The sequence below is a fragment of the Microbacterium sp. STN6 genome (genome assembly GCF_026410545.1).
GTDB lineage: Bacteria > Actinomycetota > Actinomycetes > Actinomycetales > Microbacteriaceae > Root112D2.
Map to the genome: position 1 here is coordinate 632,199 of NZ_JAPMIT010000001.1, position 56,242 is coordinate 688,440.

General features: G+C 69.1%; 55 protein-coding genes (1 of these 55 running past the window's edge). 37 read left to right on the forward strand and 18 right to left on the reverse strand.

Features of this window, described 5'->3' with window-relative positions; all coding sequences use genetic code 11:
- Window positions 1-45: 45 nt before the first annotated feature.
- The 6 genes from OSC27_RS02835 to rbfA all read left to right on the forward strand — a co-directional run bounded on the left by OSC27_RS02835 (window position 46) and on the right by rbfA (window position 8,085).
- Window positions 46-1,377, forward strand: a complete 1,332-nt coding sequence (locus OSC27_RS02835) for an MFS transporter (protein WP_267179894.1) — start codon at window positions 46-48, stop codon at window positions 1,375-1,377.
- A 6-nt stretch (window positions 1,378-1,383) separates the two neighbouring features.
- Window positions 1,384-3,147, forward strand: coding sequence for a proline--tRNA ligase (locus tag OSC27_RS02840; protein WP_267179895.1), 1,764 nt, complete (start codon window positions 1,384-1,386; stop codon window positions 3,145-3,147).
- Between the two features lie 170 nt (window positions 3,148-3,317).
- Window positions 3,318-4,322 (forward strand): transcription termination factor NusA, encoded by a 1,005-nt coding sequence (gene nusA / locus OSC27_RS02845; protein WP_267179896.1) that lies wholly within the window; start codon window positions 3,318-3,320, stop codon window positions 4,320-4,322.
- A gap of 133 nt (window positions 4,323-4,455) precedes the next feature.
- Entirely contained in the window at window positions 4,456-4,719 is a 264-nt protein-coding gene (locus tag OSC27_RS02850; RefSeq protein ID WP_267180410.1) for a YlxR family protein, read from the forward strand.
- Between the two features lie 85 nt (window positions 4,720-4,804).
- Window positions 4,805-7,546, forward strand: a complete 2,742-nt coding sequence (gene infB, locus OSC27_RS02855; RefSeq protein ID WP_267179897.1) for a translation initiation factor IF-2 — start codon at window positions 4,805-4,807, stop codon at window positions 7,544-7,546.
- Window positions 7,547-7,599: 53 nt separating this feature from the next.
- On the forward strand, window positions 7,600-8,085 hold the full coding sequence (rbfA, locus tag OSC27_RS02860; protein WP_267179898.1) for a 30S ribosome-binding factor RbfA: 486 nt from the start codon (window positions 7,600-7,602) through the stop codon (window positions 8,083-8,085).
- Window positions 8,086-8,135: 50 nt separating this feature from the next.
- Here rbfA and OSC27_RS02865 read toward each other — a convergent pair whose 3' ends face one another.
- A complete protein-coding gene (locus tag OSC27_RS02865; protein ID WP_267179899.1) occupies window positions 8,136-9,029 on the reverse strand; it encodes an A/G-specific adenine glycosylase in 894 nt (297 codons plus the stop codon).
- A 58-nt stretch (window positions 9,030-9,087) separates the two neighbouring features.
- Between OSC27_RS02865 and OSC27_RS02870 the strand changes: the two genes are divergently transcribed.
- Window positions 9,088-9,762, forward strand: coding sequence for a uridine kinase (locus tag OSC27_RS02870; protein WP_267179900.1), 675 nt, complete (start codon window positions 9,088-9,090; stop codon window positions 9,760-9,762).
- Between the two features lie 57 nt (window positions 9,763-9,819).
- Here the strand turns inward: OSC27_RS02870 and OSC27_RS02875 are convergent, their stop codons facing one another.
- Entirely contained in the window at window positions 9,820-10,812 is a 993-nt protein-coding gene (locus OSC27_RS02875; RefSeq protein ID WP_267179901.1) for a ketopantoate reductase family protein, read from the reverse strand.
- An 85-nt stretch (window positions 10,813-10,897) separates the two neighbouring features.
- Window positions 10,898-12,364: an MFS transporter gene (locus tag OSC27_RS02880; protein WP_267179902.1), complete on the reverse strand. Its 1,467-nt coding sequence runs from the start codon at window positions 12,362-12,364 to the stop codon at window positions 10,898-10,900.
- A gap of 107 nt (window positions 12,365-12,471) precedes the next feature.
- Between OSC27_RS02880 and OSC27_RS02885 the strand changes: the two genes are divergently transcribed.
- From OSC27_RS02885 to OSC27_RS02905, 5 genes are read left to right on the forward strand one after another with little or no spacing between them, the layout of a single operon-like run.
- A complete protein-coding gene (locus tag OSC27_RS02885; RefSeq protein ID WP_267179903.1) occupies window positions 12,472-13,107 on the forward strand; it encodes a TetR/AcrR family transcriptional regulator in 636 nt (211 codons plus the stop codon).
- A complete protein-coding gene (truB, locus tag OSC27_RS02890; protein ID WP_267179904.1) occupies window positions 13,100-14,167 on the forward strand; it encodes a tRNA pseudouridine(55) synthase TruB in 1,068 nt (355 codons plus the stop codon). Before OSC27_RS02885 ends, truB begins: the two co-directional genes overlap by 8 nt.
- Window positions 14,168-14,216: 49 nt before the next feature.
- The gene (locus OSC27_RS02895) at window positions 14,217-14,585 is read left to right on the forward strand and encodes a hypothetical protein (protein ID WP_267179905.1); all 369 of its coding nucleotides are present in this window, start codon (window positions 14,217-14,219) and stop codon (window positions 14,583-14,585) included.
- Between the two features lie 30 nt (window positions 14,586-14,615).
- A complete protein-coding gene (locus OSC27_RS02900) occupies window positions 14,616-15,089 on the forward strand; it encodes a hypothetical protein (RefSeq protein WP_267179906.1) in 474 nt (157 codons plus the stop codon).
- A complete protein-coding gene (locus tag OSC27_RS02905; protein ID WP_267179907.1) occupies window positions 15,086-16,033 on the forward strand; it encodes a bifunctional riboflavin kinase/FAD synthetase in 948 nt (315 codons plus the stop codon). Before OSC27_RS02900 ends, OSC27_RS02905 begins: the two co-directional genes overlap by 4 nt.
- Here the strand turns inward: OSC27_RS02905 and OSC27_RS02910 are convergent.
- On the reverse strand, window positions 16,024-16,701 hold the full coding sequence (locus OSC27_RS02910) for a maleylpyruvate isomerase family mycothiol-dependent enzyme (protein ID WP_267179908.1): 678 nt from the start codon (window positions 16,699-16,701) through the stop codon (window positions 16,024-16,026). The two genes, OSC27_RS02905 and OSC27_RS02910, sit on opposite strands and share 10 nt — an antisense overlap.
- A gap of 59 nt (window positions 16,702-16,760) precedes the next feature.
- Here OSC27_RS02910 and OSC27_RS02915 point away from each other — a divergent pair, with 59 nt between their 5' ends.
- On the forward strand, window positions 16,761-17,978 hold the full coding sequence (locus OSC27_RS02915) for an MFS transporter (protein ID WP_267179909.1): 1,218 nt from the start codon (window positions 16,761-16,763) through the stop codon (window positions 17,976-17,978).
- Between the two features lie 128 nt (window positions 17,979-18,106).
- Here the strand turns inward: OSC27_RS02915 and OSC27_RS02920 are convergent, their stop codons facing one another.
- Entirely contained in the window at window positions 18,107-19,048 is a 942-nt protein-coding gene (locus tag OSC27_RS02920; protein ID WP_267179910.1) for an ROK family protein, read from the reverse strand.
- A gap of 175 nt (window positions 19,049-19,223) precedes the next feature.
- On the opposite strand from OSC27_RS02920, the gene OSC27_RS02925 reads away from it, so the two are divergent.
- The 5 genes from OSC27_RS02925 (at window position 19,224) to OSC27_RS02945 (ending at window position 24,315) form a co-directional block, all read left to right on the forward strand.
- Window positions 19,224-20,177 (forward strand): sugar-binding transcriptional regulator, encoded by a 954-nt coding sequence (locus tag OSC27_RS02925; protein WP_267180411.1) that lies wholly within the window; start codon window positions 19,224-19,226, stop codon window positions 20,175-20,177.
- A complete protein-coding gene (deoC, locus tag OSC27_RS02930) occupies window positions 20,174-21,196 on the forward strand; it encodes a deoxyribose-phosphate aldolase (RefSeq protein WP_267179911.1) in 1,023 nt (340 codons plus the stop codon). Before OSC27_RS02925 ends, deoC begins: the two co-directional genes overlap by 4 nt.
- 62 nt (window positions 21,197-21,258) lie before the next feature.
- A complete protein-coding gene (locus tag OSC27_RS02935) occupies window positions 21,259-22,794 on the forward strand; it encodes an aldehyde dehydrogenase family protein (protein WP_267179912.1) in 1,536 nt (511 codons plus the stop codon).
- The gene (locus OSC27_RS02940) at window positions 22,791-23,651 is read left to right on the forward strand and encodes an aldehyde dehydrogenase family protein (protein WP_267179913.1); all 861 of its coding nucleotides are present in this window, start codon (window positions 22,791-22,793) and stop codon (window positions 23,649-23,651) included. The genes OSC27_RS02935 and OSC27_RS02940 overlap by 4 nt, the downstream gene beginning before the upstream one ends.
- Window positions 23,652-23,733: 82 nt before the next feature.
- Window positions 23,734-24,315 carry a GDSL-type esterase/lipase family protein gene (locus OSC27_RS02945; protein ID WP_267179914.1) on the forward strand — a complete coding sequence of 194 codons (582 nt, stop codon included), beginning with the start codon at window positions 23,734-23,736 and terminating at the stop codon, window positions 24,313-24,315.
- 21 nt (window positions 24,316-24,336) lie between these two features.
- On the opposite strand, the gene OSC27_RS02950 is transcribed toward OSC27_RS02945, so the two are convergent.
- Complete coding sequence (locus OSC27_RS02950; RefSeq protein ID WP_267179915.1) at window positions 24,337-24,861, reverse strand: O-acetyl-ADP-ribose deacetylase; 525 nt, start codon at window positions 24,859-24,861, stop codon at window positions 24,337-24,339.
- A 2-nt stretch (window positions 24,862-24,863) separates the two neighbouring features.
- On the reverse strand, window positions 24,864-25,145 hold the full coding sequence (locus OSC27_RS02955) for a metal-sensitive transcriptional regulator (protein ID WP_267179916.1): 282 nt from the start codon (window positions 25,143-25,145) through the stop codon (window positions 24,864-24,866).
- A gap of 228 nt (window positions 25,146-25,373) precedes the next feature.
- On the opposite strand from OSC27_RS02955, the gene OSC27_RS02960 reads away from it, so the two are divergent.
- From OSC27_RS02960 to OSC27_RS02975, 4 genes are all read left to right on the forward strand, one after another.
- Window positions 25,374-25,799, forward strand: coding sequence for an RbsD/FucU domain-containing protein (locus OSC27_RS02960; RefSeq protein WP_267179917.1), 426 nt, complete (start codon window positions 25,374-25,376; stop codon window positions 25,797-25,799).
- A 97-nt stretch (window positions 25,800-25,896) separates the two neighbouring features.
- Complete coding sequence (locus OSC27_RS02965; RefSeq protein WP_267179918.1) at window positions 25,897-26,247, forward strand: DUF6804 family protein; 351 nt, start codon at window positions 25,897-25,899, stop codon at window positions 26,245-26,247.
- A 12-nt stretch (window positions 26,248-26,259) separates the two neighbouring features.
- On the forward strand, window positions 26,260-26,607 hold the full coding sequence (locus OSC27_RS02970; RefSeq protein WP_267179919.1) for a DUF488 domain-containing protein: 348 nt from the start codon (window positions 26,260-26,262) through the stop codon (window positions 26,605-26,607).
- Window positions 26,608-26,815: 208 nt separating this feature from the next.
- Complete coding sequence (locus tag OSC27_RS02975; protein WP_267179920.1) at window positions 26,816-28,993, forward strand: DEAD/DEAH box helicase; 2,178 nt, start codon at window positions 26,816-26,818, stop codon at window positions 28,991-28,993.
- 122 nt (window positions 28,994-29,115) lie between these two features.
- On the opposite strand, the gene OSC27_RS02980 is transcribed toward OSC27_RS02975, so the two are convergent.
- On the reverse strand, window positions 29,116-29,739 hold the full coding sequence (locus OSC27_RS02980; protein ID WP_267179921.1) for a response regulator: 624 nt from the start codon (window positions 29,737-29,739) through the stop codon (window positions 29,116-29,118).
- Window positions 29,736-30,941, reverse strand: a complete 1,206-nt coding sequence (locus OSC27_RS02985) for a sensor histidine kinase (RefSeq protein WP_267179922.1) — start codon at window positions 30,939-30,941, stop codon at window positions 29,736-29,738. Before OSC27_RS02985 ends, OSC27_RS02980 begins: the two co-directional genes overlap by 4 nt.
- Window positions 30,942-31,136: 195 nt before the next feature.
- Here OSC27_RS02985 and OSC27_RS02990 point away from each other — a divergent pair, with 195 nt between their 5' ends.
- Window positions 31,137-32,234 carry an ABC transporter permease gene (locus OSC27_RS02990; protein ID WP_267179923.1) on the forward strand — a complete coding sequence of 366 codons (1,098 nt, stop codon included), beginning with the start codon at window positions 31,137-31,139 and terminating at the stop codon, window positions 32,232-32,234.
- Between the two features lie 59 nt (window positions 32,235-32,293).
- Complete coding sequence (locus OSC27_RS02995; RefSeq protein ID WP_267180412.1) at window positions 32,294-32,980, forward strand: ABC transporter ATP-binding protein; 687 nt, start codon at window positions 32,294-32,296, stop codon at window positions 32,978-32,980.
- A 186-nt stretch (window positions 32,981-33,166) separates the two neighbouring features.
- Here OSC27_RS02995 and OSC27_RS03000 read toward each other — a convergent pair whose 3' ends face one another.
- Entirely contained in the window at window positions 33,167-33,367 is a 201-nt protein-coding gene (locus OSC27_RS03000; protein ID WP_267179924.1) for a hypothetical protein, read from the reverse strand.
- Window positions 33,368-33,431: 64 nt separating this feature from the next.
- On the opposite strand from OSC27_RS03000, the gene OSC27_RS03005 reads away from it, so the two are divergent.
- From OSC27_RS03005 to zapE, 3 genes are all read left to right on the forward strand, one after another.
- Complete coding sequence (locus OSC27_RS03005) at window positions 33,432-34,064, forward strand: CYTH domain-containing protein (RefSeq protein WP_267179925.1); 633 nt, start codon at window positions 33,432-33,434, stop codon at window positions 34,062-34,064.
- A gap of 93 nt (window positions 34,065-34,157) precedes the next feature.
- Window positions 34,158-35,186, forward strand: a complete 1,029-nt coding sequence (locus tag OSC27_RS03010) for a 6-phosphofructokinase (RefSeq protein WP_267179926.1) — start codon at window positions 34,158-34,160, stop codon at window positions 35,184-35,186.
- A gap of 12 nt (window positions 35,187-35,198) precedes the next feature.
- Entirely contained in the window at window positions 35,199-36,338 is a 1,140-nt protein-coding gene (zapE, locus tag OSC27_RS03015; RefSeq protein WP_267179927.1) for a cell division protein ZapE, read from the forward strand.
- 52 nt (window positions 36,339-36,390) lie between these two features.
- Here the strand turns inward: zapE and OSC27_RS03020 are convergent, their stop codons facing one another.
- The 3 genes from OSC27_RS03020 to OSC27_RS03030 form a co-directional block, all read right to left on the reverse strand.
- Complete coding sequence (locus OSC27_RS03020) at window positions 36,391-36,960, reverse strand: DapH/DapD/GlmU-related protein (protein ID WP_267179928.1); 570 nt, start codon at window positions 36,958-36,960, stop codon at window positions 36,391-36,393.
- A 21-nt stretch (window positions 36,961-36,981) separates the two neighbouring features.
- Window positions 36,982-37,959 carry an aldo/keto reductase gene (locus OSC27_RS03025; RefSeq protein WP_267179929.1) on the reverse strand — a complete coding sequence of 326 codons (978 nt, stop codon included), beginning with the start codon at window positions 37,957-37,959 and terminating at the stop codon, window positions 36,982-36,984.
- 78 nt (window positions 37,960-38,037) lie between these two features.
- Entirely contained in the window at window positions 38,038-38,493 is a 456-nt protein-coding gene (locus OSC27_RS03030; protein ID WP_267179930.1) for an Hsp20/alpha crystallin family protein, read from the reverse strand.
- Between the two features lie 299 nt (window positions 38,494-38,792).
- On the opposite strand from OSC27_RS03030, the gene OSC27_RS03035 reads away from it, so the two are divergent.
- The gene (locus OSC27_RS03035) at window positions 38,793-40,757 is read left to right on the forward strand and encodes an aconitate hydratase (protein WP_267179931.1); all 1,965 of its coding nucleotides are present in this window, start codon (window positions 38,793-38,795) and stop codon (window positions 40,755-40,757) included.
- Window positions 40,754-41,161 carry a pilus assembly protein CpaE gene (locus OSC27_RS03040; protein ID WP_267179932.1) on the forward strand — a complete coding sequence of 136 codons (408 nt, stop codon included), beginning with the start codon at window positions 40,754-40,756 and terminating at the stop codon, window positions 41,159-41,161. The genes OSC27_RS03035 and OSC27_RS03040 overlap by 4 nt, the downstream gene beginning before the upstream one ends.
- Here the strand turns inward: OSC27_RS03040 and OSC27_RS03045 are convergent.
- Together OSC27_RS03045 and OSC27_RS03050 are read right to left on the reverse strand one after the other, a co-directional pair.
- The gene (locus OSC27_RS03045) at window positions 41,142-42,041 is read right to left on the reverse strand and encodes an aminodeoxychorismate lyase (protein ID WP_267179933.1); all 900 of its coding nucleotides are present in this window, start codon (window positions 42,039-42,041) and stop codon (window positions 41,142-41,144) included. The genes OSC27_RS03040 and OSC27_RS03045 overlap by 20 nt on opposite strands.
- An 82-nt stretch (window positions 42,042-42,123) precedes the next feature.
- Window positions 42,124-42,420: a hypothetical protein gene (locus tag OSC27_RS03050; protein WP_267179934.1), complete on the reverse strand. Its 297-nt coding sequence runs from the start codon at window positions 42,418-42,420 to the stop codon at window positions 42,124-42,126.
- A gap of 133 nt (window positions 42,421-42,553) precedes the next feature.
- Between OSC27_RS03050 and OSC27_RS03055 the strand changes: the two genes are divergently transcribed.
- A complete protein-coding gene (locus OSC27_RS03055; RefSeq protein ID WP_267179935.1) occupies window positions 42,554-43,003 on the forward strand; it encodes a DUF2975 domain-containing protein in 450 nt (149 codons plus the stop codon).
- Here OSC27_RS03055 and OSC27_RS03060 read toward each other — a convergent pair.
- Window positions 42,992-44,581: an SDR family NAD(P)-dependent oxidoreductase gene (locus tag OSC27_RS03060; protein WP_267179936.1), complete on the reverse strand. Its 1,590-nt coding sequence runs from the start codon at window positions 44,579-44,581 to the stop codon at window positions 42,992-42,994. The two genes, OSC27_RS03055 and OSC27_RS03060, sit on opposite strands and share 12 nt — an antisense overlap.
- 299 nt (window positions 44,582-44,880) lie before the next feature.
- Between OSC27_RS03060 and OSC27_RS03065 the strand changes: the two genes are divergently transcribed.
- The 3 genes from OSC27_RS03065 to OSC27_RS03075 all read left to right on the forward strand — a co-directional run bounded on the left by OSC27_RS03065 (window position 44,881) and on the right by OSC27_RS03075 (window position 49,223).
- The gene (locus OSC27_RS03065; RefSeq protein WP_267179937.1) at window positions 44,881-47,430 is read left to right on the forward strand and encodes a DEAD/DEAH box helicase; all 2,550 of its coding nucleotides are present in this window, start codon (window positions 44,881-44,883) and stop codon (window positions 47,428-47,430) included.
- A 120-nt stretch (window positions 47,431-47,550) separates the two neighbouring features.
- Window positions 47,551-48,897, forward strand: a complete 1,347-nt coding sequence (locus OSC27_RS03070; RefSeq protein WP_267179938.1) for an inorganic phosphate transporter — start codon at window positions 47,551-47,553, stop codon at window positions 48,895-48,897.
- Window positions 48,894-49,223: a peptidase gene (locus tag OSC27_RS03075; protein ID WP_267179939.1), complete on the forward strand. Its 330-nt coding sequence runs from the start codon at window positions 48,894-48,896 to the stop codon at window positions 49,221-49,223. The genes OSC27_RS03070 and OSC27_RS03075 overlap by 4 nt, the downstream gene beginning before the upstream one ends.
- Window positions 49,224-49,344: 121 nt before the next feature.
- Here the strand turns inward: OSC27_RS03075 and OSC27_RS03080 are convergent, their stop codons facing one another.
- Window positions 49,345-50,622 (reverse strand): uracil-xanthine permease family protein, encoded by a 1,278-nt coding sequence (locus tag OSC27_RS03080; protein WP_267179940.1) that lies wholly within the window; start codon window positions 50,620-50,622, stop codon window positions 49,345-49,347.
- 127 nt (window positions 50,623-50,749) lie between these two features.
- Between OSC27_RS03080 and OSC27_RS03085 the strand changes: the two genes are divergently transcribed.
- The 4 genes from OSC27_RS03085 to OSC27_RS03100 all read left to right on the forward strand — a co-directional run bounded on the left by OSC27_RS03085 (window position 50,750) and on the right by OSC27_RS03100 (window position 55,779).
- Window positions 50,750-52,192: an NCS2 family permease gene (locus OSC27_RS03085; RefSeq protein WP_267179941.1), complete on the forward strand. Its 1,443-nt coding sequence runs from the start codon at window positions 50,750-50,752 to the stop codon at window positions 52,190-52,192.
- A gap of 183 nt (window positions 52,193-52,375) precedes the next feature.
- Window positions 52,376-52,693 (forward strand): DUF4190 domain-containing protein, encoded by a 318-nt coding sequence (locus OSC27_RS03090; RefSeq protein ID WP_267179942.1) that lies wholly within the window; start codon window positions 52,376-52,378, stop codon window positions 52,691-52,693.
- 64 nt (window positions 52,694-52,757) lie between these two features.
- A complete protein-coding gene (locus OSC27_RS03095; protein WP_267179943.1) occupies window positions 52,758-54,140 on the forward strand; it encodes an aldehyde dehydrogenase family protein in 1,383 nt (460 codons plus the stop codon).
- Window positions 54,141-54,255: 115 nt separating this feature from the next.
- A complete protein-coding gene (locus OSC27_RS03100) occupies window positions 54,256-55,779 on the forward strand; it encodes an aspartate ammonia-lyase (RefSeq protein ID WP_267179944.1) in 1,524 nt (507 codons plus the stop codon).
- An 88-nt stretch (window positions 55,780-55,867) separates the two neighbouring features.
- On the opposite strand, the gene OSC27_RS03105 is transcribed toward OSC27_RS03100, so the two are convergent.
- Window positions 55,868-56,242 carry the final stretch of a fumarylacetoacetate hydrolase family protein gene (locus tag OSC27_RS03105; RefSeq protein ID WP_267179945.1) on the reverse strand. Its footprint extends 501 nt past the window's final position, so 375 of the gene's 876 nt are visible here — the last part of the coding sequence; its start codon lies off the right edge, out of view — the gene reads right to left on this strand; it ends in the stop codon at window positions 55,868-55,870.

Consider the following 56,242-nt stretch of genomic DNA (forward strand, 5'->3'; position numbering starts at 1 on the left):
GGCCCCCGGCGTGGCCGACTCCCTCAGTGCCACTAGTGTTTTCGCATGCCTGAAAGACACGCCGGAGCGCAGACCGCTGCCACGGGTACCGAACCCGCCCAGCGCCGCGTGCTCCTGGTGCTCTCGGCGGGGCAGATTCTCGGGGGAGTGGGCACAGGTGCCGCCGTCTCCCTCGGCTCTCTGCTCGCCGTCGCCGTCTCCGGCTCCGATTCGTTCGCCGGCCTCGCCTCGACCATGTCGACGCTCGGCGCCGCCATCTTCGCCATCCCGCTCGCCCGTCTGGCCGGCATCTCTGGGCGGCGATCGGCCCTCACGATCGGAACCGTGTCAGCGGCGGTCGGCGCGGTCGTCGTCGTGGTTGCGGCGGTGATCCACGCGTTCCCGCTCCTGCTGGCGGGGTTCGCGGTGCTCGGCGCCGGAAGCGCCGTCAACCTGCAGACCCGGTTCGCCGCGCTCGACCTCGCCGCCGCGCGCACCCGAGGCCGCGACCTCTCGCTCGTCATCTGGGCCACCACCGTCGGCGTGGTCGTCGGCCCGAACCTCGCCCCCATGGGCGACGACATCGGCTTCTCGCTCGGCCTGCCACACCTCACCGGCGCGTTCGTGCTCGCCGCCGCGTGCCAGCTGCTCGCCGGCATCTTCTACCTGATCATGCTGCGCCCGGATCCGCTCCTGTGGGCGAAGGCGCGGGCCGGGGTAGGGCTGGCGACGGAGATATCGGTAGAGTCCGCCCTCGCCGCCGCGCCAACCCCACGCGCGCGCCGCCGCTGGGTCGGGCTCGAGGTGCTGCGCACGAACCGCGTCGCGGTCGCGGCCATCGTGGCGCTCGCCCTCAGCCAGGCCATCATGGTCGCCATCATGGCGATGACGCCCGTGCACATGCGCAACGACGGCGCCGACATCGTGATCATCGGATTCACCCTGAGCCTGCACACGGCGGGCATGTTCGCGCTGTCGCCTCTCTTCGGGTGGCTCAGTGACCGGTTCGGTCGGGTGCGGGTGATCCTGCTCGGCCAGCTCCTGTTCGTCGCGTCACTCGTCACCAACTGGGTGGCCGAGAACAACATGGCGGCTGTCGGCGTCGCACTCGCGCTGCTCGGTCTCGGCTGGTCGGCCAGCACGATCGCGGCCTCCACCCTGCTCACCGATTCGCTGGCGGTCGGGCAGCGAACGAGCGTGCAGGGGTTCTCCGACACCGTCATGAACCTGTGCGGGGCGGCGGGCGGCGCGCTCGCGGGCCCCGTGCTCGCGGGCATCGGCTACGGCCCCCTGAACGCGGCGACCCTGGTGTGCGTCGTGGCGGTTCTCGCCGCCCTCGCCTTCGGCTTCTCGCGCACGGTTGCCGCCGTCGCTGAGCCTGTCGCGCCGGTAGAGTGAAGGCCTATGCCTACACGCCTGTCCAACTTCTTTCTCCGCACGCTGCGTGAAGACCCGTCCGACGCCGAGGTCACGAGCCACCGGCTGCTGGTTCGCGCCGGTTACATTCGCCGCCAGGCCCCCGGCATCTTCGCGTGGCTGCCGCTCGGGCTGCGCGTGAAGGCGAAGATCGAGACGGTCATTCGCGAAGAGATGGCGGCGGCCGGCGCGCACGAGGTGCACTTCCCGGCTCTCCTGCCGCGTGAGCCGTACGAGGTCACCGGTCGCTGGGAGGAGTACGGCGACGCCCTCTTCCGGCTGCAGGACCGCAAGGGCGCCGACATGCTGCTCGCGCCCACGCACGAGGAGGCCTTCACTCTGCTCGTCAAAGACCTGTACTCGTCGTATAAAGACCTGCCGCTCACCATCTTCCAGATTCAGGACAAGTATCGGGATGAGGCCCGCCCTCGCGCGGGGCTGCTGCGCGGCCGCGAGTTCACCATGAAAGATGCGTACTCGTTCGACTACACGGACGAGGGGCTCGACGCCTCCTACATGGCCCAGCGGGACGCGTACGAGCGCATCTTCACGCGTCTCGGCCTCGAATATGCGATCGTCAAAGCGGATGCCGGCGCCATGGGCGGCTCTCGGTCTGAGGAGTTCCTGCACCCGACCCCCGTCGGCGAAGACACGTTCGTGCGCTCGGCGGGCGGCTATGCCGCCAACGTTGAGGCCTTCACGACCCTCGCACCCGAGCCGCGCTCGTACGAGAAGCTGACCCCGGCCGAGGTGCTCGACACCCCCGGCACACCGACCATCTTCTCGCTCGTCGAGCTCGCCAACGAGAAGCACCCGAGGCCGGATGGCCGCGCCTGGAGCGCGGCGGACACCCTCAAGAACGTGGTGCTCGCCCTGCGCAACCTGGACGGCGCCCGCGAGCTCGTCGTCGTCGGCATCCCGGGGGACCGCGAGGTCGACATGAAGCGGGCCGAGGTGGCGTTCGCGCCCGCCGAGGTGGAAGCGGCGAACGACGCGGATTTCGCCGCGCATCCGAGCCTCGTCAAGGGGTACATCGGGCCGTGGGCCGCCTCGGGTGCGGTGCTCGGCGAGAAGGCGAGCAGCGGCATCCGCTATCTACTCGACCCGCGCGTCGTCGACGGAACCGGCTGGATCACCGGCGCGAATGTCGAGGGCAAGCATGTGTTCGGGCTCGTGGCGGGCCGCGACTTCGACGCCGACGGCGTGGCCGAGGTGGCGGAGGTGCGCGCCGGCGACCCGGCACCGGACGGCTCTGGGCCGGTGGAGCTCGCGCGCGGCATGGAGATCGGGCACGTGTTCCAGCTCGGCCGCAAGTACGCCGAGGCGCTCGGACTGAAGGTGCTCGACGAGAACGGCAAGCTGGTGACCGTGACGATGGGTTCGTACGGCATCGGGGTCACGCGCATCCTGGCGATCATCGCCGAGCTCAACAACGACGACAAGGGCCTCATCTGGCCGGAGACGGTCGCGCCGTTCGACGTGCACGTGGTGGCCGCCGGGCGCGAGGAGGCGGTCTTCGAGGTCGCCGAGTCGCTCGTTGCCGGCCTTGAGTCGTCGGGGTTCGACGTGCTCTTCGACGACCGACGCAAGGTGTCGCCCGGGGTCAAGTTCGGCGACGCCGAGCTGATCGGCGTGCCGCGCGTCGTCGTGGTCGGCCGCGACGCGGCGAACGGAATCGTCGAGGTCTGGAACCGCCGCACGGGCGAGCGCACGAGCGCCCCTCTTGCCGAGGTAGCCGACCGCCTGCGCTGAGCGCCGACACGGTCTCGCGCGACATCGGACGGCGCGAGCGTGATGCCACAACGGACGCATCGCGTGATGCCTGCGTGGCTAACGGATCGCGGCGCCGTCCGGTACCGTAGAGGGTTGTACCGCGGGAGGAATTCACGTTCCGCGGCGAGAAACGAATAGAGGAGGCCGGCATGGACATCGACCTCAGCGTCTTGCGTCTCATGGAGCGCGAGCGGGAGATCCCCTTCGACGAGCTCGTGCAGATCATCGAGCAGGCGATCCTGACCGCCTACCTCAAGCACACGAACCAGGAGCCGAAGCACGGCCACACGCACGAGACGCCCCCGGCGCGCGTGAACCTGGACCGCAAGACGGGCCACGTCAGCGTGTACGTGCCGGAGTACGACGAGAGCGGCGCCATCATCGGCGAGGCCGAGGACAGCCCGAGCGATTTCGGTCGCATCGCCGCGTTCGCCGCCAAGCAGGTCATCAACCAGCGACTGCGTGACATTGCGGATGACGCGGTGCTCGGTGAGTTCCGCGGTCGCGAGGGCGACATCGTCGCCGGCGTGATTCAGCAGGGGCCGAATCCGCGCATGATCCATGTGGACCTCGGAACCATTGAGGCGATCCTGCCCCCCGAGGAGCAGGTGCCCGGCGAGGAGTACTCGCACGGATCGCGCATCCGCGTCTACGTCACGAGTGTGTCGCGCGGGCTGAAGGGCCCCTCGATCACAGTGTCGCGCACGCACCCGGCGCTTGTTCGCAAGCTGTTCGCGCTGGAGGTGCCTGAAATCGCGAGCGGCGTGGTCGAGATCGTCTCCCTCGCCCGCGAGGCGGGGCATCGCACGAAGATCGCCGTGAAGGCCACCGAGCCCGGCATCAACGCGAAGGGCGCCTGCATCGGCGAGCTGGGGCAGCGCGTCCGCGCCGTCACCGCCGAGCTCAACAACGAGAAGATCGACATCGTCGACTACTCGCCCGATCTCGCGACGTTCGTCGCGAGCGCCCTCTCGCCGGCGAAGGTGACGAGCGCGTTCGTGATCGACCAGTCGCTCAAGGCGGTTCGGGCCCTCGTTCCCGACTATCAGCTTTCGCTCGCGATCGGCAAGGAGGGCCAGAACGCCCGTCTCGCCGCGAAACTGACGGGCGCGAAGATCGATATCCAGCCGGACTCCATTCTGGAGGATGGCTGAATATCGATCTTCGCGCCGAGTTCGCAACGCGAGAGCGTTGCGGGCTCGGTTGAATGAATCAGCATTCAGCCGGATTCGATTCTGGAGGATGGCTGATGTCGGCTCAGCCGTCGTGCAGGGGGAGGTGTGTAGGATGGACCCCGTTAGAACGTGCATCGGATGCCGTTCTCGCGCCCCTCGATCCTCTCTTCTGAGGGTCGTCGCCCGGGATTCACGAGTGGTTGTGGATGACACCGCCAGCTTGCCCGGTCGAGGTGCGTGGCTGCATCCGACAATCGAATGCTACAGACAAGCCACCAAGCGACGAGCCTTCGGGCGAGCGCTGCGCGTGACTGCTGCGGTTGATACGCAGCTCTTAGAGAACAGGCTGAACGGCGAAGTGATCACACATGAGTGACAACTAATGAGCGGCTCGAAATGAGACCCGTCCGTCATTAACGGTCTGCCCCTGTCTTCGGGTGCAGGCCCGGAACAGGAGAATTGTGGCTGCAAAACCACGCGTACACGAGGTTGCGAGCGAATTCGGCGTCGACAGTAAGGTCGCGCTCGCCAAGCTCAAGGAGCTCGGCGAGTTCGTCAAGGGACCGTCGTCGAGCATCGAACCCCCCGTCGCCCGCAAACTGCGTGCGGCGCTGGAGGCCGACGGCGTGAAGCCGGCGGCAGCCCAGTCAGAGGCCGCACAGGCCGCCCCGACGAAGGCCCCGGCGGCCAGAGCGAAGGCGGCTCCCACGAAGCCGTCCGCGCCGGCCCCAGCACCGGCACCCGCTGCCGACGTGCCCGAGAGCGCCGATGCCGAAGTGCAGGCTCCGATGCCGGCGGCGCCGCTGTCGGTCGCCGAGCGCCAGGCACGTGCGGAAGAGAAGGCGGCGGCTGAGAAGGCCGCGGCAGACAAGGCGGCCCAGACCGGTGAGAAGCCGGCAGCAGCGGGCGCGCCGAAGCCCGGCAGCACGCCTCCGCCGCGCCCCGGCACTCGCCCCGGAAACAACCCGTTCTCGAGCTCGCAGGGCATGGGCAAGAGCACGCCGCGTCCGGGCAACAACCCGTTCTCGAGCTCGCAGGGCATGGGCCAGCGGCCCACGCCAGGCAACATCCCCCGCCCGGCCGCGCCGCGCCCCGGCGCGCCTCGTCCCGGTGCGCCGCGCCCGGCCGGCCAGCGTGCCGGCGGCGGCGGACGGCCCGGCGGCTTCCAGCGCCCCGGGGGTGCCGGAGCAGGCGCCGGTGGCGGCTTCCGCCCGGCCGGCGGCTTCAGCGGCCCCCGCCCCGGTGGCGGCGGCCGCGGTCGTGGTGGCGGAACGGCCGGCGCGTTCGGTCGCGGCGGCGGCAAGAGCCGCGCTCGTAAGTCGAAGCGCACGAAGCGGCAGGAATTCGAGATGCGGGAGGCTCCGTCGCTTGGCGGCGTGAGCGTACCCCGCGGTAACGGCAACACGATCGTACGGCTGCGTCGCGGTGCATCCATCAGCGACTTCGCCGACAAGATCGACGCGAGCCCCGGCAATTTGGTGACCGTGCTCTTCCACCTCGGTGAGATGGCGACGGCGACCGAATCGCTCGACGAGGCCACCTTCCAGGTGCTCGGCGAGGAGCTTGGCTACAAGATCCAGATCGTGTCGCCCGAAGACGAGGACAAGGAGCTCCTCGAGGGCTTCGATATCGACCTCGAGGCAGAGCTCGACGAGGAGAGCGACGAGGACCTGCAGGCCAGGCCCCCCGTGGTCACGGTCATGGGCCACGTCGACCACGGTAAGACGCGACTGCTCGACGCCATCCGCCACGCCAACGTGGTGGCGGGCGAGGCCGGCGGCATCACGCAGCACATCGGTGCGTACCAGGTCGTCGCCGAGCACGAGAACATCGAGCGAGCGATCACCTTCATCGACACCCCTGGCCACGAGGCGTTCACCGCCATGCGTGCCCGCGGTGCGCAGGTGACCGACATCGCGATCCTCGTCGTCGCCGCCGATGACGGCATCATGCCGCAGACCATCGAGGCGCTCAACCACGCCCAGGCGGCCGGCGTGCCGATCGTCGTCGCGGTCAACAAGATCGACAAGGAAGACGCGAACCCGGCCAAGGTGCGCCAGCAGCTCACCGAGTTCGGCCTCGTCGCCGAGGAGTACGGAGGCGACGTCATGTTCGTCGACGTCTCCGCGCGCAACAACATCGGCATCAAGGAACTCCTCGACGCGGTGCTTCTGACAGCGGATGCCGGGCTCGACCTTCGGGCGAACCCGGACAAGGATGCGCGTGGCGTGGCCATCGAGGCCAAGCTCGACAAGGGCCGTGGTGCCGTGGCGACCGTGCTCATCCAGTCCGGAACGCTGCACGTCGGCGACTCGATCGTGGCGGGCACGGCCTACGGCCGCGTGCGCGCCATGATGGACGAGAACGGCGACGCGGTCGAGGCGGCCACGCCGTCGCGGCCCGTTCAGGTTCAGGGTCTGTCGAGCGTTCCCCGCGCCGGCGACACCTTCCTCGTCACCGAGGAGGACCGCACCGCCCGCCAGATCGCCGAGAAGCGTGAGGCTGCGGAGCGCAACGCCCAGCTGGCGAAGGCGCGCAAGCGCATCAGCCTCGAGGACTTCACCCGTGCTCTGGAAGAGGGCAAGGTCGAGTCGCTCAACCTCATCATCAAGGGTGACGTCTCCGGTGCCGTCGAGGCGCTCGAGGAGTCGCTGCTCAAGATCGATGTGGACGAGAGCGTGCAGCTGCGCATCATCCACCGAGGCGTCGGCGCGATCACCGAGAGCGATGTGAACCTGGCGACGATCGACAACGCGATCATCGTGGGCTTCAACGTGCGACCGGACACCAAGGCGCGCGAGAGGGCCGCCCGCGAGGGCGTCGACATCCGCTTCTACTCGGTCATCTACAACGCCATCGACGAGATCGAGAACTCGCTCACGGGCATGCTCAAGCCCGAGTACGAGGAGGTGCAGTCCGGCGTCGCCGAGATCCGCGAGATCTTCCGTTCCTCCAAGTTCGGAAACATCGCCGGCGTCGTGGTGCGCTCCGGCACCATCACGAGGAACGCCAAGGCGCGGGTCATCCGCGACGGCGTCGTGGTCGGCGACAACCTCGCCATCGAGTCGCTGCGTCGCTTCAAGGACGACGTCACCGAGGTGCGCACGGACTTCGAGGCCGGCATCGGCCTCGGCAAGTTCAACGACATCCAGGTCGGCGACGAGATCGAGACGATCGAAATGAAGGAGAAGCCGCGAGGCTGAGCCTGTGGGGCGGGGTCGGGTGCGGCGAGAGAGCTAGGGAGGGAGAGGGCGTTATGGCTGATCCGGCACGGGCGAGAAAGCTCGCCGACAGGATCAAGGTGATCATCGCCAAGCGGCTCGAGCGCGGTCTGCGCGATCCGCGCCTCGGGTTCGTGACCATCACGGACGTGCAGGTGACCGGCGACCTCCAGCATGCGAGCGTGTTCTACACGGTGTACGGCACCGACGAGGAGCGCGAGGGCTCGGCCGCGGCGCTCAAGGCGGCCACGGGTCTGCTGCGCAGTGAGGTCGGCAAGAACATCACGGCACGGCTGACGCCCACGCTCGAGTTCATCCTCGACGCGATCCCCGAGAACGCCGCGCACATCGAGGGTCTGCTGAAGCAGGCCCGCGAGCGTGACACCGAGGTCGCGGGGCTGGCGGCATCCGCTCAGTATGCGGGCGACGAAGACCCGTATGTGAAGCCGCGCGAGCTGCTCGATGCCGAGATCGACGAAGACGACCTCGATGAGCTGAAAGACGAGGACCTCGGCGACTGAGCACGCTGCCCTCGCACCCATGCCGGTCCCTGATCGGGCATAGCCGCGGCTCAGGGCAGGGAGTAGCCGCCCTCGGCCGCCACGGCCAGGCCGTCTGCCACGAGGCCCGCGAGGGCGCGCGAGCGCTGAGCGGCATCCGGCCACAGGGCCTCGATCTCGGCGGCGGTCACCGGAACGTGGGCGGCGCGCAACTCGCGCATGATGAGTCCGCGAACGTGGCGGTCGCTGCCCTCGTACGTCTTCTGCCTCGCGCGAACGGGCCCGTCATAGGCGGGGTAGCCGGCGCGTCGCCAGGCGCAGCGCTCGCGAATCGGGCACGCGTCGCACCGCGGTGCTCTCGCCGTGCAGACGATGGCGCCGAGCTCCATGGCACCCGCATTGAATGACTGGGCGTCGGACTCGTCGGCCGGAAGCAGCGCCTCCATCGCCGCCAGGTCGCGCCGCGTCGAGGGAGGGCCGGGCTCACCCTGGCCGTCCACGGCCCGGGCGATGACCCGGCGCACGTTGGTATCGACCACCGGATGCCGTCGGCCGAACGCGAACGCCGCCACGGCCCGCGCGGTGTATTCGCCGACACCGGGAAGGGCCTTCAGCGTGTCGACGTCGTGCGGCACGACACCGCCGTGCCGCTCGCTGATCGCCACGGCGCACGCATGCAGCCAGAGGGCACGACGAGGATAACCGAGGCGATCCCACGCGCGCACCGCCTCTCCCGGTGGAACGGACGCAAGATCGCCCGGCGTCGGCCAGCGCTCGAGCCACTGCTCGAGGCGCGGGATGACACGGCTCACAGGCGTCTGCTGCAGCATGAACTCGCTGACGAGGGTGCCCCACGCACTGAACCCCGGGCGGCGCCAGGGCAGGTCGCGCTTGTTCTCGGCGAACCAGTCGACGACCTCGCGAGCGAGCGGCGAGGTTGCGACCGTGCGATCGGGGTCGGACACTCGTCAAGCGTAACCGCGGCCCCGGCCGCGGCATCCGCTCGGCGACTAGTCTGAGAGCATGGAGCTCATCGCCTCGCCCCGCGTCGACTTCCTGCGCGCGCTCACCGCCGAGATCGCGCACAATTACAGCCGAGGCCGCGTGTTCGTCGCGGTCGACGGCATTCTCGGCTCCGGCACGAGCGAGTTCGCCGACGGGCTGGCAGCCACGTTCCGTGAGGCGGGTCACGACACGTTCCGTGCCTCGATCGACGACTTCCAGAACCCGCGCAGCCAGCGCGAGCGGCAGCGCGCGGATTCAGCCCGCGGCTTCTACGACGACACGTACGACTACGTCACGTTCCGCCGGGTTCTCGTCGACCCGTTCCGCATGGGCGGCAGCGCGGGCTTCCAGACTTCGGCGTTCGATGTGCGGCGGGATGCGCCCCGCGAATCGCGCTGGCTGAGCGCCGGCGGCGACGCCATCTGCATCGTGGACGGCCCTCTGCTGAACCGCAGCGAGCTGCGTGGCATCTGGAACTACTCCATCTACCTTGAGACGCCGTGGCGCGTCGCGTACGCCAGGCTCGCCGAGCACGGCGATGTCGATGCCGATCCCGAGGCGCCGTCGAACGCGCGCACCCGCCGGGGGCAGGATCTCTATCTCGCCGAGGCGTTCCCGAGGGGCGCGGCGGGCGCCATCGTCGACAACACGGACCCCGAGCATCCGACGCGCGTCTTCGCCGACAGCTGCTGACCTGCTGCTGAGCCGCTCGCGGAAAGCCGGAGGCAGGCCGCAGTATCAGGCGAGCGCCTACGGGACCCGGGCCGCGACCTCGTCGGGCGCGAGGAACGCGCTGGTGCGTTCGACCTCGTGCACGAGAGCCGTGAGCGCGGCGTTCACGGGGGCCTCTCGGCCCGCAGCACGTGCGGCGGCGACAACGGCGCCATTCAGGTAGTCGATCTCGGTCGGCTGCCCGCGGCGGATGCTCTGCAGCGTCGACCCGGGATTGGGCTTCGCGCCCATCCGCCTGCCCATCAGCCGCGGCAGCACGCGCGCGAGAGGTGCAGGAGCGAGCGTGAACGCCCGCAGCATCCCATCGCTCAGCCCCTGCAGGCTGCCGTAGCGCACGCCGGCCGCGTAGCCCGTGCGCACGGCCTCCTTCATGCTGCGCGTGATGATCGGCAGCAGCACCGGCGAGCTCAGCGTCTGCTGCGCGCTCAGGCCGGTGATGGCGGGCATGGCGTTGACCTGGTTGACGATGAGCTTCGTCCACTGGCAGCCCGTGAAGTTGCGCGTGGCCCTGGCCGGCATGACCGCCCCGAGCACGCGGGCGGCCTCCACGGCGGCGGCCGGGGGTTCGCCGTCGCCGGCGCCGATCCAGGTTCCGCCCGCGGTCGTCACCGAGACCGCCCCCGGCTCGAGAAAGCTGGCCGCGTACAGGGCGAGGGCGCCGACGCAGGGGGAGTCGGGAAGCGCGCGTGCGGCATCCGCGAGCCCGCTCAGGCCGTTCTGCACGACGACAACGGGGATGCCGCCCAGTCGCGAGCGCTGGGCTTCGAGGGCGGTGCCGGCATCCTGCGCCTTGGTGCATGCAAAGACGAGGTCGAGGCCGGCGGGAAGGGTCTCGGCGGCCTCGAGGCGGGCCGTGTGGTCGCCCCAGGCGCCCGAGAGCCGTAGGCCTGCGGTGCGGATTGCCTCGAGGTGCGCTCCGCGAGCCGTGACGGCGACCTCGTGCCCCGCCCGCTCGAGCAGGGCCGCGATGGTTCCGCCGATCGCGCCCGCGCCGATGACTCCGATCCGCATCTCACCAGCCTACGGGGCGCGGGAGGCCGGCCAGCCGCGCCCCGGCTCGGTGCCGGTGGCGCAGGGTGGCCGGCCTCAACGAGCGTCAGACCGCGGCCGTGACGGCCTCGTCGACATCGAGGGAAGCCGCTGACTGCTCGTCGGCCAATGCCGCCGCGGCAGCCCGCTCCGCCCGGCGCGACGGCAGCGCCAGCGCGATCACGGCCGCGAGGGCCAGCGCGCCGGCGCCCACGAGCACGGCGGGGATCGCGGCATCCACGTACCCGGTCGGCGTGATGGTGCCGCCAGCACCCGTGAACACGGCGGTCAGTGCCGCGATACCGAGCGCCACGCCGATCTCCCGCAGGGTCGAGTTGCTTCCCGACGCCTTGGCATGGTCGGCGTACGCCATATTCGCGAGCACGGCCGTCGAACTCGGTGCGAACACGAGCCCCATGCCGATGCCGGCCATGAGGAACGGCACCACGATGACGCTGTACTCGACCGTCGCCGAGAGGGAGAGGGCGAGCCACACCATCGCGACCGTGAGCAGCACGAGCCCGACCACGATGGGCAGCCGGGTGCCGATGCGGCGCGAGAATAGCCCCGTCAGCGGCGCGACCACCATGGGCGCGAGGGTCCACGGCATGGTCATCACACCGGCCTCGAGCGGGCTGTGCCCTTGAACGACCTGCAGGAACTGGATGAGAATGAACACGATCCCGAAGACGCCGAAGCTGAACGTGATGCCGACGAGGTTCGCCACCGTGAAGCTGCGGTCGCGGAACAGCCGCATGGGCAGCAGAGGGGCGGATGCGCGCAGCTCCCAGAGCACGAAAGCCACCAGCAGCGCGGTGCCTCCGACGAGTGCAGAGAGGATCTCGGCGCTGTCCCACCCGGCGTCGTTGCCGCGCACGATGCCGTAGACGAGGGCGAGCACGCCGAGGCCGGCGAGCAGGAGGCCGACGATGTCGGCACGTACTCGCGCACCGAACCCGTTGGGCAGCGCGAGGAGCACGAGCGGTACCGAGATGATGCCGACGGGAACGTTGAGCCAGAAAATGGCCTGCCAGTTGAATCCCTCGACGACGGCGCCGCCGATGAGCGGCCCGAGAGCGACCCCGAGCCCGGAGATTCCTCCCCAGATGCCGATCGCGGCAGCGCGCATCCGCTGGGGAACCGAGCCGACGAGCAGCGTGAGCGAGAGCGGCATGAGGGCGGCGGCACCAACGCCCTGCAGGGCGCGGGCACCGATCAAGATCCAGGGCGCCGTGCTGAGTGCGCTGAGTATGCTTGCGCCCGTGAACAGGGCAATGCCGACGAGGAAGACGGTGCGCCGCCCGAAGCGGTCGCCGAGGGCGACGGCCATGAGCATGAAGGCCGAGAAGCTGATGGCGTAGGCGTTGACCACCCACTGCAGCTCCTCGATGCCCGCGCCCAGGTCGCGGTTGATCACGGGCAGGGCGCTGGTGACCACCAGGTTGTCAAGCGTGGCCATGAACATGGGCACGGATGCCGCCAGGATCGCGACCCAGACGGGAACGCGGCGGGCGACAGGGGAGAGGAGTGACACGGTTGCTCCAAGTCGATTGACGTGAACGGAGGAACGATGCGAATGCATTGTTGTAATCAAATGATTACAAGCGATGACATTAGTAATCAGTTGATAACATGTCAAGTATGAAAGAGACATCGGCCGAGCGCATTCCGGCCGCCGAGCGCCGCGAGCAGATTCTCGCCGCGGCGAGCCAGGTCTTCGGCGAGCGGGGCTACGTCGGGGCGACGACCGACCTCGTGGCGAAGCAGGCCGGGATCAGCCAGCCCTATGTCGTGCGCATGTTCGGCAGCAAGGAGAATCTGTTTCTCGAGGTGCTCAGTCGCGCGCTCGACACGCTCACCCGCGCGTTTCGTGCGGCGATCGCTGCGAGCCACGCGGCTGGAGAAGACACCGAGGCACGCGGCTCGCGCATCGGCCTGGCGTACGCCGACCTCATCAGCGACCGCGGAATTCTGCTTTCGCTCATGCAGGGCTTTCTGCTCGGTCACGACCCGGTGATCGGCGAGCGGGCACGCGAGGGTTTTCTCGAGATCTACGACATCATGCGCAACGAGGCGGGCCTCGAGGCAGACCACGTGGTGACGTTCCTGTCGCACGGCATGCTCTTCAATACGCTCGTCGCTCTGCGCATGCCGGAAGCGTACGGCGTCGACGCGATGGCAACCGAGCTCGTCGACTGCACGTTCCGAACCAAGCTCGACACCGTGCTGCACATCTTCGAGAACGAGAACGCGAAGGGGTCGGCGGCGCGTGGTTGAGCGCCGGCCGGGGCCCACCGGCATCCTTCTCATCGACAAGCCGCAGGGTCTCACGAGTCACGACGTCGTCGCGCACACACGCAAAGCGGCGGGCACCCGCAAGGTCGGCCACGCGGGCACGCTCGACCCCATGGCCACGGGCCTGCTCATTCTCGGCCTCGGCAGCGCGACCCGCCTGCTGACCTACGTGGTCGGCGTCGACAAGGAGTACCTCGCGACCATCCGGCTCGGCATCTCGACCAGCACGGATGACGCGGAGGGCACGCCGGTCGCCAGCGCACCCGCGGGGGCGACCCGGGGCATCGGTGAGGCCGAGGTCCGAGCGGGGATCGCCGCGCTCACGGGCGAGATCGACCAGGTGCCGAGCACCGTCAGCGCCATCAAGGTGGGCGGGAAGCGGGCGTACGCGCTCGCCCGGGCGGGCGAGCAGGTCGAGCTGAAGGCCCGGCGCGTCACCGTCTCGGCGTTCGAGGTGCTCGGCATGCGACGGGCGATCGCCGAGGCGGGGGCTGACGCAGAGGCTGATGCGGGGGATGGCGCAGAGGCTGGCGCAGAGGCTGATGCGGGGGATGGCGCAGAGGCTGACGCGGGTATGGATGACGGCGGTGCCGAAACGGGGCGCGACCCGGGCGCCGCCGGCGCGGCCTCGGGGCCCGCGGTGATCGACGTCGACGTGCGCGTCGAATGCTCCTCCGGCACCTACGTTCGCGCTCTCGCCCGCGACCTGGGCGCCGCCCTCGGCGTCGGCGGGCACCTCACGGCGCTGCGGCGCACGCGCGTCGGCCCCTTCCACGTGAGCGATGCCGCGTTGCTGGCCGACCTCGACGTGGATTCCCGGCTGCGCACGCCCGCGGATGCGGCATCCGCTCTTTTCGATGTCTTCCGGCTCAGCCCCCAGCAGGCCGTGGACCTCGGGCACGGCAAGCGCATTCGCTCCGGCGATGAGCGCACGAGCACGGCGCCGGTAGCGGCGATCGCCGACGGACGGCTCGTGGGTCTCGTAGACTTCCGCGGGGGAGAGGGTCGCTCACTGGTGAACTTTCCCACAGACGAGCAGTAGCGGGCACGCCCCGCAGAGGGAGAGCCAGAGCAGTGACGGAGCACGCACGGTGATCGAGTGGTTCACGACAGTGCAGATCGCCATCGCCTGCGCCGCCGGGATTGTCTGTCTCGTGCTCGGGCTGATCGGCCGGCTGCCGGGGGATGTGAGCATGGGGGCGACCGCCCTTGTGGCCCTGCTGCTCATCGCGCAGCTCGTGGTCACCATCGTCTCGCCGATCGTCGGTAACGACCCCACCGGCTCGCTCGCCGAGTTCTACATCTACCTCATCTCGGCGGTGATACTGCCCTTCGCGGGCGGCTTCTGGGCGCTCATCGAGAGGAATCGGTGGAGCACCGTGATCCTCGGCGTCGTCTGCCTCGCGATCGCCGTGATGCTGTATCGCATGCACGCCATCTGGTTCGTGCAGTCGGTGTGACCGCGCCGCTCCTGAGATAATCGAGACGACATGGCACAGAATTCGCAGAGCACCAGTGGGCCCGACGCCGCAACGCCGGGCTCGGGCAGACGCGTCTCCGGGGTCGGCAGGCTGCTCATCGTGGTCTACGGCATCCTCGCGCTCGCCGCGACCGGGCGCAGCGTCTTCCAGATCATCGATCGGTTCGGCGAGGCGCCCGTGGCGTTCACGCTCTCGGCCCTCGCCGCGCTCGTCTACATCGTGGCGACGATCGCGCTCGTGGCGCCCGGTCGCCTCTGGTACCGCGTGGCGTGGTCGACTATCAGCTTCGAGCTGGCCGGCGTTCTCGTGGTCGGCACGCTCAGCCTCGTCGCCCCGCACGTACTCTCGATGACTGATTCCGACCCGTTCGGCCGGCAGTCCACCGTGTGGTCGGTCTACGGCATGGGCTACCTCTTCATTCCGTTGGTGCTGCCGGTTCTCGGCATGACCTGGCTCGCGAAGCGACGGGCGGTCACCCGATGAGGGTCTTCGAGTCTCTCGCCGACGTGCCGGCGGGCGTGGGCCCGAGCGCGGTCACGATCGGCAAGTTCGACGGAGTGCACGCGGGGCATCGTGCCGTCATCGGCAAGCTCGTCGAGGTGGCGCGTGCCGAGGGCCTTGAGGCGGCCGTCGTCACGTTCGACCGCAACCCGCTGCAGCTGCTCGCGCCCGAGAAGTCCCCGCCCGACCTGGTGGCGCTCGACCAGAAGCTCGAGCTGCTCGCCGGAACCGGCATCGACCTGGCACTCGTGGTCGCGTTCGACCGCGCGTTCGCCTCGCAGACGCCCGAGGAGTTCGTGAGACGGATGCTCGTGGACGCCCTCGGCGCCCGGGTCGTGCTCGTCGGCTCAGACTTCCGCTTCGGCTCGCGCGGCGCGGGCACCGTCGACACGCTGCGACAGCTCGGAGACGAGCTCGGGTTCCGCGTTCAGCTCATCGACGACGTGCGCCCGGAGGAGGGCCGTCGCGTCTCGTCGACGTGGATCAGGGAACTGCTCGCCGCCGGCGAGGTCGCGCATGCCGCCCGGCTGCTCGGCCACGTTCCTGGCGTGCGCGGCATGGTGGTGCACGGGGCCAAGCGTGGGCGCGAGCTCGGTTTCCCGACCGCGAACCTCTCACCTGAGTCCGAGGGGCTTATCCCAGCCGACGGCGTCTATGCGGGCTGGCTGACGGATGATGGCCGCCGGTACCCGGCCGCCATCTCGGTCGGCAACAACCCGACGTTCGAGGGCGTGCCGCAGCGGCAGGTCGAGGCGTACGTGCTCGATGAGGATCTCGACCTGTACGACCACCGCGTCAAGGTGAGCTTCGCCGCCCGCATTCGCGGCATGGTCGCGTTCGAGGGCGTCGAGCCGCTCATCGCGCAGATGACCGCCGACGTTCAGCGCGCGCGGGAGCTGCTCGGGATGGCGGGTGCTCAGGGTTGAGTCTCGCCTGAGACGGCCTTCGGCAGCGCCGCGCGGCCGAACAGGAACAGCACGATCGCCTCGGCCGTTCCGTCGATCTGGGGCCCGCGACCGAGTTGCCAGCCGGCGTCCGTGGCGTTCAGGGTGCGGCGGCGTATCACCTGCCGCACGCCGGCGGGCAGCAGCAGGCTGCGGCGCAGGGCCACGGCGCCCGTGACGGTGCCGTCGACGCCGAGGTCGATGCCGAGCGGCGACGCCATGTCGAAGCCGTGCACGACGACCTCGGTGAGCTCGGTGATGCCGCGCCGCCCTTCTCCGCTGCGGCGGGCCACGGCGATTGCGCGAATGCGGTTCACGATGGAGGCGTAGTCGGCCTCTGCCTGCTTCAGGCTCAGCTCGTCCATGGCGCGCATGGGGTTCAGGTGCTTTCGTGGCCACAGGCTGAAGCCGTCGCGCAGCATGTCGCCCGTCGAGGCGCCGACGCGCCACACGATGTGGCCGGCCACGTCTCGAACGCGCCAGCCCTCGCACAGGCTCGGCGACTCCCACTGTTCGGGCGACAGGCGCTCGAGCATGGTGGCGATCGCCTCCAGGGTGTCGCCCATGGCCGTGTCCCAGTGCGCGCTGACCCCGGTCTCGTCGACCCTGGGGCGAAGGCTGAGCGGCAGGTGCTTCGCATAGTCCGACATGCAGCCGAGTCTACGTCGCACGGCCGGGGGCGGCCCGCGGTCAGCGATAGGCTGAGCGGATGCCCCCGAGCCCGTCCCTTCCACTCTGGAAGGGGCGCACCCTGGCTCTGGCCGGCATCCTTCTCGTCGCCGCCAACCTGCGCACGGCGGTGGCGGCGCTCTCGCCCATCATCGACCACGTTCGTGCGGATATCCCGCTGAGCGCGCTCGTGCTCGGGGTGCTCGGCATGCTGCCGCCCGTGTGCTTCGCCGTATTCGGCATCATCACGCCGCTGTTCACCCGGCGCATGAGTCTCGAGCTCATGGTGCTGCTGTCGCTCGGCGCGATCGTGGTCGGCACGGTGCTGCGCGCGGCATCCGATTCTCTGGCCCTGCTGCTGATCGGCTCGGCGCTCGCGTTCGCGGGCATGGGCGTCGGCAACGTGTTGCTGCCGCCGCTCGTAAAGCGGTATTTCGGCGACCGCATCGGGCTGTTGACGGGCACATACGCCACCATTCTCGCGGTGAGCACCCTGCTGCCGCCGCTCGTCGCGGTGCCCGTCGCCGACGGTGCAGGCTGGCGGGTGTCGATCGGCATGTGGGCGGCGCTGGCGATTGTCGCGACGCTGCCGTGGATCGGCGTGCTGGCGACGCGCCGGCCGGTCGCGGCTGACTCCGGCGTGGTCGAGGAGGCGGAGCCGCGCGTGCTCTCGCTCGTGTGGCGCTCGCCCGTGGCTTGGTCAACGGCCGTGGTCTTCGCCGTGTCGTCGCTCAACGCGTACGCGATGTTCGCCTGGCTGCCCGAGATTCTGCAGGACCGGGCGGGGGTCAGCCCGGCGGCGGCGGGGGCGCTGCTGTCGCTGTATGCGGCGGCGGGGATTCCCACCGGCATTCTGGTGCCCATGCTCGCCTTGCGCTTACGCAACGTCGGCATTCTCGTCTACACGGGCGTCGGGTTCTTCATTCTGGGCTATCTCGGCCTCATCTTCTGGCCATCGACGGGCACCATCGTCTGGGCGCTCTCGGCGGGGCTCGGGCCCATGCTGTTCCCGCTGTGCCTCGTGCTCATCAACCTGCGCACGCGCACGCACGCCGGCTCGGTCGCGCTCAGCGGGTTCGCCCAGGGGGTCGGCTACACGCTCGGCGCACTCGGGCCGCTCGCGGTCGCGGTGCTGCACCAGCTGACCGGCGGATGGACGGTGCCCCTCATCGTGCTCATCGGTACGGCGCTGGCTGCGGCGCTCGCGGGGAGCGTCATCGCCCGGCCGCACCTGCTCGAGGACGACTTTCGCCGCTGACGGCACGCGCTGCCGCTGCCATCGTGAAGCGGGTCGGGCCAAATGCAGGGTCACCTGCGGCGAAACCCTCAATTCGGCCCGCCTCGACGAGAGTGGCGCGCGAGGAGCGGGACGTAGCGACTGGCGCCTCAGGGAACGAGCTCGGCGCGGTGCACGAGTGCGCCGGCGCCGACGAGTGGCCCCGCGCCCGAGAGGCCCGACGGCACGATGCGCACCTTGCGCACGAACGCGAAGTGGTGCTGCGCGACGCTCTGCCTGATCACGTCGAAGAGGTCGGGAGTGGACTGGGAGAACCCGCCGCCGATCGCAACAAGCTCGAGGTCGAGCAACGCGGTGGCGCTCGCGATGGCCTGGCCGACCGCGGTGCCCGTGCGCACGATGGCCCGGCGAGCGATCTCATCGCCCGCGGCATACGCGGCCGCGAGATCCTCGCCTGTGGCGCCCGTGAAACCCTGCGCGCGCGCCCACGCAACGGTGTGCGGCCCCGACGCGACCGCTTCAAGCGAGGAGACGCTGCCAAACGTGTCCTCACCGGTCACGCCGGCAACCTCGACGTGGCCGATGTGCCCCGCGTTGCCCGTGGGGCCCGTGACGACGCGGCCGCCGACGATGAGGCCGGCGCCGATGCCGGTGGAGATGACCATGCCCATGAGGTTGTCGATGCCCTGCCCCGCCCCCACCCAGTGCTCGGCGAGCGTGATGGCGACGCCGTCCATCTCGAGGCTGACGGGAACGCCCGGTGCCGCCTCATGCACGACGGAGGCGACGAAGTCCCGAAGCGGGTAGCCGCGCCACGCGGGCACGTTGAGGGGGGAGACGAGGCCACGAGCGCGCTCGATCGGCCCCGCGCATCCGACCCCTGCGCCGATGAGCGAGTGGTCGCGGCCGAGCGCGGCCAGCGCCTGGCGCACGACCGCGCCGACCGAGGTTTCGAGCTGCTCGCTGGTCGCGGCTCGGCCGGTCGGCTGGCGGGAACGGCTGGCGGCAATGAGCGCCCCGTCGGAATCGACGAGCGCGGCCTCGACCTTGGTGCCGCCGAAATCGACGGCGAGGGCAACCACTTTATTCACAGACTTAAGAATAGGGGGCGCCGGATGCCGCGCCGCCGACAATCGGCGCAGCTCGTCTGCCGGCCGCGCGCGCTGCAGTGCGCATTTGAGCGCGCTGTGCGCAAACTGTCGTATTCGCAGGGGCTGATTCTTATGCTGGATACGAGGCTGGCGGAAGGAGTCGACAACCGTGGCGATGAGTGACGCAGACGAGATTCTCGCCGTCAAGGCCGCCGAGCTGTACTACGAGGCGGGCAAGACGCAAGACGAGATCGGCGTCGCGCTGAGCATCAGCCGATGGAAGGTCGGCAGGCTGCTCGTGCAGGCACGGGAGCAGGGCTTCGTGCGCATCGAGATCGTGCACCCGAGTGCCCGCCGTTTCTCGCTCGAGCGTGAGCTCTGCGCACGCTACGGGCTCGTCGACGCCGTCGTCGTTCCGGTTCTCGACTCCGATGTGCAGGCGCGCGTGGCGCAGGCCGCCGCCGAGTATCTCACCACGCTGCGTCCCGTGCCGCGCACGCTGGGCGTCAGCTGGGGTCGCACGCTCGAGGCCGTCGCCGCCCGGCTGCGACCGGGGTGGGCCGTCGGCGTCAATCCCGTGCAGATCAACGGCAGCGTCTCGAGCACGCGCCGTGCCACCGCCGCTGCCGACACCGCCGTCATCATCGCGCGCAAGGCCCAGGGCACGGCCACGCTGCTGCCGAGCCCCGCCATCTTCGAGCAGGCCGCCACGCGCCGCGCCATCGAGGCGGACCGAGCGGTGCAGAGCGTGCTCGCTCTGGCGCGCGCGGCATCCGTCTATCTGTTCAGCGCCGGCGTCGTCGACGCGAGCTCGGTGCACGTCGACAGCGGCTACCTCACCGAGGCCGACGTGGCCTCCCTCGCCGAGCGCGGCGCGGTGGGCGACGTGGTCGGCCGGTTCATCACGGCAGACGGCAGCGTGGCCGACGACGAGCTCAACGCCCGCACGCTCGGCATCACCCTCGACGAGTTGCGGGGCGCACGAACGAGCATCGCGGTCATCGCGGGCGAGTCCAAGCACGCCGTGTGCAGGGCCGTGGTCTCGAGCGGGCTCTGCACGACCCTGATCACCGACGAGGCGAGCGCCCATCACCTGCTCGACTCGCTCGCCACAGAAGGAGCGAAGTGACCATCAATACCCAGGATCACGGCCGCGCGATCGCGCCCGCGGCCAGGGCTCTCGACGTGCTCGGCGGCGAGACCACCGAGGCGGGCCTGCGCCGCTATCTCGAAGGCATCCCCGGCGTCGACGCGGTCGGCCTCGAGCAGCGGGCGGCGGCGCTCGCCACCCGCTCGATCAAGACCACGTCGAAAGCCCGCGCGCTCGACACGATCATCTCGCTCATCGACCTGACCACCCTCGAGGGCGCGGACACGCCGGGCAAGGTGCGCTCGCTCGTCGCGAAGGCCGTCACCCCCGACGCCGCCGACCCCACCACACCGCGCGTCGCCGCGGTGTGCGTCTACGGCGACATGGTGCCCGCCGCGCTGCAGGCGCTCGGTTCTGCACACGCGGGTGCCGCCGGCAACGGCATTGCCGTCGCCGCGGTCGCCACGGCTTTCCCGAGCGGCCGCGCATCCCTGCCTGTGAAGCTCGCAGACACGGCAGACGCTGTCGCCGCGGGCGCAGACGAGATCGACATGGTCATCGACCGGGGCGCCTTCCTGGCGGGCCGATACGGGCAGGTGTTCGACCAGATCGTCGCCGTGAAGGAAGCATGCCGCAGGCCCGACGGCACATACGCGCACCTCAAGGTGATCCTTGAGACCGGCGAGCTGAACACGTACGACAATGTGCGGCGTGCGTCGTGGCTGGCGATCCTCGCGGGCGGCGACTTCATCAAGACGTCGACCGGCAAGGTGTCGCCTGCAGCAACCCTCCCCGTGACGCTGTCGATGCTCGAGGTCGTGCGCGACTGGCATCGGCTGACGGGAGAGAAGATCGGCGTGAAGCCGGCCGGCGGCATCCGCAGCTCGAAAGACGCCATTCGCTACCTCGTGACGGTGGCCGAGACGGTGGGCGAGCAATGGTTGCGGCCCGAGCTGTTCCGCTTCGGCGCCTCGAGCCTGCTCAACGACGTGCTGCTGCAGCGGCAGAAGACCCTGACCGGGCACTACTCCGGCCCCGACTACGTCACCATCGACTAGCTATCCCGCGCATTGAGGAGGCCGCCCGCGGCCGTCTCGAAATGCGCTGAAAGAAGAACAACATGAGCTTCCTGGAATACGCGCCCGCTCCCGAGTCGAAGGCGATCCTGAACCTGAAGAGCGAGTACGGGCTCTTCATCGACGGCGAATTCGTCGACGGCCGCGGCGAGGCCTTCGCGACCATCTCGCCCGCCGACGAGCAGAGAATCGCCACTATTTCGACGGCCGACGCCGCCGATGTCGACGACGCCGTCGCCGCCGCCCGCCGTGCCTACGAGAACGTGTGGTCACGCATGAGCGGTCGCGACCGTGGCAAGTACCTCTACCGCATCGCCCGCCTCGTGCAGGAGCGAAGCCGCGAGCTCGCCGTCGCCGAGAGCCTCGACAACGGCAAGCCCATCAAGGAGAGCCGCGACGTGGACGTTCCCCTGGTCGCCGCCTGGTTCTTCTACTACGCCGGATGGGCGGACAAGCTCGACCACGCCGGCCTCGGCCCCGCCCCCCGATCACTCGGCGTGGCCGGCCAGGTGATCCCGTGGAACTTCCCGCTGCTCATGCTCTCGTGGAAGATTGCGCCGGCGCTCGCCGCGGGCAACACGGTGGTGCTGAAGCCGGCCGAGACGACGTCGTTGACCGCGCTGCTGTTCGCCGAGATCGTGCAGCAGGCCGATCTTCCTGCCGGCGTCGTGAACATCGTGACGGGTGCAGGGGAGACGGGTCGCACGCTCGTCGAGCACCCGGGCATCGACAAGGTGGCGTTCACCGGGTCGACCGCCGTCGGCCGCCAGATCGCGCGCTCCGTCGCGGGTACGCACAAGAAGCTGACGCTCGAGCTCGGTGGCAAGGCCGCCAACATCGTCTTCGATGACGCGCCCATCGACCAGGCGATCGAGGGCATCGTGAACGGCATCTTCTTCAACCAGGGCCACGTGTGCTGCGCCGGCAGCCGGCTGCTGGTGCAGGAGTCGATCCACGATGAGGTCATCGAGCGGCTGAAGAGCCGGCTCTCCACCCTGCGTCTGGGCGACCCGCTCGACAAGAACACCGACATCGGGGCGATCAACTCGGCCGAGCAGCTGCAGCGCATCCGCGAATTGACGGCGGTGGGTGAAGCCGAGGGCGCCGAGCGCTGGAGCGCCGACTGCGTGATTCCCGAGAACGGCTTCTGGTTCGCACCGACGATCTTCACGAACGTCTCGACCAGCCACCGCATCGCCCGCGACGAGATCTTCGGCCCGGTGCTCTCGGTGCTCACGTTCCGCACACCGGCCGAGGCGATCGCCAAGGCGAACAACACGCCATACGGCCTCTCGGCAGGCATCTGGAGCGACAAGGGCAGCCGCATCCTCGCGGTGGCCGACAAGCTGCGGGCGGGTGTCATCTGGGCGAACACGTTCAACCGATTCGACCCGGCGAGCCCGTTCGGCGGCTACAAGGAGTCGGGCTACGGCCGCGAGGGTGGTCGCCACGGCCTGGCGGCATACCTCGCCCCCGCCGCTTCCTCTGCCCCTCGCGCAGAGGCGGCCCCGTCCGCCGGTCGAGTAGCGGCAAAGCCCCCGCGATCGTCGCGCCGCTCCACGAAGGGAACCGACAAGTGACTCACCTCGCCGTCCCCAAGACGTACAAGCTGTTCATCGGCGGAAAGTTCCCGCGCAGCGAGTCCGGGCGCACCGTCGAGGTGCGCACGGCATCCGGCGACTTCATCGCGAACGCCGCAAAGGCCTCGCGAAAGGATGCGCGCGACGCGGTCGTCGCCGCCCGCGCCGCACTGTCGGGGTGGGCCGGTGCGACCGCGTACAACCGCGGCCAGGTTCTCTACCGCATCGCCGAGCTGCTCGACGGGCGGCGCGGCCAGTTCATCGACGAGATCGTGCAGCTCGAGGGCGTGAGCGCACGGGATGCGGCGGCGCAGGTGGATGAGGCCGTGGATCGCTGGGTCTGGTACGCGGGATGGACCGACAAGTTCGCCCAGGTCGCGGGCAATGCGAACCCGGTGGCGGGCCCTTATTTCAACCTCTCGGTGCCCGAGCCGACCGGCGTCGTCGCGGTCGTCGTGCCGCAGGAGACGTCGCTGCTCGGCTTCGTGAGCGCGGTGGCGCCGCCGCTCGTCTCGGGCAACACCGTCGTTGCGGTGGCGAGCGAGAGGTTCCCGCTGCCGGCGATCAGCCTCGCCGAGGTGCTGGCGACGAGCGACGTGCCGGGCGGCGTCGTCAACGTGCTCACCGGCTCGCCCGCCGAGCTCGCGCCGTGGCTCGCTGCCCACGCCGACGTGAACGCACTCGACCTCGTTGGCGCAGGCGACACCGACTGGGTCGACCTGCAGATCGCGGCCGCGGAGACGCTCAAGCGCGTGCTGCCGCCCGAGCAGGGTGACGATGCCGCGGCGCCATCCCTCGATCGCATCCTCGCGTTCACCGAAACCAAGACCGTCTGGCATACCAAGTCGTTGCTCTGAGGTAGCCCTGAGGCCGCCATGGGGGTGGCGCCCGCGCCCGTCAGGCATGAAGATGGAGGCGGGGAGTTCGACGGGAGCAACAGTGTCCGGCAGTAACATCACGGCATTCATCGGCGACAGCCTGACCGAGGGCGGCCGCTGGCAGGAGTGGCTGCCCGACGAGACGGTCGCAAACCACGGTGTGGGCGGCGACACGACCGACGACCTCCTCGAGCGCCTTCCCGAGATCATCGCCGAGCAGCCGACGACGGTGGTGCTGCTCATCGGCACCAACGATCTCGCGTGGCGGCACTCTGTCGAGCACATCGTGCGCAACATCGAGACGGTGCTCGTCACGCTGCGCCGCGAGCTTCCCGACGCCCAGATCCTGGTGCAGTCGGTCATGCCGCGCGAGGCCGAATGGGCCGAGAGCATCCGCGACATCAATCGGCACCTGTGGCAGTTCGCGCCGACCGTTCGCGCGCAGTACCTCGACCTGTGGCCGGCCCTCGCGCTCGACGACGGAACGCTGCACCCCGAGTACAGCGACGACAGCCTGCACCTCAATGACGCCGGGTACCGAGTGTGGCTCTCCGAGCTGCAGCCCGCGCTCGAGGTGCTGCGCGGCCTGCCGCCGACGAGCCGGGCGATCCTGCTGCCCAAAGGCCTCGCCAGCCGCTCGTAGGGTCCACCGGCTGTCAGCCGGTCACGCGGATGCTGCTGCCGCCTCGAAGGCGCGGAGTGCGGCATCCGAGAACAGCACGAACCGCACGAGCCCGATCGGCGAACCCGCGGCCGCCTGGGCGCGGGTGGTCTCGATGGCGATGCGGGCGGCATCGTCGAGCGGCCACCGGTAGATGCCGGCCGAGATCGCCGGGAACGCCACGCTCGTCGCGCCGAGCTCGGCGGCCACCCGCAGCGACTCGCTGTAGGCCGACGCCAGCAGGGCACTGCGATCCTCACGCACGCTGTACACGGGCCCGACGGTGTGGATCACCCAGTTCGCCGCCAAGCGGCCCGCGCCTGTCGCGACGGCCTGGCCGGTCGGCAATCCATCCGGCAGGCTCGACTGCCGCAGCTCCCGGCATTCGGCAAGGATGCTCGGCCCACCCGCGCGGTGGATCGCCCCGTCGACCCCGCCGCCGCCGAGCAGGCTCGAGTTCGCGGCGTTCACAATGGCGTCGACAGTCTCATCGGTGATGTCGCCGCGCACGATTTCCAGCCGCGCCATGCTCATGCCTGCCGGTTGTTCGACAGCTCGAACACCTTCAGCAGCTCGGCGATCGCCGCCTCGCGGTCGTCGCCGCCGGCCTCGAACATGTCGGTGACGTGGGTACGCAGGTGATTCTCGACGATCAGCTTGTTGAGTGAGCCGAGCGACTTCTGGATCGCCAGCGACTGGGTGACGATGTCGACGCAGTACTCCTCGCCGTCGATCATCTTCTCGAGCCCGCGCAGCTGGCCTGCGAGAATGCGGGTTCGGTGGAGTGCCCGCTTCTTGATGTCCTCGATCATCCACTCAGGCTAGCCCGCCACGCCGCCTGATTCGCGCTGGGTAAGGGTCTTAGGCGGCGCCCGACCTCGACATGGCGTGCAAATAGCATTGCGCCAGCGCGACTCAACACAAATCGCCCGGCGAGCCGGGATAATCACCCCCTTATGGGGGGTGCGTTCACCTAAACAGACGGGTCTATGCTTATCGGAGGGGTTGAGTTTTGTTCGTTTTACAGGAAAGGCCCGACTTTGCTGAAGAACCTTAGCCCGCTGCTGTCCGGTGCGCTCTTGAGTGCGCTGGATTCCATGAATGAAGGCGACCTGCTTACCCTGGTCGGCAGTGGCTACCCGGAAGAAGAGATTGTTTCACCTACCATTCACCTCGGAGAAGTGACGACGGAGGCCGCGGCTGACGCGATCCTCAGTGTCATGCCTCTCAACGAGAACGACCCGTCGCCGATTGCATTCTTCGACTGCAGCGGCGCCTTCGACGACCTGCCCGATGTGGCGTTCGCGGTCAACGGCATCGCTTCGGATGCCGAATTGCGTCGTGTCAGCATGACGCAGCTCGACCGCGAGCCCTTCATCGCGCTCGCCCGGCAGTCGGTGGTAACGGTTCGCGTTGGCTCGGATGCACCACCCTGTGCATTCGTGCTGAGAAAGGGTGCCTGCTAGTCAAAGGTGCCCTGCCAGAAGTGACGAGGCCGGTGTTCGCTTTCGAGCGGGCATCGGCCTTCGCCGTGGCGTCGACACACCCTAGACTCGTGTCACGATGAGCAGCAACCGATACGGCCAGTCCGACTTCAGCCGCGCGGCGCTCGCCCCCGGCCTCCTCGGGGCCATCGTGCTCCTTGCCGGGCTCGCCGCGATCGGGGGCGACTGGTTCACGTTCGTGCGCTATGCCGCGAGCATTCTTGCCCTGATCCTCTGCGTGTTCGCCGGCCAGGCCCGCGCATGGTGGTGGTACATCGGCCTCATCCCCATCGCGATCGTGTGGAACCCCGTCTGGCCCATTGATCTCGACGGCAATCTGTGGCGCATCCTGAACCTTGTCGGGGCGATCGTGTTCGTCGCCGCTGGTTTCATTCTCAAAGTGCCGCTCGCCGACAAGCAGAAGCGGTGAGAGAGTTGAGGCATGGGCGTGAAGATCAAGCGTGTCTACGAGCAGGCTGACGCGGCCGACGGGTATCGCGTGCTCGTCGACCGGCTCTGGCCGCGAGGCCTGAAGAAGGAGAACGCCGCGGTCGACGTGTGGCTGAAAGAGGTGGGGCCGAGCAACGAGCTTCGAGGCTGGTTCGCTCATAAGCCCGAGCGGTTCGCCGAGTTCGCCGAGCGTTACGCGAGCGAACTCGACGGCAACGCCGCCGTCGAGGAGTTGCGCCGGCTCGTCGCCGAGCAGAAGGTTGTCACGCTCGTCTATTCCGCTCACGACGAGCAGCACAACCAGGCCGTCGTTCTGCGGGATTACCTCGATCGACACTGAGACGTAGCAGCGGCGGCCTCACTTCGAGTAAAATAGCCGCGACGAGGAGTTCGCCCACTCGCTGTATCGGCTCGCACCTTCGAACGCGACGATTCGGCACGTGTCCACTCTGGCCCAGTGACGGGCCTTCTGGCATCGGCTTTGCGCGATGTCCGGGCACCCTCGTCTGCGGTCGCCGCTCGCGACCGCACGCTCTCACAGGAGGATCATGCCGCGTTCCGGTCACCGCACCACGCAGGCCCCGCAGTCGTCTGCGCGTCGCTCGTCGGCCCGCACCCGCCACGCCAACAACGACGGGCTCATCCCGGTTCTCGCGCGCAAGGTGCGCGAGGTCGAGGCCAAGGTCGGCGACGGCAAGAAGCTGGGCCCCACCAATCGCACCAAGTTTCAGGTCATCGCCTTTCTCATGCGTGAAGAGCGCGCCAGGGCCAAGACCGACACCACATTGACGGATGCCGGCCGCGCCGAGCAGCTGAAGCGATTAGACGGCATCGCCACCATTCTCGCCAAGACCGCCGCCCGCGACACGTCGCTGATCGCGCTTCTCGAGAGCGCGAACACTCCGAGCGAGACGGCGCAGAAGCTGCGTCGCGACTGGCTGCTCGAATCGGGCACCGAGCTGAGCCCGGACGACCTCATCATCACGAGCGAGAAGCCCAAGCCTCGCGATGAGTCCGTGGTGCCGCCCGAGCTCGCCGAGAGGCAGGTCGTACCCGAATCCGTTCGGGCGCGCCAACTGTCGAACCCGTTCCTTCCGCCCGACTTCTCCCACGCTCCCGCCGCCTCGACTCCGCGTCGCCGCCTCGACTCCTGGGAGCTCCTCGGCCCCCTCTACAAGTCGTTCGAGTACGGCTCCGGCGGGCAGGCGGCGAGCATGGAGCTGCCGCCGGCGCCGCTCGTCGACCGCTACTCGCCTCGCGGCACCGAGCTCATGAAGCACCAGGCGCAGTTCCTCGAGTCGGTGCGGCTCGGGCACCGCGAGTTCCTGCTGGCAGACGAGCCCGGGCTCGGCAAGACCGCGCAGTCGGTGCTTGCCGCATCCGTCGCCGGGGCCTACCCCCTGCTCGCGGTCGTGCCCAACGTCGTGAAGATGAACTGGGCGCGCGAGGTCGAGCAGTGGACGCCGCAGCGGCGGGCGACCGTGATCCACGGAGACGGCCAGGGCCTCGACGCCTTCGCCGACGTGGTCATCGTGAACTACGAGGTGCTCGACCGGCACCTGTCGTGGCTGTCGAGGCTCGGCTTCCGCGGCATGGTCGTCGACGAGGCGCACTTCATCAAGAACCTGCACTCGCAGCGCTCCAAGTACGTGCTCGGGCTCGCCGACGCCATCCGCCATTCCGTGCCGAACGACGACCCGCTGCTCATGGCGCTCACGGGAACGCCGCTCATCAACGACATCGATGACTTCCGGGCAATCTGGCAGTTCCTCGGCTGGATCGACGGCGCGAAGCCGACCGCCGGCCTCATGGAGAAGCTCGAGGAGACCGGTCTCACGCCCGCCGAGCCCGGCTTCTACACCGAGGCACGCGCCGCGGTCATCGACATGGGCATCGTGCGCCGCCGCAAGATCGACGTGGCCGCCGACCTGCCGAGCCGCCGCGTTGTCGACCTGCCCGTCGAGCTCGACGACGACCTCGGTCGCTCGATCCGCCAGGCAGAGCGCGACCTGGCTGAGCGTCTCGTCGCCCGGTACCGTCGTGCCGCCGCGAGCGGAACGGCCGACACGGTCGATGGCGACGACGACGCGCGCCGCACGCAGCTCATCCGCCTGGTCGCGCAGGCCGAACTCGAGGAGTCGAAGTCGGCCAAGGGCGGCGAAAACGTGTTCACCATGGTGCGCAAGATCGGCCAGGCGAAGGCACACCTCGCATCCGACTACGCCGCGCAGCTCGCGCGTTCGGTGGGCAAGGTCGTCTTCTTCGCCAAGCACATCGATGTGATGGATGCTGCGGAGGCGGCCTTCGCCGAACGCGACCTGCGCACCATCTCCATCAGGGGCGACCAGACGGCGCTCGCCAGGCAGGCCCAGATCGACGCATTCGCGAACGACCCGGATGTCGCCGTCGCCGTCTGCTCGCTGACCGCCGCCGGCGTGGGGCTCAACCTCCAGGCCGCATCGAACGTGGTGCTCGCGGAGCTGTCATGGACCGCGGCCGAGCAGACGCAGGCGATCGACCGCGTGCACCGCATCGGCCAGGAAGAGCCCGTGACGGCGTGGCGCATCATCGCCGCGCAGACCATCGACTCGAAGATCGCGGAGCTGATCGACTCGAAGCAGTCTCTTGCCGCGCGGGCGCTCGACGGCTCAGACGTGGAAGCGGGCTCGGCCGACTCGGTGCAGCTTGACGCTCTCGTGCACCTGCTGACGGAGGCCCTCGGCTGACGCCCCTTGCGGGTTGAGGAAGCCGTCGTCGCTTGCGGGTTGAGGAAGCCGGCGAAGCCGGCTGTCTCGAAACCCCTGTCTTCGTGGGTTTCGAGACGGCGCTTCGCGTCTCCTCAACCCGCTCAGCCGCGGATGAGGCCGAGGCGGCGCGCCTCGGCCACCGCGAGCGTGCGCGAACCCACGCCAAGCTTCGTGAAGATGTGCACCAGGTGCGACTTCACGGTGGCCTCGCTGAGGAACAGCTCGCGCCCGATGTCCCGATTCGACCGCCCGGCCGCGACGAGGGTCAGCACCTCGCTTTCGCGGGCGCTCAGCGTCAGCTGAGGCGAACGCAACCGTGCGACGAGCCGCGTCGCGATGGCCGGGGCGAGCGCGCTCTCGCCCGCGGCGGCCGCCCGCACCGCGCTGATCAGCTCGGCGGGCGGGGCGTCCTTCAGCAGGTAGCCGCTCGCGCCGGCCTCGACCGCGCCGAGGATGTCGGCATCCGTGTCGTAATTCGTCAAGATCAGCACCCGCGGCGCATCCGGGAGGTCCCGGATCTGCCTCGTCGCCTCGGCTCCCTGCATGTCGCCGCCGAACTGCAGGTCGAGCAGCACCACGTCGGGCCGGAGTTCGGATGCAAGGGCGACGGCATCGCGTGCGGTCGCCGCCTGCGCGATGACGGCGAGGTCCGGCTCGGTCTCGAACAGGGCGAGGAGGCCGGCGCGAACTACCGGGTGGTCGTCGGCGAGCAGCATCCGAATCATCGCCCATCCTCGCTCTCGGCCGGGGGCAGCGGGAACGAGACCGCAACCGCAGTGCCGGCGCCGAGGCTCGACTCGACGCTTGCCGTGCCGCCGAGCCGTGCGACGCGTTCGCGCATCGCCGCGATGCCGAACGACGCCCCCGAACGGGCCAGGTCGCCCAGGCCGGCCGCGTCGAAGCCGCGCCCGTCGTCGATCACGTCGAGGCTCACCGAGTCGTCCATGTAGCTCAGCGTCACGTCGGCCCGCGACGCCTGCGCGTGCTGGGTGACGTTCGCCAGCGACGCCTGCGCGACGCGGAGAAGGGCCGTCTCGATCGTCATCGGAACGGGCGCCGTATCGCCGCTCACGTGCACCGTGACCGGCACGCCGCTGACCTGCTGGGTCGTCGCGCCCAGGCGCCGAAGCGCCCCCTCGATTCCCTGCTCGTCGAGGGCGCGCGGCGTCAGCTCCCTGATGAACCGGCGGGTCTCGGCCAGATCGTCTGCCGCGGTTTGCCGAGCCAGCCGCAGATGCTCCATGGCCGGATGCGCGGGGTCAGCCTTCTCGACCGCGTGCAGCAGCAGCTGGATGCTCGAGAGGCCCTGCGCCACGGTGTCGTGGATCTCGCGCGCCAGCCGCGCCCGTTCGGCGAGCACGCCGGCCTCGCGCTCCGTCTCGGCGAGTCTGGAGCGCGTGGCAAGCAGATCGGCGATGAGCTTCTCGCGTTCGCGCGCCTCGCGGAACATGGCGCGGTAGCCGAGCGCGATCGCGACGGCGAGGCCGGCCCCGATTACGGGCCCGATCACACCGCCGATGCTCCATCCGCTGTGCAGGCCGAGCGCGACGATCGTGTACGCGGTCGAGAGGGCGACGATGACGACGTTCCACGGCGCGGCTACGAGGTGCAGGAACAGGAAGAACAGGGGGAAGACGAGAAAGGCGGCGTCGGGGGTGAGCACGAGCAGAACGGCCCACTCGAGCACGAGCGCCGTCAGCCATGCCGCCTTCGCGAGGATGTGAGTGAGCGCGTTGCGCAAGGGGCCGCCGGCCGCGTAGGTGAGGGCGAACACGCAGCCGATCGCCAGCACGGCAGCCCAGCGCGGCCCGACAGGATCGCCGGCCTGCGGCGCGTGCACCACGACGAAGGCGATCAGGCCGACCATGAGAACGTGCAGCCCCACGCGCAGCGTCGTGAAGACCGGGGCGAGCGAGGAGTGGTTCATGTCGCGATCAGCCTAACGAGCGGATGCGGCAGCGGCATCCATCGAAAGTCGGCACGCGGGCTCGACTTTCGTGGGGCGATCCGTGACCGGGTGGACGATGTGCCGGCCACCCGCCGCGACGGAAGCTGAGGAGGTCTTGCCGGTTCACCCGTGCCTGCCGATGGCGGGCCGCACCGGCGCAGGAAAGGAACTGACGTGTTCGTCGCCCTACGCGACCTGCGGCATGCCCGCGGCCGCTTCATTCTCATCGGCTCGGTTGTCGCGCTGATCACCCTGCTTGTCGGGTTCCTCGGCGGGCTCACGCAGGGGCTCGCGAACGCCAACATCTCGTCGCTGACATCGCTGAGTCTCGACCGGTTCGTCTTCGAGCAGCCGGGCGACGGGCAGCAGTTGAGCTTCTCCGACTCGACCGTGACCCGCGAGCAGGCGAGCACGTGGTCGACCGCTCGGGGCGTGGACGCGGCGGAGCCCATCGGCATCGCCACCGCCAAGGCGACGGCGACCGGAGGATCCCAGACCACGGCGGCCCTCTTCGGCGTGCGCCACTCGCTCGAGGGCATGGCCGGCGACCAGACGCTGCCCGCCGGGCCAGGCCAGGTCGTGCTGTCGCAGCCGGCCGCCGACAAGCTCGACGCCACGACGGGTGCGCGTGTGCACATCGCGGGCGCCTCGTATCGGGTCGCCGCCGTCGACGGATCGGCCCAGTACAGCCACATGCCCGTCATCTGGATGCCGCTGGCGGATTGGCAGAGCGTCGCGAGTGCACAGTCGGCCGGTGCCGCGCCCTACGCCACCGTGCTCGCGGTCACGCTCGGCGACGGCGCTGACACGGCGGCCATCGACCATGCCGCCGCGACCGAGTCGACCGGTCTGATCCCGGCGCTGCTCGCCATCGACGGGTTCCGCAGCGAGATCGGCTCCCTTCTCATGATGATGGCGTTGCTGTTCGGCATCTCGGCGCTCGTGATCGGGGCGTTCTTCACCGTCTGGACCCTGCAGCGACTCGGCGATATCGCGGTACTCAAGGCGCTGGGGTCGACGACGGGCGCGCTCGTCAGAGACGGATTGGGCCAGGCCCTCATCGTGCTCGTCGTCGGCGTGGGCCTCGGGATCGGCATCACCGCCGGCGTCGGCGCCCTCATCTCGGGTGCCGTTCCGTTCGTGGTCAGCCAGCTCACGACGCTCGTGCCGGCCGTCGCCATGATCGCTCTCGGGCTCGCCGGCGCGGGCTTCGCGCTGCGCAGCGTCACCAGGGTGGACCCGCTGACGGCGTTGAACGGGCAGAACGCGTGAGCGGCGCAGAGCATCCGCTTGATTCAATGAACGCCACTATGTACGAGGAAGTGAACACCATGATCAGTCTCGAGAACGTGACCCTGACCTACCCGGATGGCGAGCGCACGGTCGTCGCGGTCGACAATGCGACGCTCGCCGTGCCGGCCGGCAGCGTGACCGCCATCACCGGGCCGAGCGGATCAGGCAAGTCCAGCCTGTTGGCCGTCGCCGCCGGCCTTATCAAGCCGACCAGCGGTCGCGCCATGATCGACGGCGTGGACGCCGCGGCCCTGTCGCGGGAGGAGACGACACGGCTGCGCCGGGAGAAGATCGGCATCGTCTTTCAGAGCCCCAGCCTCGTGCCCTCACTCACGGCGCTTGAGCAGCTCGAGGTGATGCGGCGCCTCGGCGGCCCCCGTCGGGAGCGTGCGGGGGCGCGAGGCCGGGCGGCCGAGCTGCTCGACGCCGTGGGGCTCGCCGGCAGCGAGCACAAGCGGCCCGCCCAGCTCTCCGGCGGGCAGCGGCAGCGGGTCAACATCGCGCGGGCGCTCATGAACGAACCACGAGTACTCATCGTGGACGAGCCGACCAGCGCACTCGACCAGCGGCGTGGGGCCGCGATCATCGAACTGATCCTCGCCATGACGGCCGAGTTCGGGACGTCGACGCTTCTCGTCACGCACGACCAGTCGCACCTGCCGATGGCCGACGCCGTCGAGCGCATGGTCGACGGCGTGCTGACGCGAGTTGAGGAGGCCGCTTGAACTGACGCCGGTTGAGGAGGCCGCGTAGCGGCCGTCTCGAAACCCTGCTCCGACGGCGGTTTCGAGACGCCGGCTTTGCCGGCTCCTCAACCCGCTTTACTCGGCGTCGAGACGCCGGCTTTGCCGGCTCCTCAACCCGCTCTACTCGGCGTCGAGACGCCGGCTTTGCCGGCTCCTCAACCCGCTCTACTCGGCGTCGGTGTCGTCGTCGAGCACGACCGGACGCTCGGCGTCGGGCAGATCCTCGTCGTCGGCTTCGTCGTCATCGAGGGGCCGATCCTCGTCTTCGACCGGCGCATCCTCTGGCTCGTAATCGCCCTCCTGGGCGGCCGTGAACTCGTCGTCACCCTCAGGTTCAGGCTCGCGCTCGTCATCCACCTCGCTCATGTTTCAAGGCTACGCCGACGCCCTCGATTCGCGACAGGTGCACAGGCTGCGCTAGACAAGGAACATGGCACACAGCATCCAGATCGAGATCGAACGAAAGTATGACGTCGACGACGACACGGCTGTTCCCGACCCCGTGGGCATCGGAACCATCGCCATCGCCGAACGTCCCGAGACCACCACACTCCTTGCCGTCTACTTCGACACCGTCGACCTCGACCTCGCACGCAACCGCACCGCGCTGCGTCGCAGGGAAGGTGGGGCGGATGCCGGTTGGCACCTCAAGATCGCCCGGCTCGACGCCGTCGGCCGCACCGAGCACCACTGGCCGCTGACCGACGCGTCGGTCGTGCCGGACGAGGTCCGCGCCGAGGTTCGCGACATCGTCGGCGACAAGCCTCTCGTTCCCGTCGCTCGCGTGGAGAACACGCGCAGCACCACGCGCCTGCTCGACGCGGCCGGCTACCCGGTCGCCGAGCTCTGTGACGACCACGTGCATGCCGACGACCTGCGCTCGCGCGTGGCGCGCACCTGGCGCGAGTGGGAGGTCGAGCTGCTGGCGGCCGCGCCCGAGGGGGAGAGGGAGCGCACAGAGCTTCTCGACGGAGTGGAGGGCGCCGTCATCCGGGCGGGAGCCCGGACATCCGTCAGTTCGTCGAAGCTGGCGCGTGCGCTCGGTCTCGACGCCCTCGCCTGAGCCGCGTTCGGTTCGCACGACGCGTCGATTTGGGGCGCGGGCCCCGGCTCCGGCATGATCAAGTCGGGGAGATCACGAGGGAGCCACACGCGTATGAAGATCGGAATCCTGACCAGCGGAGGGGACTGTCCCGGCCTGAACGCCGTCATTCGCGGCGCGGTTCTCAAGGGCGACCGCGTCTACGGCGACGAGTTCGTCGGATTCCGCTACGGCTGGCGCGGCGTGGTCAACGGCGACATGGTCGCTCTCGACCGGCACAGCGTGCGCGGCCTGTCGCGTCAGGGCGGCACGATTCTCGGCTCCAGCCGAACCAACCCGTTCGAGGGCGAGAACGGCGGCCCCGAGAACATTCAGCGACTCTTCGACGAGAACGGCATCGACGCCGCCATCGCGATTGGTGGCGAGGGAACGCTCACGGCAGCCCGAAGGCTGACGGATGCCGGGCTCAAGATCGTCGGAGTGCCGAAGACGATCGACAACGACCTGGCCGCCACTGACTATTCGTTCGGTTTCGACACGGCGGTCGAGATCGCGACCGAGGCCATCGACCGGCTGCGCACGACCGCGGAGTCGCACCAGCGCTGCATGATCGTGGAGGTCATGGGCCGCCACGTCGGCTGGATCGCGCTGCACTCGGGCATGGCGGGCGGCGCGCACGCCATCCTGATCCCCGAGCAGCCGCAGTCGATCGAGCAGATCTGCGAGTGGGTCGAGCACGTGCGCGATCGAGGGCGTGCCCCCGTCGTCGTGGTGTCTGAGGGCTTCCACCTGAACACCATGGAGGAGGCGCACTCGCACAAGGGCCTCGATGCCTTCAACCGGCCCCGCCTCGGCGGCATCGGCGAGCTGCTCGCGCCCATGATCGAGGCGCGCACCGGCATCGAGTCGCGTGCGACCGTCATCGGCCATATTCAGCGCGGCGGCGTGCCGAGCGCGTACGACCGCGTGCTTGCCACCCGCCTCGGGCTCGCCGCGATCGATGCCGTGCAGGAAGGCAACTGGGGCAGCATGGTGTCGCTGCGCGGCACCGAGGTCGAGACCGTGAGCATCGCCGAGGCGACCGGCGGGCTGAACACGGTTCCGCAGCACCGCTACGACGAGGCCGCGCTGCTCTTCGGCTGAGCGAGGTGGCCGGTGGCCGACCAGCGCCCTGAGGAGGCCGCCTCGCGGCCGGTGGCCGACCAGCGCCCTGAGGAGGCCGCCTCGCGGCCGTCTCGAAGGTTGGTGGCGCGCGGCGAAACACGAGACCCGTTCGCCTCGGCCGCCGCCTCGGCCGGCTTTGCCCTCGACCCCGCCCAGCGTACGATCGCCGAGCGTCTGACTTGGCTCGGCACCGCGCTCCGCGACGCCGAGCCAGGCGCCCCCGCCCCGCGCGGCATCTACCTCTGGGGCCCGGCCGGCCGCGGCAAGACCTGGCTGCTCGACACGTTCGAGGCGAGCCAGCCCGCGGGGCGCGTGCGCCGCATCCATTTTCATGGCTTCTTCCGTGAACTGCACGAGAGCATCCAGCGCAACCGCCAGCAGACGGATGCCGCGGCGAACGCCATCGAGGCCGCCATCGACGAGCTGCTTGGCGGGGCATCGCTGCTGCACTTCGAGGAATTCCATGTGCACGACTCGGGCAACGCCGCGCTGCTCGTGCGGCTGCTCGAGGCGCTCTTCGCGAAGGGCGTCACGCTCATCGCCAGCTCCAACTACGCGCCGGCCGACCTGTTCGCCGACCCGGAATTCCACTACGTGTTCCGGCCCGGCATCGCGCTGATCACGCAGCACCTCGACGTGCTCGAGCTCGACGGCGGAGTGGACTACCGCCGTGCCGCGTCCGCGGCGTCGCCCGACTCGCGTCGCGGCTTCGCCAACGGACGATGGCTGGTCCGCGCAGCGGGCGGACAGCCCTCGCGCGACACACCGCCGAAGCCGGAGCCGCACGAGGCGGTCGTGCTCACGGTCGACGGCCGCAGCATCCGTGCCCGCCGTGCAGACCGCGGCGCGGTGTGGTTCACCTTCGACGAGCTTCTGGAAGAGAGCACGGCCGTCAGCGACTACCTCACGCTCAGCGCTCGCTACCGCTCCTGGGTTCTCGACGAGGTGCCCGACTTCGCCCGCACATCGGCCGGCGCGCGCCAGCGTTTCGTCAACCTCATCGACGTGCTGTGCGACCTCGACATCGAGCTCACCGTCATCGCCGCGACAACCCGCGACGCGCTCGGCTCGGTCGACGACCTGCCCGCGGACATGCCCCGCACCCTCAGCCGCCTGGCCCTCTTGGGCTAGGGCTTGTTCCTCTTCGGTGTTGCCACGGTGCAGCGAGGTGGCGGGGAGGAGTTCAGTCGCAGACCGATCGCACAACGCGTGCAGGCGAGCCGACGACGACCGCGTTCTCAGGGACAGACTTCGTCACGACGGATGCCGCGGCGACCACCGCGTTGTCGCCGATCGTCACGCCGGGCAGCACCGTGACGTTCGAGCCGATCCACACGTTTCGGCCGATCACGATGGGCGCCGGAAGCATGTCGCCGCGCCGGCTCGGGGCCAGGTCGTGGTTGAGCGTAGCGAGCACTGCGTTGTGACCGATCAGGCAATCGTCACCGATGACGATGCCGCCCTGATCCTGGAATCGGCACCCCGAGTTGATGAAGACGCGTGCGCCGAGCGTGATGTTCTTGCCGAAGTCGGCAGAGAACGGCGGAAATACCGTGACCGAGTCGTCAACCGGCCGGCCGGTCAGCTCCGCCAGCAGCGCCCGCACGCGCTCGGGCTCGTGATAGCCGCCGTTGAGCTCACCCGTGATGCGCAGCGCGTCCTGGCTGACACGGTGCATGACGCGATGCAGAGGCGAGTCGCTCCTGATCGGTGCGCCGGAGTTCAGTGCCGTGAGCAGGTCGTCGAGTTCCACATCATCAGCCTGTCACGCGGCTCAGATTGCGGCGAGCTCGTGCGGCACGTAATGCTCCTCGAGTGCCGCGACCTCGTCTGCGGTGAGCGTCAGCTCGAGCGCGGCGAGCGCGTCGTCGAGGTGCTGCGGCTTCGTCGTGCCGACGATGGGGGAGGTCACCGCGGGGCGCTGCAACAGCCAGGCGAGCGCGACCTGGGCGCGCGACACCCCGCGACCGTCGGCCACGCGGCCGACGGCATCCGCTACTCGTCGGTCTGCGTCGTCGGTGCCGCCGTACAGCGGCGCGATCACCCGGTCGCTCTCGGTGCGCGCCGTCGTCTCGCCCCAGGGCCGCGTGAGCCGGCCGCGGGCGAGCGGGCTCCATGGCAGTACGCCGACGCCCTGGTCGAGGCAGAGCGGATGCATCTCGCGCTCCTCCTCGCGGTTGAGCAGGTTGTAGTGATCCTGCATCGAGACGAAGCGGCTCCAGTCGTGCTTCTCGGCCGTGAACTGAGCCTTCTGGAACTGCCACGCGTACATGCTCGAGGCGCCGATGTAGCGCACCTTGCCGGCGCGCACGAGGTCGTTGAGTGCCTCCATGGTCTCCTCGATCGGCGTGTTCTCGTCCCAGCGGTGGATCTGGTACAGGTCGACGTAGTCGGTGCCGAGCCGGCGCAGGCTGTCGTCGATGGCCGTCATGATGTGGCCGCGGGAGAGACCGGCGCCGTTCGGGCCGGGGCGCATCCGCATGTTGACCTTGGTGGCGATGACCACCTCGTCGCGGCGGGCGAAGTCGGCGAGGGCGCGGCCCACGATCTCTTCGCTGGAGCCGAGGGAGTATACGTTGGCGGTATCGAACGTGGTGATGCCGGCCTCGAGCGCGCGGCGGATGAACGGCCGGCTCGCGTCCTCGGCCAGCGACCACGGGTGCGAGCCGCGGTCGGGCTCGCCGAAGCTCATGCAACCGAGTGTGATGCGCGATACTTCGAGGCCGCTTGATCCGAGTCTGCGATAGTCCATGCGTCAACCGTAGTGAATGGACGAAGGGCCGGGAGGGTGCCCTCCCGGCCCTGTTACGCCGTGCGTCAGCTGCGCGACTCAGGCGCTCTGCGCGTGCTCGCCTTCACTGATCGCCACCGTGTCTGACGCACTGTTCGACGGTGCCGCTGTCACCTCGATCTTGCGCGGCTTTGCCTTCTCGCTGACCGGGATCGTCACGCTGAGAACGCCGTTGGTGTAGCTCGCGGAGATGCGGTCGGTGTCGATGCCCTGGCCGAGGTTCAGCTGACGCAGGAACGAGCCGGCCTGGCGTTCGCGAGCGAGCCACTTCACTCCGTCGCCGCTCGTCAGCGTGCGCTCGGCGCGGATCGTCAGCAACTGGCCGTCGACGTCGATGTCGACCGAACCCGGGTCGATGCCGGGAAGGTCGGCGTTGAGTACGTAGACATCGCCATCGCGGTACAGATCCATCGGCATGAGGCGCGGGCCCTGCCGGTCGAGCAGGGCACCGGCGACGCGATCGAGTTCGCGGAACGGATCGAAATTCATAGCCATGTTTTCCTCCTTCACTCGAGGCCGTCACAGCGGCCGGATGTGCGTTTCAGTTATTCACTTCAAACTTGAGTCTTACTGACTCAACTACAGAAGATATTAGCACTCTACATATGAGAGTGCCAACGGATTCGCGACGCAGTCTCGGCGTTCCGGGCAACGCTCACGCGCGCATTCACTGTGGCGGCATGAACCGCTGGGATGGCCTCTTGCCCGCCTCGCGCCTAGGGTGGGAGGCATACCCATCTAGTGAGGCACGCCGCTGCGGTGCTCTGTTCGCGGCGGGGCCCGAAGGAGGCATCGTGGCCGAGAACGTCGCGCAGAAGCTCATCGCGTCTCATCTGGTGGGGGGTGAGATGGTGCCGGGCGAGGAGGTCTCGCTGCGCATCGACCAAACGCTCACGCAGGATGCGACGGGCACGCTTGTGATGCTCGAGCTCGAGGCTCTGGGGCTCGAGCGCACCCAGGCAGAGGTCTCGGTGCAGTACGTCGACCACAACCTGCTGCAGGCCGACAACAAGAACGCCGAGGATCACGACTTTCTGCGCTCGGCATGCCAGCGCTTCGGCATCTGGTTCTCGAAGGCGGGCAACGGCGTCTCGCACCCCACGCACATGCAGCGGTTCGGGATCCCGGGCATGACCATGGTGGGATCGGACAGCCACACCCCGGCGGCAGGCTCGCTCGGCATGCTCGCGATGGGAGTTGGCGGGCTCGAGGTCGCCACCGCCATCGCGGGGCGCCCCGTAACGGTGCGAATGCCCGAGATCTGGGGCGTGCGTCTCACCGGCGAGCTGCCGCCGTGGGTCAGCGCGAAAGACGTGATTCTCGAGATGCTGCGGCGCCACGACGTCAAGGGCGGCGTCGGCCGCATCATCGAGTACTACGGGCCGGGACTCGCGTCGCTGACCGCCATGGATCGACACGTCATTGCGAACATGGGCGCCGAGCTGGGGGCGACGACCACCGTGTTCCCGTCGGACGAGCGCGTGCGCGAATTCCTTGCCGCCGAGCAGCGGGAGGATGACTACGTCGAGCTCGTCGCCGACGACGGCGCCACGTACGACATCGATGAGGAGATCGACCTGTCGAGCCTTGAGCCGCTCATCGCGCTGCCGAGTTCGCCGGGAAACGTGGTGACCGTGCGCGAGGTGGCGGGAAGGCCCGTCTCCCAGGTCGTCATCGGGTCATCGGCGAACCCGGGCCTGCGCGACTTCGCAGTCGTGGCGCGCACTATGAAGGGGAAGCAGACCCACGCGGGCCTCTCGCTCGACGTGAACCCGACCTCGCGTCAGATTCTGCAGGATCTGACGAAGATGGGTGACACGCTCGACCTCATCGCCTCCGGTGCGCGGCTGCACCAGTCGGGTTGCATGGGGTGCATCGGCATGGGGCAGGCGCCCGCCGTCGGCCGCATCAGCCTGCGCACGGTTCCGCGCAACTTTCCTGGCCGCAGCGGCACCAAGGAGGACTCGGTGTACCTGTGCTCGCCCGAGACCGGTGCGGCGGCGGCGCTGACCGGCGTCATCACCGACCCGCGAGACCTGACGCCCTCACTCGGCATCGAATACCCGCACATCGACCTGCCGACCACCTCGAGCGTGAACCACGAGATGCTCGAGCCGCCGCTGCCGCCGGAGGAGGCGGCGAAGGTCGAGCTCGTCAAGGGCACCAACATCGCCACCCTGCCCGAGGTCGGCCCCCTGCCCGACCGCATCGAGGCGCCCGTGCTGCTGAAGGTCGGCGACAACATCTCAACCGACGAGATCCTGCCCGCCGGCGCACGGGTGCTGCCGTTCCGCAGCAACCTGCCCAAGCTCGCCCAGTTCACGTTCGACCAGGTCGACGAGACGTATGCCGACCGCGCCGCCGAGGTGCGCGACACGACCGGCCACATCATCGTCGGGGGGGCGAACTACGGTCAGGGCTCCTCGCGCGAGCACGCCGCCATCACGCCACGGTTCCTCGGCGCGCACGCGGTCATCGCGGTCTCGTTCGCGCGCATCCATTGGCAGAACCTCGCCAACTTCGGTGTGCTCGCCCTCGAGTTCGCCGACCCCGCCGATCACGATCGGGTCGAACAGGGGGACACCCTGGTGCTTGAGGGGTTGAGGGAGGCCATTGCGAACGGTCACGAGTTGACCGCCCGCAACGAGACCCGAGGCGAGGAGTATCGGCTGACCCATCGTCTCTCCGATCGCCAGGTGCAGCACGTGCTCGCGGGCGGCCTCATCCCGTGGCTGCGGCGAGAGACGGAGAACGCGTGATCTCGCGCGAGAAGGCGCGCGGGCTGCGCGAGGCGGGACTCGCATGGCATCCGCGGCCCGGCGACGCGTTCAGCATGCTGGGGGCCGAATTCGCCGACGAGGTCTTCACCGTGAGCGAGATGACGATCGAGTCGCACGAGTTCGACACGGGCACCATTCTCGGCTTCAACGGCACGACCGAGTGGGCGCTTGATTCGGTCGCCATCGAGGACGCGCTCTGGATGCCGCGCGAGGATCAGCTGCGCGAACTCCTCGGCGGCACGTTCCGCTCGCTGCGGGCCGACGGCGATGGGTTCGTCGTCAGCACCGGGCTCGTGGGTCGCGAGAGCGAATACCGAGCGGATGCCGCGGCCGACGCGTACGCCGACGCCCTTCTGGCGCTCATCACCGCTGCGGTGGCGTGAGCAGCGCGGCCACGAGATCCGCGGTGAGCGCCGTGTCGACGGCGAGCGGCGCGCCGTCGAGGGCGCGCACGGGCGCGGCCTGACGGACGCTGGAGACGAGCCACGCGGCATCCGCTTGCCTGAGTCGTTCAAGCGGCATCAGGGCGAACTCGCACGCGAATCCGCGAGACGAGAAGAAGTCGAAGGCGCGCGCCTGCGTGGTGCCGGCGAGAATGCCCGCGGTCGTCGGCGTCGTGCTCACGCTCTGACCGTGCCGCACGATGACGGTCGAGGTCGGCCCCTCGAGCACGTAGCCGTCGCTGCTGACGAAGATGACGTCGTCGGCCCCGCGGCGTTCGGCCTCGCGCAGCGCCGCCTGGTTGACGGCATACGAGAGGGTCTTTGCGCCGAGCAGCAGCCACGGTGCCGGCTCGGCAGCGTCATGCCGGTAACCGCGGTCGAGTGTGACGACACGGATGCCGTCGGTGCGCGCCGCCGTGAAGTCGCCTGCCGGCTCGACCCACACCCAACCGCTGGCCTCGCCTCGCCCCGGTACACCGCGGGTCAGCACGATCTTGGCCGAGAGCTCCTGGGCGCTCTCGTGTGCGCCGATCGCGGTGAGGATCGCCCGACGCCACACCTCGAGGTCGGGATCGGGCAGGTCGAGCAGGGCCGCCGAATGCGCGAATCGTGCCAGGTGCTCGTCGAGCGAGAGGGGAGAACCGTTCGAGACCCCGATGGTCTCGAAGATTCCGTCGCCGCGCTGCACGCCGAGGTCGGTCACGAGCAGATGCGCTGCGGCAGGATCAACGAGCTCGACGCCGTCGTCGTGTGATGCGGCGTGCCCCGTGGCCGGGCGCGAGAGTGCCGGGCGGGTGACAAGGGCGAGGACAGGGCTCATGCCGCCAGTATCGCCCATGCCGGTGCTGCCGGTGCTGCCGGTGCCGCCGGTACCGTCTGTGTCGCCTGTCCCGCCTGTGCCGTCACGGGCCCTGTGGGTCGTCCTTGTCGGAATCGTGCCCGGCGCTGTCGTCGGCCGGCGCCACGGGCACCGCGCCCGCCTGCCCGCCGAGGCCCTGCGAGCCTCCCGGCACGAGCCGGGGCTCGTCATCCTCAGTGTTCAGCGTCTCTGCGTCGTCGGCGTCGCCGTCGAGCCCGTCGACGATGCCGTTGGTCTGATCGAAGGGGTGTGACACGTCTTCGGCCAGGTCGCCCAGGTTTCCGTGCGCTGTGGGCGAGTCCGAAGGCTGCACACCGTCGTCGCGTTCGTTCTCGTTCATGGCCCCCACGGTACGCTCACCGCGCCGAGCGGCAAGGTGTGCGGGCGCAGGCCGTTCCCTTGGCCAACGCGTCATAAGGAGGGAGAATGGCCACGCACGACAAGTCCCGCTTGACGATCGAGAGGAGTCAACGATGCCTCGTCTCACCTCCGTCATGCTCTCGCTGCTGCTTCTCGGTCTTCTGCTTGTGTCGGTGTATCTCGAGGTGTGGGTTCTTCCCAGGGAGATAGACCGCACGACCGCAACTTTTCCGCAGACGACGCCGCTCGCGGTACCCGGCCTTGTCTGGGGCATCGCCGCGATCGCGTGCGGTCAGGCGATCGTCCTCATCGGGTTTCGGCTTGTGGCACTCTCCCGTAAAGGCACGTTCGAGGGATCCGCGGCGCCGTGGTTGCGCGCGATCGTGGCCTGTCTCCTCGCCTTCATCGCCCTCATCGTGGTCGCTTTCGTGACCCTGGCCGTGTCGGGTTACGGGTCACCCGCGATGGTCGAACTGATTCTCATGGGTGTTTTCGCGCTGATCGCGGCGGTGGCTCTTCTCGCTTCACGGGCAACACGTCGCCCGCGCCGGCTACCAGGCTGAGACGGCGTAGTCCTTCAGGAACACCCCGTAGACGTCGTCGCCGGCCTCGCCGCGCACGATCGGGTCGTACACGCGCGCGGCCCCGTCAACGAGGTCGAGCGGCGCGTGGAACCCCTCCTCGGCGAGGCGCACCTTCGTGGGGTGCGGACGCTCATCCGTGATCCAGCCCGTGTCGACGCTCGTCATGAGAATGCCGTCGGCCTCGAACATCTCGCCCGCGCTCGTGCGCGTGAGCATATTCAGCGCCGCCTTGGCCATGTTCGTGTGCGGGTGCCCCGGCCCCTTGTACCGACGACCGAAGACTCCCTCCATCGCCGAGACGTTCACGACATAGCTACGACCCGCCGCCGCCATCGACTCCCGCAGCCGGTTGATGAGCACGAACGGCGCGGTCGCGTTGCACAGCTGCACCTCGAGCATCTCGAGCGGGTCGATGTCGCCGACCGTTTGCGTCCAGCTGTTCACCGGGTGCAGGTCGGGCACGAGGCCGCCCGCGTCGATCGCGCTGCCATCCGCGAGCCGCTCCAGCGACGACGAGCCGGCGGCCATGGCCTGCTCGGCGAGGTAGGTGGCGTGGCCGGCGGCATCGGTGAGGTGTGAGGGCGCACCCGCCGCGATCGCCCCGAGAATCGGATGGCTGGCCACCGAGGCGGCCAGCGCGAGCGGATGCGCGTCGTTCGTGTGCCCGAAGGTGAGCAGTTCGGGCAGCTCGCCCTCCGGGAGGGGCGCGGACTCAGCATCCGACAGTCGTGCGTACGCCCCGGGAGAACGCCGCACGGTCTGCGCCGCGTTGTTGATGAGAATGTCCAGGGGGCCGGATGCCGCCACGGCGTCGGCGAGGCCGACGACCTGGGCGGGGTCACGCAGGTCGATGCCCACCACCCGCAGCCGATGCAGCCAGGCGCCGGAGTCGGGGAGCGAGGAGAAGCGGCGAACGGCGTCTCGGGGAAAGCGCGTGGTGATGGTGGTGTGCGCGCCGTCGCGCAGCAGGCGGAGCGCGATGTGCATGCCGATCTTGGCGCGGCCGCCCGTGAGCAGCGCCCGCTTGCCGGTGAGGTCGGTGCGGGCGCCGCGCTTCGCATGGCTGAACGCGGCGCAGTCGGGGCAGAGCTGGTGGTAGAACGCGTCGACCTCGGTGTACTCGCGCTTGCAGATGTAGCAGGCGCGCGGCTTCAGCAGGGTGCCCGCGGTCGCCGCCCCCGAGGTGATCGCAAGGTCGATGCCGCGCGTCTCGTCGTCGATGCGGTCTGGCGCGCCGGTTGCCGTGGCCGCGACGACGGCGCGGTCGGCCTCGGCGATGTCGGCGCGCTTCGTCAGCCGCCTCGACTTCTTCACGGCCTTGAACATGTGCGCCGTGGCGTGCCGCACGGCCACGAAGTCCGGATGCGTCTCGTCGAGTTCGTGCAGGGCGCCGAGCACGCGGAGTGTGGCGTCCAGGTCGCCGGGGTCGATGCCGCGCGGCGCTGAATTGATGCCGCGCGGCGCATGATCGTGGGCTGGTTCGCCTGGGCCTGGGTCACGGCCGAGGTCGCCCCCGCCCGGCCGGTCGCTGGCGGGGGAGTGGCTGCCATTCGTCATTTCCCTGCGATTCTACCGGCCCGGCGCAGGCGCACTTCTCGCCCGACCGTGCATCGCAATCCATGCGTGGCCGCGTGTCGCAATCCATGCCTGGCCGCCTGTCGCAATCCATGCCTGGCCGCCTGTCGCAATCCATGCCTGGCCGCGTGTCGTTCAGCAGGAGAAATCGGGCGACACGCCGTCACCCCAGGGCCACTCACTGGTGTGTCGCCCGATTTCTCCTGCGCAAGTGCATGGCGGGGACGGGAACTGGCCCAGCGGATGCTGCCAGCGCGCCCCCGTGCGGCATGATCGACTCAATGCCCCTCATCGACCTGCTGCCCGACCCCTTCGACGCTGACGCCGCCTTCGAGGCCTTTGCCGGCTGGGCCGAGGACGGCGGGCTGAGCCTCTATCCCGCGCAGGAGGAGGCGCTCATCGAGGTGGTCTCGGGTTCGAACGTGATCCTCAGCACGCCGACCGGCACCGGCAAGTCGCTGGTGGCCGTGGGCGCGCACTTCACGGCGCTGGCCCGCGGCATCCGCTCGTTCTATACGGCGCCGATCAAGGCGCTTGTCAGTGAGAAGTTCTTCGCGCTCGTCGAGACCTTCGGGGCCGAGCGCGTGGGCATGATGACGGGCGACTCTGCGGTGAACGCCGACGCGCCCATCATCTGCTGCACCGCAGAGATCCTCGCGAACCTCGCGCTGAGGCACGGCGCCGAGACCCCCGTCGGCCAGGTCGTCATGGACGAGTTCCACTTCTACGCCGACCCCGACCGCGGCTGGGCGTGGCAGGTGCCGCTGCTCACGCTGCCGAAGGTGCAGTTCGTGCTCATGTCGGCAACGCTCGGCGACGTATCGGCGCTCGCCGAGGATCTCACCCGCCGCACGGGCCGCGAGACGGCATGCGTGACCGGTGTCGAGCGACCCGTGCCGCTGCACTACTCATACGCGACGACGCCCGTGCACGAGACGGTCGACGAGCTGCTCGCGGGCGGCCAGGCGCCCGTCTACATCGTGCACTTCTCCCAGGCGGCTGCTCTCGAGCGGGCCCAGGCGCTGGCGAGCGCGAAGGTCGCCGACCGCGCGCGGCGCGACGAGATCGCCGAGCTGATCGGGCCGTTCCGCTTCTCCACGGGCTTCGGCAAGACGCTCTCGCGCCTGTTGCGGCTCGGCATCGGGGTGCACCACGCCGGCATGCTGCCGAAGTACCGCAGGCTCGTCGAGCAGCTCGCCCAGCGCGGCCTGCTGCGGGTCATCTGCGGCACCGACACGCTCGGTGTCGGCATCAACGTGCCCATTCGCACGGTGCTGCTGACCGCTCTCACCAAGTTCGACGGCACGCGGATGCGCCAGCTGAACGCGCGTGAGTTCCACCAGATAGCGGGTCGCGCCGGGCGCGCCGGCTTCGACACGGCCGGCGGCGTCGTCGCGCAGGCCCCCGAGCACGAGACCGAAAACCTCAAGGCCATCGAGAAGGCCGGCGACGACCCGAAGAAAAAGCGCAAGATCATCCGCAAGAAGGCGCCGGAGGGGTTCGTCTCGTGGGGCGAGCCGTCGTTCCGCAGGCTCATCGAGGCCGAACCCGAGAAGCTCACGTCGCACATGCAGATCACGAGCGCCATGATGATCAACGTCATCGCGCGCGGCGGCGACGCGTACCGGCACATGCACGACCTGGTGTTCGACAACCACGAGCCGTGGAAGCGGCAGCTGGCGCTGGCCCGCCGTGCACTGGGCATCTACCGCACGCTGCTGGCAGCGGGCGTCGTCGAGAACGTGGGTGGCAGCATCCGTCTCATGCTCGACCTGCAGCCGAACTTCGCGCTCAACCAGCCGCTTTCGCCGTTCGCGCTCGCCAGCTTCGAGCTGCTCGACCCCGACGACCCGGACGCCATCGGCACGGGCAGCTACGCGCTCGACATGATCTCGATCGTGGAGTCGACCCTCGACGACCCGAGGCCGGTGCTGTCGGCGCAGGAGCACGCGGCGCGTGGCGAGGCGGTCGCCGCCATGAAGGCCGAGGGCATCGAGTACGAGGCGCGCATGGAGTTGCTCGAGCAGGTGACGTACCCGAAGCCGCTCCACGAGCTGCTGGAGCAGTCGTTCGAGACCTACGCGAGCTCGCAGCCGTGGGTGCGCGACTTCGAGGTGCGGCCCAAGTCGGTGGTGCGCGACATGTACGAGCGCGCCATGAGCTTCGGCGAGTACGCGGCGTTCTATTCGCTGGCCCGCTCGGAGGGCGTCGTGCTGCGCTACCTTTCCGACGCGTATCGCGCGGCGAGGCAGACCATCCCCGACGCCGCCAAGAACGAGGAGCTGCTCGGCCTCATCGAGTGGCTCGGCGAGCTCGTGCGGCAGGTCGACTCAAGCCTGCTCGACGAGTGGGAGGAACTCACCCACCCCGACGCGGTGCGGCACGCCGCCGGGACGCGCGAGGTGGTGCCGCCGGCGCCGCACGACATCACCACCAATCGGCGGGCGTTCATGGTGCTCGTACGCAATGAGCTGTTCCGGCGGGTGCAGCTGGCCGCGCTCGACCGCGCCGACGACCTCGGTGCCCTCGATGCAGAGGCAGGCTTCGGCGCCGACGCGTGGGGTCGCGCCCTCGACGCCTATTACGCCGAGCACGAGACGATCGGCACCGATCAGGATGCGCGCAGCCCGCGCATGCTCACCATCGACGAGGGCGCCTCGCGTTCCGGTGCCGCCGGCGGCACCGCCCCCGGCGGCACCTGGCGCGTGCGGCAGATCCTCGCCGACCCTGCGGGCGACCACGACTGGGGTATCAGCGCCGAGGTCGACCTCGGCGCGTCGGCCGAGCGGGGCGAGGCCGTCATCCGCGTCACCGCAATGGACCGCTTGTGAGTTGACCTCGAACCGGTAGCGTGTGAGTATCGTTCGTGGCCGCGCACTGCGCCACACGTCAACGAGACAGCCCGGCGCGACTGCTCCCGAGCTGGCCTTTCGATCACGAGAAAGACGCTGGTGGATCACACCCTTCTGATCGTTGTGCTGGTCGTCGTGCTGGCACTCTTCTTCGACTTCACCAACGGCTTCCACGACACGGCGAACGCGATGGCGACGCCGATCGCCACCGGTGCCATGAAGCCGAAGGTCGCGGTCACGGTCGCGGCCATTCTCAACCTCGTCGGCGCGTTCCTGTCAACGGAGGTCGCGAAGACGGTCTCCGGTGGCATTCTGACCGCCGAGGGGCCGGGCAGCGGGGTGCCGACCCAGATCATCCTGGCCGGGCTCGTCGGTGCGATCGCGTGGAACATGATCACGTGGCTGTTCGGGCTGCCGTCGAGTTCGAGCCACGCCCTGTTCGGCGGGCTCATCGGCGCCGCGATCGTGGGTGCGGGATTCGCCTCGGTCAACTACTGGGTGCTGCTCGACAAGGTCGTGCTGCCCGCCTTGCTGGCGCCGGTGATCGCTGGCTTGGTCGCGTTCACCGCCACCAAGCTGGCGTACGTCATCACGAGACGTTACGACGGGCTGCCGGATGGGCGAGCGGGGTTCCGGTACGGCCAGATCTTCTCGTCGTCGCTCGTCGCGCTCAGCCACGGCACGAACGACGCGCAGAAGACCATGGGCGTCATCACACTGGCGCTCATCGCCGGCGGGTACCAGTCGCAGTCCGCGCCCATCGAGTGGTGGGTCATCGCCGCGTGTGCGCTCGCGATCGCCGCAGGAACGTACACGGGTGGCTGGCGCATCATCGACACGCTCGGCAAGGGACTCACTGAGGTCAAGCCGGCACAGGGCTTCGCCTCTGAGGTGAGCACAGGCGCCGCGATTCTCGCCTCCTCGCACCTCGGCTTCGCGCTCTCCACCACGCAGGTCGCATCAGGCTCGGTCATCGGCTCGGGTCTCGGGCGGCGCGGCTCTCGCGTGCGATGGAAGACCGCGCGGCGCATCGCGCTCGGCTGGCTTCTGACCCTGCCCGCCGCCGCCATCGTCGGCGCCGTCGCCGCGCTCGTCGCCGTGCTCGGCACGGTCGGCGTCGTCATCGACGTCGCGATCGCCGTCGCCCTCATCGTCACGATCTTCGTGGTCTCCGGCAGGCAGCGCGCCGGTGCCGCTCAGATGAAGCCCACCGCCATCGCGAAGGGCGTCAGCGACGTCGCCAAGAGCAGTCGGGTGGTCAAGATTCGCAAGGTCAAGCCCAAGCGTCCGAAGCGCCCCAAGAAGTCGGAGGTCGCCGCCGGCCCCGGCAAGAAGAAGCCCAAGAAAAAGGGCAAGGGCAAGACGAAGAAGGGCGGAAAGAACAAGGGCAAGGGCGGCAAGGGCAAGAAGTACACGCAGGTGAAGGGCAAGAAGGGCAACGCATGATCGACTGGATCTCGTTCTTCAGCGTCGCCTTCGCCTCGATCGTCGGTGCAAGCCTCGTCGTCGCGCTCTACGCGTTCGGGCTCCGCCTGCTCTCAACCGCCGGCCGGCCGCCCCACGTCGAGCCGGCCGAGTTCACCGACGCCATCACGGTGGTCACGCCCGAGGAGGCAGAGCGCGAGGCGAAGCGCGTGCGCAAGGCGCGCAAGCGCAGCCCTCTCTCCCGCGCACAGAAGCGCTTGGCGCTCGCCGTCGCCCGGCTGTGCTTCGTGCTCTGTGCGGCGCTCGTGCTGTTCGGGGTGTGGCTGATCATCCCGGGCTTCCACTAGCCGCCTCCGCGCTCAGCGGTCAGCTCATTGCCGGCGAGACCATCGAGTCGGGCCGAATGTGGGGTTCTCCCGCGGAGAACCCGCGATTTTCCCCGAACCGTTTTGGGTGCGCTCCCTGCCGTCACTCGGTCCCGCGCCACCGCGCAATCGCGTTCATCACGTGGTACACGACGATCGCCGCGATCGCTCCGAGTGCGATGCCGCCGATCGTCACCTGCCCCGCCGTGAACGTGTAATCGGCCACGCCGATGATGAGCGCCACGGCGGCCGTGAACTGGTTCTTCGGCTTCGAGAAGTCCACCCGGTTGTCGAGCCAGATCTTGATGCCGATGACGCCGATGAGCCCGTAGAGTGCCGTCGTCACGCCGCCGAGCACGCCCGCCGGAATGGTGTTGATGACGGCGCCGATCTTCGGCGAGAGCCCCAGGAGGATCGCCACGATGCCCGCCACCCAGTACGCCGCCGTCGAGTAGATGCGCGTGGCCGCCATGACGCCGATGTTCTCGCCGTACGTCGTGGTGCCCGAGCCGCCGCCCATGCCCGCGATCATGGTCGAGATGCCGTCAGCCAGCAGGGCACGACCGGTCATCTTGTTCACGTCGGGCGTGGTCAGCTGGGCGACGCCGCGCACGTGCCCCACGTTCTCTGCCACCAGTGCGAGCACGATCGGCAGGAACGACGGCAGCACGCCCCAGGTCGCGGCCGCATCGCTCAGCGGATTCGTCGGCATCGAGAAGTCGGGCAGCCCCACCCATGGCGCGGCGGCGATCGCGCTGAAGTCCACCTCGCCGAGCAGCACCGCAGCGATGTAGCCGATCACCACCCCGATGAAGATCGACATGCGACCGAGCAGTCCCCGGAACAGCACCGTGCACAGAATCACGGCGGCCAGGGTGATTGCGGCGGTGAGCGGCGCCTGCTTGAAATTGCCCCACGCGGCGGGCGCCAGGTTGAACCCGATGAGGGCCACGATGGCGCCGGCGACCACGGGAGGCATGAGCAGTTCAATCCAGCGGATGCCGGTGAGCTGAACCACCGCCCCGATGATCGCGAGCAGCAGCCCCACCGCAACAATGCCGAACAGGGCGCTGCCCATGCTGTGCGCAGCGGTCGCGGCCGTGATGGGCGCAATGAACGCGAACGAGCTGCCCAGGTAGCTCGGAAGCCGGTTGCGGGTGATGAGGAGGAAGAGCAGCGTGCCGATGCCCGAGAAGAGCAGCGTGGTGCTCGGCGGGAAGTGCGTGATGAGCGGCACGAGGAACGTGGCGCCGAACATGGCGACGACGTGCTGGGCGCCGAGACCGATCATGCGTGGCCAGGTCAGGCGCTCATCCGGTGCGACGATCTCTCGCGCGGCGACCGTCTTGCCGTCTCCATGCAGCTTCCAGGGCAGCGCCATGCGACCTCATTCCTTCGAAAAGTGGGTGATGGGGCGCGCTCGCCCCGGCCACCCGCGATCGTAGCGGCCCGAGGCCATATGCTTAGCGCAGCGACACGATTCCCCCTCCCTCTTCTGGAGCACACGCATGAGCGAAACCACCACCCGTGCCGGATTCCGCGCCCGTCTCGACGACTTCTTCGAGATCACCAAGCGCGGCTCGACCTGGGGGGCGGAGGTTCGCGGCGGTCTCGTCACGTTCGTGACGATGGCGTACATCGTGATCCTGAACCCCATCATCCTGAGCGGGTCGAAGGATGTCGCGGGTCACACCCTCGAGTTCGCCCAGGTCGCGGCCGTGACCGGTCTCACGGCCGGCGTCATGACCATTCTCTTCGGCGTGGTCGCGCGCCTGCCGTTCGCGTTCGCGGCGGGCCTCGGCATCAACTCCTTCCTCGCCGTGAGCGTGGTGGGAGACGTGACGTGGCCCGAGGCAATGGGCCTCGTCGTCATCAACGGCCTCGTCATCGTGCTGCTGTCGGCCACGGGGCTGCGCCGCCTCATCTTCACGGCCGTACCCATGCAGCTGAAGCTCGCGATCACGGTCGGCATCGGCCTCTTCATCGCATTCATCGGCCTGGTCGACGCTGGCTTCGTTCGTTCCACGGGCCTCGGTTCGCCGCCCATCGGTCTCGGCATCGGCGGCTCCGTCGCCTCCATCCCCACGGCCGTCTTCGTCGTCTCACTCGTGATCACCGGCATCCTCGTGGCCCGCCGCGTGCGGGGCGCGCTGCTCATCGGCATCGTGGCGTCGACCATCATCGCCGTCATCGCCGAGCTCGTCTTCCACGTCGGCGCGTCTGCGGGCGGCAAGAACCCGCTCGGCTGGAACCTCTCGGTGCCGGCCCTGCCGCAGCAGATCGTGAGCGTGCCCGACCTCGGCCTCGTCGGCCAGATGAGCTTCGGCAGCTTCGGTCGCATCGGCGCCCTCGCCGCCATCATGCTCGTCTTCACGCTTGTCTTCACGAACTTCTTCGACGCCATGGGCACGATGACCGGCCTCTCCAAAGAGGCGGGCCTCGCCGACGAGCACGGTGACTTCCCGCGCCTGAAGTCGGCGCTGATCGTCGAGGGCGTCGGCGCGGTGGTCGGCGGCGCGACATCCGGTTCATCGAACACCGTCTTCATCGAGTCGGGCGCCGGCATCGGCGAGGGCGCGAGAACCGGTTTCGCCAACGTGATCACCGGGCTGCTCTTCATCGCGGCCATGTTCTTCACCCCGCTCACGCAGATCGTGCCGAGCGAGGTGGCCGCGGCGGCTCTCGTGATCGTGGGGGCCATGATGATGACGCAGATCAAGGGCATCGACTTCAGCGCCTTCTCGGTGACGCTGCCGGTGTTCCTGACCATCGTGGTGATGCCGCTCACGTACTCCATCTCCAACGGCATCGGCGCGGGCTTCATCAGCTGGGTGCTGCTGCGCTCGTTCGCGGGCAAGGCTCGCGAGATCAGCCCGCTGCTGTGGGTGGTCGCCGCCGGCTTCCTCATCTACTTCGCGCGGGGGCCGATCGAGACGCTGATCGGGCACTAGCGTCGACCACGGATGTCGTCCGCCACGGCCACCGGCCGCGGCGGACGCATCCGCTTCGGGAATCTCTCAGGGTTAACCCCGGCACGAAACCGGGGGATAGCCGGATGTCGCGGTGCACCCTTGGCCGCTTGACTGGCTACAGCGCTCGAGGTGGGCGCTGAGACAGACTCACGAGAGGTCATCATGTCAAGCACGACGCACACCGCCTATCCGTCACACCCGGCCCCGTCCTACCCGGCGCAGGGGCAGGCCGAGGCAAGCAGGCCGCTCAGCATCACGAGCCTGGTGCTCGGCATCGTCTCCATCGTCGCCGGCTGGACGTTCTTCGCGCCCATCGCCGGCATCGTGACCGGCATCATGGCGCTCAAGCGGGAGCCGGCGGGCCGCGCCATGGCGATCTGGGGCATCGTGCTCAACTCCGTCATGCTCCTCGGCTTCGCGATCGCGATTGTCATCGCCGCCGCCGTTGGTCTCGCGCTGCTGCCGTTCGCGTTCCTCTGAGGCAGGCGGTAGGCGCCGCTGGTGACTCCGGCTCGCTCATGGCCACCCGGCTAGGCTTGGGGGCATGAGCGAGCCCGAGATCGCCGGCACCGTCGCCGCGCTCCGCGAGACCTTCGATCGCGGCGTCACCAAGCCGTACCGGTTCCGCGTGGCACAGCTGAAGGCGCTGCGCGCCATGCTGACCGAGCGGGGCAACGACCTGGCCGACGCCCTGCATCAGGATCTCGGCAAGAGCGCAACAGAGGCGCAGATCTCCGAGGTCAGCATCGTCACGGGGGAGATTCGGCACACACTGCGCCACCTGCGTTCCTGGCTGAAGCCGCAGCGTGTCGGCGTGCCCGCCGTGGTCATGCCCGCCCGCGCGTCGATCGTGCGCGAGCCGCTCGGCGTCACGCTCATCATCGCCCCTTGGAACTACCCCGTGCAGCTGCTGCTCGCCCCGCTCGTCGGGGCCATCGCGGCGGGCGACGCCGCCGTGCTGAAGCCGAGCGAGCTGGCACCCGCGACATCCGCTGCCCTGGCTCGGCTCATCCCCCAGTACCTCGACCGGCGCGCGTACGTCGTGATCGAGGGCGCGATCCCCGAGACAACCGAGCTGCTCGCCCAGCGCTTCGACCACATCTTCTACACGGGCAACGGTGCCGTCGGCCGCATCGTCATGGCGGCCGCGGCCAATAACCTCACGCCGGTCACGCTCGAACTCGGCGGCAAGTCGCCCGTCTACGTCGACGACACCGTCGATCTCGCCCAGGCGGCCGACCGCATCGCCTGGGGCAAGTTCATGAACGCCGGGCAGACGTGCGTCGCGCCGGACTACCTGCTGGCCACCCCCGACGTGGCCGCCAGACTCGAGCCCCTGCTCGCGGATGCCGTGCACCGCTTCTACGGCGACGACCCGCGCACGAGCGCAGACTACGGCCGCATCATCAACGAGCGCCAGTTCGACAGGCTGCAGCCGCTGCTCGGTGACGGATCGGTCGTGGTCGGCGGCGCGCACGACCGCGACGAGCGCTACATCGCGCCCACGGTGCTCTCCGGCGTCGGCGCCGATGCGCCCATCATGCAGCAGGAGATCTTCGGGCCGATCCTGCCTATTATCACGGTCTCCGGGCTCGACGAGGCCATCCGCGTCATCAGGGCGGGCGACAAGCCGCTCGCGCTCTATGTCTTCACCTCGTCCGCCGCGGCCCGGCGACGCTTCCTCACCCAGACAAGCTCAGGGGCGATCGGATTCGGCGTTCCCGCCGCCCACCTGGCCGTCGCGGGCCTGCCCTTCGGCGGCGTGGGCGAGAGCGGAATGGGCGCATACCACGGGGAGCATTCGATCGACACGTTCAGCCACCGCAAGGCCGTGCTCACGAAGCCGCTCGCGCCGGACACCATGGGGCTGGTCTACCCGCCGTTCACCGAGCGCAAGAAGGGCATCGTGCGCCGCCTGATGGGCTGATCGTGCGCCGCCTCATGGGCTGGCCGCGCGCCGCCTGATGGGCTGGCCGCGCCCGTCGCGATAGAGTCGAAGGGTCATCAGCCACAAGCAGAACGACGAGGCGACGGAGCCATACGTGAACACACCCACCACACCGCCGAACACCCAGAACACGCCGGAACCTCGGCCAGAGGGCGCGACGAGAACCGAAACCGATTCCCTTGGGGCACGAGAGATTCCGCTCGAGGCATATTGGGGTGTTCACACCTCGAGAGCGCTCGAAAACTTCCGCATCGCGAAGCGGCCCATCTCGGTCTACCCCGATCTGGTCGTCGCGTTCGCCTGCGTCAAGCAGGCTGCGGCGCGGGCGAATCGGCAGCTCGGCACGCTCGAGGCAGAGAAGGCCGATCTCATCGACCGTGCGTGCCAGGAGATCATCGACGGCGCGCTGCACGAGCAGTTCGTGGTCGGCGTGATTCAGGGCGGCGCGGGCACCTCGACGAACATGAACGCGAACGAGGTCATCGCGAACCGGTCCCTTGAGCTCGCGGGGCAAAACAAGGGCGAATACCACCTCATCCATCCCATCGACGACGTCAACCGCAGCCAGAGCACCAACGACACCTACCCCACGGCCTTGAAGATCGCTCTCACCTTCTCCCTGAAGCGGATGCTGGACGAGCTCCTTCCGCTCCGTGACGCCTTCGCGCGCAAGGGCAAGGAGTTCAGCCACATCCTGAAGGTCGGTCGCACCCAGCTGCAGGATGCCGTGCCCATGACGCTCGGGCAGGAGTTCCACGGCTTCGCCACGACCCTCGGCGAGGACTACGAACGGCTGCGCGAGACCACGTGGCTGCTCGCCGAGATCAACCTCGGTGCCACTGCCATCGGCACGGGCATCACCGCCGACCCCGGTTACGCCGCCGCCGCGTGCGAGCACCTGCGAGAGATCACGGGTCTCGACCTCGAGACGGCGCCCGACCTTATCGAGTCCACGAGCGATGCCGGCGCGTTCATGTCGTTCAGCGCGGCGCTCAAGCGCAGCGCCATCAAGCTCTCTAAGATCTGCAACGACCTGCGCCTGCTCTCATCCGGCCCGCAGGCCGGGCTCAGCGAGATCAACCTGCCGCCGATGCAGGCCGGCTCGTCGATCATGCCCGGCAAGGTGAACCCCGTGATCCCCGAGGTCGTCAACCAGGTCGCGTTCTCGGTCGCCGGGGCTGATGTCACGGTGACCATGGCGGCGGAGGGCGGGCAGCTGCAGCTCAACGCGTTCGAGCCCGTCATCGCGCACTCACTGCTGCAGTCTCTCGCGTGGATGACGCAGGCCTTCCACACGCTGCGGGTCAACTGCGTCGACGGCATCACCGCGAACGAGGAGCGCCTCGACGCCATGGTCGGCTCGTCGGTCGGTGTCATCACCGCGCTCACGCCGTTCATCGGCTACGCCGCCGCCGCAGCCCTCGCCAAGACGGCGCTGCTCACGCATCGCAACGTGGCCGACCTCGTGGTCGAGGCCGGGCTCATGAGCCGGGACGACGTCATGCGCCAGCTCTCGCCGGCCCGGTTGAGCGGGCTCGAGGCCATCACGACCGCCGTACCGATCGCCGTGCATCCGGTCGAGGTCAGTGAGCCTCAGCTGCACTCCGACACCGAGTGAACCCACGCACCGAGTGAACCCACGCACCGACTGAACCCACGCACCCAGTGAACTCCGCCACCGGGTGACGGTGCGCACCGCTCGGAGCTCAGATCACCCGGCAGTGCGTCGTGAGTGAGCCGATTCCGCCGATCGTGACGGTGACCGTCGAGCGGTCCTTGAGGAAGACGGGCGGCTTGCGCGAGTAGCCGGCTCCGCCCGGGCTTCCTGTCGAGATCAGGGTGCCGGGCTGCAGCGTGACCGACTCCGAGAGCAGCGCGATGAGCTCGGCGACCGAGCGCACCATGTCGGCCGTCGACGAGTCCTGCAGAATGCGCCCGTCGAGGTTGGTGGTCAGCCACAGGTCCTGCGGGTCACGCAGCTCGTCGGCGGTGACGACCACCGGGCCGGTCGGGGTGAACCCGTCGAACGACTTGCAGCGACTCCACTGCGCCTCGGAGAACTGCAGGTTGCGCGCTGTGAT

Bases quoted from the DNA above. Each gene is read 5' to 3' on its own strand.
- OSC27_RS03050 (WP_267179934.1), bottom strand. From the start codon at position 42,420: ATGAACGAGAACGAACGCGACGACGGTGTGCAGCCTTCGGACTCGCCC.
- OSC27_RS02925 (WP_267180411.1), top strand. From the start codon at position 19,224: ATGAGTGACGCAGACGAGATTCTCGCCGTCAAGGCCGCCGAGCTGTAC.
- OSC27_RS02985 (WP_267179922.1), bottom strand. From the start codon at position 30,941: ATGAACCACTCCTCGCTCGCCCCGGTCTTCACGACGCTGCGCGTGGGG.
- OSC27_RS03065 (WP_267179937.1), top strand. From the start codon at position 44,881: ATGCCCCTCATCGACCTGCTGCCCGACCCCTTCGACGCTGACGCCGCC.
- OSC27_RS03000 (WP_267179924.1), bottom strand. From the start codon at position 33,367: ATGAGCGAGGTGGATGACGAGCGCGAGCCTGAACCTGAGGGTGACGAC.
- OSC27_RS02835 (WP_267179894.1), top strand. From the start codon at position 46: ATGCCTGAAAGACACGCCGGAGCGCAGACCGCTGCCACGGGTACCGAA.
- OSC27_RS02910 (WP_267179908.1), bottom strand. From the start codon at position 16,701: ATGTCGGACTATGCGAAGCACCTGCCGCTCAGCCTTCGCCCCAGGGTC.
- OSC27_RS02870 (WP_267179900.1), top strand. From the start codon at position 9,088: ATGGAGCTCATCGCCTCGCCCCGCGTCGACTTCCTGCGCGCGCTCACC.
- OSC27_RS03045 (WP_267179933.1), bottom strand. From the start codon at position 42,041: ATGAGCCCTGTCCTCGCCCTTGTCACCCGCCCGGCACTCTCGCGCCCG.
- OSC27_RS02905 (WP_267179907.1), top strand. From the start codon at position 15,086: ATGAGGGTCTTCGAGTCTCTCGCCGACGTGCCGGCGGGCGTGGGCCCG.
- OSC27_RS03025 (WP_267179929.1), bottom strand. From the start codon at position 37,959: ATGGACTATCGCAGACTCGGATCAAGCGGCCTCGAAGTATCGCGCATC.
- OSC27_RS02915 (WP_267179909.1), top strand. From the start codon at position 16,761: ATGCCCCCGAGCCCGTCCCTTCCACTCTGGAAGGGGCGCACCCTGGCT.
- OSC27_RS03010 (WP_267179926.1), top strand. From the start codon at position 34,158: ATGAAGATCGGAATCCTGACCAGCGGAGGGGACTGTCCCGGCCTGAAC.
- OSC27_RS03085 (WP_267179941.1), top strand. From the start codon at position 50,750: ATGAGCGAAACCACCACCCGTGCCGGATTCCGCGCCCGTCTCGACGAC.
- OSC27_RS02975 (WP_267179920.1), top strand. From the start codon at position 26,816: ATGCCGCGTTCCGGTCACCGCACCACGCAGGCCCCGCAGTCGTCTGCG.
- OSC27_RS02875 (WP_267179901.1), bottom strand. From the start codon at position 10,812: ATGCGGATCGGAGTCATCGGCGCGGGCGCGATCGGCGGAACCATCGCG.
- OSC27_RS02995 (WP_267180412.1), top strand. From the start codon at position 32,294: ATGATCAGTCTCGAGAACGTGACCCTGACCTACCCGGATGGCGAGCGC.
- OSC27_RS02950 (WP_267179915.1), bottom strand. From the start codon at position 24,861: ATGGCGCGGCTGGAAATCGTGCGCGGCGACATCACCGATGAGACTGTC.
- OSC27_RS03005 (WP_267179925.1), top strand. From the start codon at position 33,432: ATGGCACACAGCATCCAGATCGAGATCGAACGAAAGTATGACGTCGAC.
- nusA (WP_267179896.1), top strand. From the start codon at position 3,318: ATGGACATCGACCTCAGCGTCTTGCGTCTCATGGAGCGCGAGCGGGAG.
- OSC27_RS03075 (WP_267179939.1), top strand. From the start codon at position 48,894: ATGATCGACTGGATCTCGTTCTTCAGCGTCGCCTTCGCCTCGATCGTC.
- OSC27_RS03090 (WP_267179942.1), top strand. From the start codon at position 52,376: ATGTCAAGCACGACGCACACCGCCTATCCGTCACACCCGGCCCCGTCC.
- OSC27_RS02850 (WP_267180410.1), top strand. From the start codon at position 4,456: ATGGACCCCGTTAGAACGTGCATCGGATGCCGTTCTCGCGCCCCTCGA.
- OSC27_RS03030 (WP_267179930.1), bottom strand. From the start codon at position 38,493: ATGGCTATGAATTTCGATCCGTTCCGCGAACTCGATCGCGTCGCCGGT.
- OSC27_RS03060 (WP_267179936.1), bottom strand. From the start codon at position 44,581: ATGACGAATGGCAGCCACTCCCCCGCCAGCGACCGGCCGGGCGGGGGC.
- OSC27_RS02840 (WP_267179895.1), top strand. From the start codon at position 1,384: ATGCCTACACGCCTGTCCAACTTCTTTCTCCGCACGCTGCGTGAAGAC.
- OSC27_RS02965 (WP_267179918.1), top strand. From the start codon at position 25,897: ATGAGCAGCAACCGATACGGCCAGTCCGACTTCAGCCGCGCGGCGCTC.
- rbfA (WP_267179898.1), top strand. From the start codon at position 7,600: ATGGCTGATCCGGCACGGGCGAGAAAGCTCGCCGACAGGATCAAGGTG.
- OSC27_RS03095 (WP_267179943.1), top strand. From the start codon at position 52,758: ATGAGCGAGCCCGAGATCGCCGGCACCGTCGCCGCGCTCCGCGAGACC.
- OSC27_RS03055 (WP_267179935.1), top strand. From the start codon at position 42,554: ATGCCTCGTCTCACCTCCGTCATGCTCTCGCTGCTGCTTCTCGGTCTT.
- OSC27_RS03080 (WP_267179940.1), bottom strand. From the start codon at position 50,622: ATGGCGCTGCCCTGGAAGCTGCATGGAGACGGCAAGACGGTCGCCGCG.
- OSC27_RS02980 (WP_267179921.1), bottom strand. From the start codon at position 29,739: ATGATTCGGATGCTGCTCGCCGACGACCACCCGGTAGTTCGCGCCGGC.
- OSC27_RS02970 (WP_267179919.1), top strand. From the start codon at position 26,260: ATGGGCGTGAAGATCAAGCGTGTCTACGAGCAGGCTGACGCGGCCGAC.
- OSC27_RS02885 (WP_267179903.1), top strand. From the start codon at position 12,472: ATGAAAGAGACATCGGCCGAGCGCATTCCGGCCGCCGAGCGCCGCGAG.
- OSC27_RS02955 (WP_267179916.1), bottom strand. From the start codon at position 25,145: ATGATCGAGGACATCAAGAAGCGGGCACTCCACCGAACCCGCATTCTC.
- OSC27_RS02900 (WP_267179906.1), top strand. From the start codon at position 14,616: ATGGCACAGAATTCGCAGAGCACCAGTGGGCCCGACGCCGCAACGCCG.
- OSC27_RS02935 (WP_267179912.1), top strand. From the start codon at position 21,259: ATGAGCTTCCTGGAATACGCGCCCGCTCCCGAGTCGAAGGCGATCCTG.